This window comes from Endobacterium cereale, from assembly GCF_009617585.1.
In the GTDB taxonomy this organism is placed as follows: Bacteria; Pseudomonadota; Alphaproteobacteria; order Rhizobiales; family Rhizobiaceae; genus Neorhizobium; species Neorhizobium cereale.
In genome coordinates, this window is the sequence record NZ_WIXI01000050.1 from 57,672 (window position 1) to 115,141 (window position 57,470).

Genomic DNA, 57,470 nt, shown 5'->3' on the forward strand with positions numbered 1-57,470 from the left:
GTTCTGCGTGGTGGAACGCTGATTGCGGCGCTTACTGGGGCCATAATGCCCTCATCAGAACCGAAGCGTTTCTAACTCATTGCCGGCTTCCGGTCTTGCCGGGTTCACCGCCGCTCGGAGGACACGTCCTCAGTCACGATCAGCTCGAGGCGGCATTCATGCGTCGCGGCGGCTACGAGGTTCGTGTTCTGCCTATCGAGACCAGAAGCTACGAGGCCAACCCGCCGACACTGATCGAGTTCGCCCGCCGTGATCTGCGCTGGTGCCAGGGCAATATGCAATACTGGCGTTTCCTGTTCGCGCCGGGTTTGGAGCCGGTTAGCCGTTTCCAGATACTGCAGGCCATCCTCATGTACATGGCCCCTCCCGCCTGGATTGCCATGACATTCGCGGCGACATGGAAGGGGATAACCTCCGGATTCGCGCCGGTTTACATGGAACTGGGTTTCTGGCTGTTCATCTCGATCTTCCTGCTGTCGATCTCCCCGAAAATTGCCGGAGCCATCGACGTGGTTTTCACACGCGGAGCTATGCGAAGCTATGGCGGCCCGCTGCGGTTCACTTTGTCGGTGCTTGTCGAGGTCATCACGTCGATGCTGATGGCGCCGATTATCGCCGTGTACATCACCATCTTTCTTTTCGGACTTCTGTTCGGGCGGTCGGTGACCTGGAGCGGCCAGAACCGTGATCAGCTCGGTGTTTCCCTTGCGACCGCCGTAAAGGCCATGGCCGTGCAGACAATCATCGGCATCACGCTTGCGGTGATCGTGTTCAGGGCAGGCGGCCTGGTTGCCACGCTCTGGGCGCTGCCTTTCATCGGCGGACTGTGTGTGGCCGTTCCTTTCACGATGGCGACGGCTTCCGAGTGGTTCGGACGTCTCAGCACGCGTTTGGGTCTGTTCGCGATACCGGAGGAAAGTCATATGCCGCGTGTCCTGAGCAGGATTGTGCCGGATGATGCACGCCGCTGGCGCCGGCCAATCGTGCGCAAGGCAAACGAGTGGCCGCAGGTCTCGAAGAACGAACAGACGGCGGGCGGTCAATGAGGACGGCCCGGGCGTTATGGCTGGTCGATCGCTTGCAGGCAGAACTCCGGGAAGAGCCAGTCGGTGATTGTTTTGAAGATGAAGTGATCATCGAGAGCTTATTCACTGGGGTCAGTCGCGGAACCGAGTCACTTGTGGCCAATGGAGCAGTGCCACCAGGTGAGTTCGAGCGTATGCGTGCGCCGCTGCAGTCCGGCGCATTCCCCTTCCCGGTCAAATATGGCTATGCCGCTGTCGGAGAAATCGTTGCCGGGGCGCCCGACAGGATCGGCCAGACAGTCTTTTGCCTGCATCCCCACCAGGATGTCTTTCGCGCGCCAGCGCAGATGGCCGTGGTCGTTCCCGATGCCGTGCCTGCGTCAAGGGCCGTGCTGGCTGCGAACATGGAAACTGCGCTCAACGGCGTTTGGGATGCCGGTATCATGCCGGGTGATACGGTTGCAGTCATCGGCGGTGGCGTGGTCGGCCTGCTCATGGCTTTCCTGGCGGCGAAGGTGGCTGGAACAGATGTCGCGATCGTCGACGTCAATCCCTCCCGCAGGGTGATTGGTGAGATGTTCGGCTGCCGTTTCCTGAGCCCTGATGAGACTGGCCCGCTTGCCGGGCAGGCGGACGTCGTCATTCACACATCGGCAAGTGCGGCTGGTCTGACCACCGCAATCTCGCTTGCCGCATTCGAGGCGAAAGTCGTGGAAATGTCGTGGTTCGGGCATGCGGATGTCGGGATATCCCTGGGCGGGGCGTTTCACAGTCAGCGGCTTTCCATCGTCGCATCACAGGTTGGCCATGTGCCGCCATCGCGCCGCGCCCGCTGGCCTTTGTCGCGGCGTCTGGCAAAGGCGTTGGAGCTTCTGAACGACAGCCGGCTCGACCACTTCGTGTCCGGCGAGACCGATTTCGACATTCTGCCCGATCGTTACGGCGCCATTCTCGCCGATCCCGACACTCTTTGTCATCGCATCCGTTACCGTTAGTCTGAAAGGATATCCATGTTTGCAGTTGAAGTCCGTGATCACATGATGATTGCTCACAGCCTGCCGCGCCCGGTATTCGGGCCGGCTCAAGCCATGCATGGTGCGACATTCGTCGTCGATGCGGCGTTCATGACGGAAGACCTCGATGAGGATGGACTTGGTGTCGATATCGGCCTGGCCACAAAGGTTCTTGGGGAGACGGTCGCGCCGCTGAATTACAAAAACCTCGATGAACTTGACGTGTTTCGCGGCAAGGTGACCACGACCGAGGTTCTTGCCAAGCATGTTTTCGACACGCTGAGGAACCGCATCAAGAATGGTGACCTCGGGGTGGGAGGATCACGCATCAAGCGACTGAAAATCACCCTGCACGAAAGCCATGTCGCTCGGGCGTGGTACGAGGCAGCCGTTTGAGCGTGTCGAGAGAACGGCATCAGGTCGTCTTCGCCATTCCAGGCAATATCGACACGCCGAGCGGGGGCTACGGCTATGACCGACGGGTGATCCGGGAGTTGCGGGCGTTTGGCTGGAGCGTTGAGCACATCGCCTTGCCGTCGGCATTTCCCTATCCGGGTCCGGAGGATCACGCCGAGGTCGCAGCCAGGTTCTCGGCTATCCCCGACGGAAGTCTTGTTCTGGTCGATGGTCTTGCCTTCGGCGCCATGCCCCAGATCGCGCAGGCGGAATCTCGACGGTTGCGGCTGGTGGCGTTGGTGCATCATCCCCTGGCTCTCGAAACCGGCATCGCGCCGCAGGTTGCTGAACGTCTGAAAGACAGCGAGACAGTCGCGCTCAAGGCCAGCCGTGGGCTTATCGTCACCAGTCAGGCTACCGCGCGCACGCTGAGGCAGGAGTTCGACGTGAAGGACGCCGCCATTCTCGTGGCCGCTCCGGGTACCGACCACGTCACGTCACAGCAACGGGATCGCCCTGACGTGCCGGCTGATGATCCGCTTATTCTGTCTGTCGGCTCCCTGACGCGGCGCAAGGATCATGCGACATTGATCTCCGCCCTTCAAAGCATTGCCGATCGGCGCTGGCATTGCCGTATCGTTGGAAGCGACAGCATGGATCGCACAACCGCACAGGCGCTACGGCAGCAGGTCGCCGAAGCAGGGCTTGATGCCCGTATCACCCTGACCGGAGCGGTAGAGGATGTTGCACTGGAATTCCGCCGCGCCGATATCTTCGCGCTCGCCAGTCAATATGAAGGTTACGGCATGGTCTTTGCCGAGGCGATGGCTTGGGGCCTGCCAATCGTGGGGTGTCGAGGTGGCGCTGTAGGGGAGGTGGTACCCGAAACTGCCGGTATCCTGGTTCGGCCAGGTGATGCAGAAGGCGTCGCCCGTGCGTTGGCTTCACTCCTCGATGATCCGGCCTGCCGCCTCCGTTACGCTCGGGGATCGTCGCTTGCCGGGCAAACGCTGCCCGACTGGCCGGCGACAGCCCGTGCAATTTCCGATTTTCTGGAGGCGATCGCATGAGTGGCTTTGAAACCCGCTGGCTCGATCTGCGCGAACCTGTCGATCATCGCGCGCGTCACACGGGTCTGCGCGGGCTGGCCCTTGATCTTCTGGACACTGCCGAAGACGATAAATACATCGTCGACGTCGGTTGCGGTACAGGCTCGACCTTTCGTGCCCTTATGCCAGAAGTCGCGGGCAGACGCTGGCGGTTCGTCGATCATGACCCGCGGCTGCTTGAGGAAGCAAGCAAACGCCACAGGCAGCATGACGGCGGCGCCGCGGAGTTCCTGCAACTGGACCTCGCGGATGTTCGGCCAGACATGTTTTCCCGCGCCGCGCTCGTGACCGCCTCGGCGCTGTTCGATCTTGCCTCGCTCGCTCTGGTGGAGAGTTTGGCAGGCCACCTCAAGGCATGCGGAGCCAGCCTCTACGCGGCATTGAATTACAATGGCGTCTGTGTCTGGAGCAGCCGTCACGATGCCGATGACCTCGTCGTGGCAGCGTTCAACGAACACCAACGCGGTGACAAGGGATTGGGGCCAGCATTGGGACCGGACAGCGGTCCTATGCTCAATCGCGTCTTTGAAAAATACGGCTTCGATGTGATGATGGGGGAAAGTCCGTGGAGGTTCGGATCTGATGACGCGGAACTGCACGCGCAGTTCATCGACGGCATGGCGACGGCTGTCGGGCAGAAACGCAGCCTCGACCCGCTGCTATTGGAAGATTGGCGGAGAAGCCGTCTCGCCCGGGTCCACGGTTCGACCTGCGAGGTCGGTCACTGGGACGTTCTGGCTATCGCGCCCCGAGAGCGCGAAACGAACAAAACGGATGGTCAGCCGGGCGACGGTATGGCCGGTGGTGCGCGGTCCGCGGCGTGATCTCAGACCATTGTGCAAGAACTTCGACGGGACGAGGAAGACATGATCGACGCGCGTGAAATATCCGATTCCACATGGAAATCCATTCTGGCGTTGCGCGACGGAGAGGCGCCCGACGACGACGCTTTTTCTGATCCCGTAGCGGCACCCTATCGGGCGGTCGCCAGACGCAATGGGCATCCTTTCGTTATCGCGCAAATCGGGCAGTCGCTTGACGGTCGCGTTGCCACCCTTTCGGGAGACGCCCGCAATCTGTCCGGCGATGGCGGGTTTCTCCACCTGCACCGCCTGCGCGCGCTGGTCGATGCGGTCGTCGTCGGTGTTGGTTCGGTCGTCGCGGATGATCCCATGCTGACAGTGAGAAAGGTTGCTGGCCGAAATCCGATCCGCGTGGTCATCGATCCCAATGGCCGCATGCCGGATAATTGCAAGCTTGTTCATCGGAAGGATCAATCTTGCGCCTCGACAATTGTCGTTCAGGCGAACGACCAGAAGCCGCGCGACGACGTCGACACAATCCAGCTGGCGAGAAATGCCGCAGGATCACTGGATGCCGCAGACATCGTAAGTGCCCTACAAGCCAGGGGAATGCTCAACATTCTGGTCGAGGGAGGTGGACGTACAATCGAGCATTTCCTGACTTCCGAGGTTGTCGATCGTCTTCACATCTGTGTCGCCCCGATCCTCATCGGCTCAGGCCTGCCCGGTTTGCGCCTGCCTGCCATCAACCTCTTGTCTGAAGCGATCAGGCCACGCGTGACGGCTTATGATCTCGGGAGCGATCTGTTGTTCGACTGTGAATTCGTCGGCAGGCGGACGGCGGGGTCGGATGACGGTGCTGCTTCGCTTCAACACCTTTGAGCGCAATCAACCGCTGGCTCCTTCGATCAGCATCATTGGCCACACTCGGCGACGTAGGCCCTCGTACGCTTGACGATAGGCCGGCATTTCGGACAGCAACGTCTCTGCCAGCGCTATTCCGAGATCGTGCAGCGAAAGGTTGAAACCTGTCAGTGTCGGCGACAGGAATTGCGTATGCGGGCTGTGGCGTCCAACGATGGCAATGTCTTTTCCGGGGGTAATGCCTGCCTCTTCCAGTCCCTTGTAGAGCCCGGTCACCAATGTCTCGTTGACGAGTGCTATCGCCGATGGCCGCGACGGTCGTGCCGCGATCTCCTTGGCAACCGCATAACCGCCAGCTTCGCTGGGCTTTCCTCGAAAAATGTTTTCTTCACGCAAGCGGATTCCGTGTGTGCCGAGAACGCTGCGGCAACGCTCGACGAAGAGATGACCGAGATTGAGATCGCCATGCGGCCAGATAACGCCGATGTCCTTATGTCCTGCGAGGACAAGCCGTTCCATCGCAATTTCGGCCATGCCCTCGAAATCGAGATCGATCCACGGCTGACCAACGTCCGTCAGGCTGCGGCCCAGTGAAATGAAGGGAATCTTGTGCCGGTCGAGCAATTCGAAGCGGGCATCGTTGCGACGCGTGGCGGACAGGATGATCGCGTCGGCAAAGCCGCGCGCCACGGTGCGCTGCAGATAGGCATCCGGGTCTTCCGATGACGAGCAGAGAAGGGCGACGAGATCGAGATCGTGCCGAGCAAGTACGGTCTGCACGCCGTCGAACACGCTCATAAAAAACGAGTCGCCCTGACCGGTAATCTCCGGCCCGGTCTGCATCATGAAGCCGATCACGCCAGTCGATCCCTTGCGCAGCGAACGGCCGGACTGATTGGCGACATAACCAAGCTTTTCAGCGGCTTCCAGCACACGCTGGCGTGTCTGCGGATTGACGTCCGCCTTGCCGTTCAGGGCGCGTGACACGGTGCCGATCGATATGTCGAGATGGTCGGCCAGTTGCCGTATGCCTTTCATGCGAATATCCGTCTTTCATCATCCTCTTGAGAACCAGTATTGACAAAATACCGGACATGTCCATAGTTTCCGTAAACGTTTACGGTCGTTGCAGGAGGTGCAACCCGCAAACGTCTTTGGGAGGTTTATCGTGACATACAGCGTCGTTTTGTGTGGGTGCGGAGCTATGGCCAAGGGCTGGCTCCGAGCGGTTCAATCCACACCGGATTTGAGAGATACGCTCAACATCGTCGGCCTTGTCGACCTGAATGAAGATGTCGCACAGGCGCTGGCTGCGGAGTTCGGCCTTGCCGATGTGGTCATCGGCTCGGACCTGCAAAAAGTGCTGGATGACACCGGCGCAGATATCGTTTTCGACGTCGTCATTCCGGCTGCGCGCCACGCGGTGGTGACAACGGCTTTGGCGCATGGCTGCCACGTGCTCAGCGAAAAACCCATGGCCAATTCCATGGAAGAAGCGGCGGATCTTCTGAGCGCCGCCGCATCGGCCCAAAAAATCCATTCCGTCGTTCAGAACCGCCGGTTCATTTCCGGTGTTCGCCGCATGCGTCGACTGGTGGAAAGCGGTGCGATTGGCGACATCACGGCGATCCATTGCGATTTCTTCATCGGCCCGCATTTCGGCGGGTTTCGCGAGAAGATGGACAATGTCCTGCTGCTCGACATGGCGATCCACACATTCGATGCCGCCCGTTATGTCTCTGGCAAGACGCCGCTTTCCGTCTATTGCCTCGAAACCAATCCATCGGGCTCGTGGTATGCGCATGGAGCCTCTGCCAATGCCGTCTTCCGGTTCTCCGATGATGTGGTCTTCACCTATCGCGGCTCCTGGTGTGCGGAAGGCGAGCGCACCAGCTGGGAAAGCGCGTGGCGCATCGTCGGCACGAAAGGCATGCTGACCTGGGATGGTGAGGACGGCTTCAAGGCCGCCGTCGCGGGCAGCGACGATGGCCTGTTGCGCGGGTTTGCGCCCGTCGAGGTGCCGCCGCCATCGCGGGAGGAAGAAACCCACGGCCACGCCAGCGTCATCGCCGATTTCCTCGGGGCCATTCGCACGGGACGGCCGGCGGAAACTGCCGGGGAAGACAATATCCGAAGCCTCGCCATGGTTTTTGGCGCCATTGAGAGCGCTCGTTCCGGGCGCAGTGTCGAGCTTGCAGCATAGGGAAGAGAGTGATGAGCATAACCAACAGCAATGCCATTCGCGTCGGCACCATGGTCAGCGCCACGAAGGGGCAAGCGGCCGAGCGCATCGCGCAGATCGCCGACATGGGTTTTGAAAGTTTCGAGCCGTTCTTCTGGCAGACGACCAATGGTCAGGATATCGCCGAACTCGGCAAACGCTGCGTCGAGGCGATCGGTGACCGGGATATCACCATCTCCACACTCGGCATGTTCGGCAATCCGCTTGAGGGCACCGATATCGACCTTCAGACCCTGCAGGGCTGGAAGGATTGCATCGACAACGCCCATCATTTTGGCGCCACCTGCGTGGCCGGCTTCACCGGCCGCATCCGCAACAAGCCGCTGCCGGAGAGCCTGCCGCGCTACAAGGAAATTTTCGGAGAACTTGCCAAGCGCGCCGCAGACAAGGGTGTGAAGATCGCCTTCGAGAATTGCGCCATGGATGGCAACTGGCAGACCGGCGACTGGAATATCGCCCACAATCCCGATGCGTGGGAGCTGATCTTCAACGAGACGCCGGATGACAATATCGGGCTGGAATGGGAACCCTGCCACCAGATGGTCTATCTGATCGACCCGCTGCCGCAGATCCGCAAATGGGCGCACAAGATCTTTCACGTGCACGGCAAGGATGCCACCATCCGCTGGGATGTGATCCGCGAACACGGCATTTTTGGAAAACACCCGTTCGTGTTCATGCGCACGCCCGGTTTCGGCGACAGCAACTGGACGGATATCATTTCGGAACTGCGGCTCGCCGGCTGGTCTGGCTCCATCGATATCGAAGGCTGGCATGATCCGGTCTATCGCGATGCACTGGAAATGACCGGTCAGGTCCATGCGCTCAATCACCTGAAGCAGGCACGCGGCGGCAATTTCGTCGTCGACCCGGTGTAAGGAGAAAATGCGCGCCGATCGCATGAGGAGGTTTGCGGTCGGCCACATGAGGTGAGGATAACCTAAAAGGAGGAGAACCATGGGTATCCGCAGGAATTCGATTGCCATTGCACTGGCTTTGACATGTGCCTCGCTGGTCAGCTTTCAGGCGAAAGCCGAGGACGTGAAGCTCACCCTCTGGTCGCTGGATCGCGATATCCAGCCGGCGCCCAACCTGATCAAGGAATTCAACGCGCAGAAAAACGGTATCCAGATCGAGTACCGTCAGATCCAGTTCGATGACGTGGTGAGCGAGGCGATGCGCGCCTATTCGACCGGCAAGGCGCCCGATATCATCGCCATCGATAACCCGAACCATGCGATGTTCGCATCGCGCAAGGCGTTTCTCGACCTGACCGCCATGATCAAGACGTCGACGGTCATCAAGCCGGAAAACTATTTTCCGGGGCCGCTGAAATCGGCCACATGGGGCGAAAAATATTACGGCGTGCCGAAGGCGACCAACACGATCGCGCTCTATTACAACAAGGACCTGTTCAAGGCCGCAGGCCTTGATCCGAACAAGCCGCCGCAGACCTGGGACGAACTGGTCGAAACGGCGCGAAAACTCAACGATCCGTCGAAAAACGTCTACGGCATCGCATTCTGTGCCAAGGCTAATGAGGAGGGCACCTTTCAGTTCCTTCCCTGGGCGCAGATGGGCGGCTCCACCTACAAGACGATCAATGGCGAAGGGGCTGTGCGCGCGCTCTCCGTCTGGAAACAGTTGATGGACGACAAACTGACCTCGCCGGACACGCTGACCCGCAGCCAGTGGGATTCGACCGCGACCTTCAATGCCGGCAATGCCGCCATGGTCATTTCCGGTCCATGGGAAATCGACCGCATGCTGACGGACGCCAAGTTCGAATGGGGTACGGCACTTCTGCCGGTTCCGCAGGAAGGCGCGCAGCGTTCCTCGGCCATGGGTGATTACAACTGGGCGATCTTCTCCAACTCGAAACATCCGGAAGAGGCGTTCAAGGCGCTTGAATTCTTCGCCTCCAAGGATGCCACCATGTACAAGGATTTTGGCCAGCTTCCGGCACGCGCCGATCTGCCTGTCCCGCCCACCGGCAATGCCGTGAAGGATGCGGCTCTCGCAACTTTCCTCGAGCAGATGAAATATGCCCAGCCGCGTGGTCCGTCTCCCGAATGGCCAAAGATCTCCAAGGCCATTCAGGATGCCATCCAGGCGGCGCTGACCGGCCAGATGGAGCCGAAGGCAGCGCTCGATCAGGCGGCTGCAAAGATCAAGTCGATCGAAGGGTAAGGTACCCTTGGCCCGCCGCCATCACGGTCGCGGGTCAAAACTCCTGTTTCCTCCCGGACGGTTCTGCCCGGCACGCCAATGTGCCGGGTGGTTCCGAGCGATGACATGAGGTTTTGATGAGACGGATATTTGCAAGCGTCAGGGATGGCCGTGGGTTCGACATCGTGCTTGTCGGCGTGCCCTTCGCATTCCTGTTCGCGCTGGCCGGGCTGCCGCTGATCTACAATATCCTGATGAGCTTTCAGGAGGTGGACATGTTCAGCCTCGGCAGCTTCATCCGGCCTTTTGTCGGCATCGACAATTACGTGGCGCTGTTCAAGCAGCCGGAAACATGGCCGATCCTGACCAATACGCTGATCTTCGTTGTCGGCTCGATCGGCGGACAATTCCTGATCGGCTTCGGTCTCGCCCTGTTTTTCTGGACGAATTTTCCGGGTGCAAGCTGGTTGCGCGGGCTCTTTCTCGTGTCCTGGGTGATGCCCGGCCTTGTCGTCGGCGCAATCTGGAACTGGATCCTGTCCGGCGATTTCGGTGTCCTGAATTTCTTCCTGCGCGAAAGCGGGCTGATCACGGCCAACATCTTCTGGCGTTCGGACCCGAGTTTTTCGCTCTGGGCGGTCGTCATCGCCAATGTCTGGCTCGGCACATCCTTCAACATGATCCTGCTGTCGGTCGGCCTGTCCGACATTCCCGGCGATCTTTACGAGGCGGCGGACATGGATGGTGCCAATGCCTGGCAGCGCTTCTGGACAATCACGCTCCCGATGATGCGCTCGACCATCGGCGCCATCATCGCGCTCGGCCTGATTTTCACACTGCAGCAATTCGATCTGTTCGCGGCCATCACCGATGGCGGGCCGAACAATTCCTCCAATGTCGCGCAATACTGGGCGTGGGATCTGTCCTTCCGCCAGTATGATTTCGGCAGGGGTGCCACGATCTCCGTCATCATGACCGTGTTCGTGATGTTCGCCGCCGCCGTTTATGTGCGCTCCACACGTCATGAGGTGCGCGGATGAGCGAGACCGCCCGCAATCGTCTGATGCTCGCGATCGCGCTCATCATGGCAGCTATCTACCTGTTCCCGCTCTACTGGATGTATGTCACGTCCCTGAAGAGCGGTTCGGAAATGTTCGCCAACCCGCCAAGCTTTTGGCCGTCTTCGGCACAGTGGCAGACGTTTGCCTTTGTCTGGGAAAGCCGGAACATGAGCCGTTATCTGTGGAATTCGACGGTCATCGCCTTCGGTTCCGTGGCCCTGATCGCGGTGCTCGGCACCGGTTGCGCTTATGTTCTGGCGCGCTACCGCAATGTCTGGGTCGATGTCGGGCTTTTCCTGATCCTCATGCTGCAGGTCCTGCCGGCATCCTTGATGGTGACACCTATTTTCGTCGGTTTCACCCAGGTCGGCCTTCTCGATTATCCGCGGCTCGCGGTCATTCTGGCGATAGCCGCCAAAAGCATGCCCTTCTTTATGGTTCTGGTTCGCGCCACCTTTATGGCCGTGCCGATGGAACTGGAAGAGGCGGCACTGGTCGATGGCAATTCGCGTGTCGGTGCATTTTTCAACATCGTCCTGCCGCTTGCCCGCAACGGCATCCTCGTCAGCGCCATCCTCATCTTCATGCAGGCTTTTGGCGAGTTCGTCTATTCGAAGTCGATGATCCAGGATGTCAGCCTGCAGCCGGCAAGCGTCGGCCTCAATTCCTTCATGGGGCCGAACACCAGCGAATGGAACAACATCATGGCCTACGCCACGATGTACGTGACCCCCATCCTTGCGATCTTCGTGCTTCTGCAGCGGCGCATCGTCTCCGGCCTCACATCGGGAGCCCTCAAATGACCCAGCAAATCGAACTCTCCGGCGTCAACAAATATTACGGCGCCTATCACGCGCTGAGGGATATCAACCTCTCCATTCCGAAAGGGGCCTTCGTCGCGCTGGTCGGGCCTTCCGGTTGCGGGAAGTCGACGCTTCTGCGCTCGCTCGCGGGGCTTGAAACCATTTCGAGCGGCGATCTGGTGATCGCCGGCGAGCGAATGAACGACATGCCGCCACGCAAGCGGGATCTTGCCATGGTGTTTCAGTCCTATGCGCTCTATCCGCATATGACGGTGGAGCAGAACCTCACCTACAGCCTGCGCATCAAGGGCGTGAAAAAGGCGGAGGCGAAGAAGGCGGCGGACGAGGTGGCGGCGATCACCGGCCTTTCCGATCTGCTCCACCGTTATCCGCGAGAACTCTCCGGCGGCCAGCGACAGCGCGTGGCCATGAGCCGGGCGATCATCCGCCATCCGAAAGCGTTCCTGTTCGATGAGCCGCTGTCCAATCTCGATGCGGCATTGCGTGTCCACATGCGCAAGGAAATCCGGGCGCTGCATGACCGGTTGGGCGCGACATCGGTTTATGTCACGCATGATCAGGTCGAGGCCATGACGATGGCCGACCATGTGGTGATCATGCGCAGCGGCGTCATCGAACAGCAGGGTCGTCCTCTCGATCTCTACGACCGACCGGCCAATCGTTTTGTTGCGGGTTTCATCGGCTCGCCGGCGATGAACTTCATTCCCGGCAAGGTGACCCGAAATGGTCGGGAAATTGTTCTGGATCTGCCGGGTTCGCACAGTCTTGCCATCGACTTGGATCTGCCACCGGATCATGCGGTGCTAGTCGGCATTCGGCCGGAACATGTGAGGATCGCAACGCAAGGAGAACGCGGATTCGATGTGCCGATCGCAGCAGTAGAATTCACCGGTGCTTCGACCTTTGTGACCACGGATACCATGCCCGAGATTGTATTCGTTCTGAATGAGCGATCATCGTTGAAAATCGGTGAGACGATAAGACTAACGTTCGCGCCCGAAAATGTGCATGTATTCGATGCTAAGACAGAACAACGACTGGGCCTCAAGGATTGATCGGGAAACTTTCTTGCCGTCGGCGCGGAAAGGGCACGCTGGAAGCGTGCCATGGTATGGATCTGACGGATGGCTGAACCAGAGCGCCGGTTCGTTCGCGTTGCAACCGGGTGACGTCAGAGCAGATTGGCGGCCGCCTCATCCAGTATCCAATGGACATTGCCGTGACCAGCAAGATGTGAAGCCGGGCACGTATCATCCGGGGCCTCCCGCAGGCTTCGATACACGGATTCGGCTTTGGCCTGGCCGGTGGCCAGGATCACGATTTCACGGGCATCGAGAATGTCGGCGATCCCCATGGTGATGGCGTGTCTCGGCACCTGGTCAAGTTCGATCAGCGTTGGCCGGTTGGCAGCCTGCGTCTCTTCCGACAATTCGACGACGCGAACACGGCTCATCGATGATGACCCCGGCTCGTTGAAACCGATATGTCCGTTTGTGCCGATGCCCAGCAGTTGCAGGTCGACAGTATGCTGCACGAGCAGTCGGGCATATCGGTCGGCTTCTGCCTTCTCATCCGCGGCGGCGCCATCGATCAGATTGATCTTGTGCTGATCGAAACCGGCCTTGTCGAACAGTTCTCTGTGCATGTAGGCGGCAAAAGAATCCGCATGCGAGCATGTAAGACCGCAATATTCATCGAGATTGAATGTCGTGGCATGTGCAAAGGATATTTCACCATTGGCCACCGCATCGATAAGCTTGGCATAAACACGCCGTGGCGTCTGGCCTGTCGCAAGGCCCAGCACTGCAGCAGGTTTGGCGCGAACCCTCGACAGGATTTTATCGGCAACAGCCGCGCTTGCAGCTTCCGCGTTGGGCAGAATTGTAACGTTAAAAGTGCGATCGGAGGCGTTCCGAGGATGATGATCCATCAGATTGAAACCTTAAAACATGGAATTGAAAATGCGGCCAGCGCATCCACTGGCCGCTCAGGACATCAGATGTGACCCTTGTCCATCGCTTCGAGAAGGGCGGCGATATAGCCGTAGCAGAACGAGAAGGCTACGCCGACCGGGTCGCGGCCGGCAATCGTCGGCACGTGATCGGGCATGATCATGTATTTGTAGCCGACTTCCTTGTAGATCTTCAGCGAGCGGATCATGTCCATGTCGCCTTCGTCCGGGAAAGTTTCCATGAAGGAAAGCTTGCCGCCGCGAATGTTGCGGTAGTGGACGTTGAAGATTTTTTCACGGCTACCGAACCAGCGGATGATGTCGTCGATTTCCTCGCGCGGATTGTCCAGCATTTCGCCGATAGAACCCTGGCAGAAGTTAAGGCCGTGATACGGATTTTCGCGCATCTGCACGAATTTCTTCAGTCCCTCCACGGTGCCGAGAACGCGGGTGACGCCCTTGTAGCCCGGCGGCGTGTAGGGGTCGTGCGGGTGGCAGGCGAGGCGGACCTTGTTGCTTTCCGCAACCGGCACGACGCGTTCGAGGAAATAGTCGATGCGCTCCCAGTTCTCGTCTTCGGACAGAACGCCGGCAAGACCCGGTGCTGCCTCATGGTCGGCCTTGTCCCAACGCCATGCCTCGTTGAGCGAACCGCCGCGACCGCGCTCCATTTCGGTGCGCGGAATACCGATGATGTTGAGATTATATTTCGCCGCCGGAATGCCGGCCCTGCCGATATTCTCAATCATCGTGCAGACGGCGTCGATCTGGCGATCGCGATCGGGGCCGCCGAGCAGGATATCCTGATAGGGCGTCTCTTCGATCGGCCGTGACGACATCGGCAGCTGGATCATGTCCAGCGTCAGGCCAAAACTTTCGACCTTCTCGCGCTGGCGAAGAATATCGTCGAAGGTCCAGCTTGCCGGCTTGCCCGGCGGGTCGGCGCAGACATTTTTGATGCCGAGTTGCGCCCAGACGCGAAACTCGTCGTCGTCGCGGGCATCCACCTGTGTTCCGAGATACATATTGGCCTCGTCATGTTTATCGCTGTGAATGAAAGCGGCTCCGCCGGAGCCACTGATTTTTCAGATTGCGCTCGCCTCGAACAGCATGCGCGAATAATCGTCGTGGGTGCGGCCCTCGTAGAGGTCGTCTTTGGTCAATTCGTCGACGAAAACGCCGCCTTTCATGACCAGAACACGGTCGCACATATGGGCGATGACACCCAGATCGTGGCTGACGAGCACGTAGGTCAGGTTGCGGCTTTCCTTGAGATCCGCCAGAAGATTGAGCACCTCCGCCTGAACCGAAACGTCGAGCGCCGAGGTCGGCTCGTCGAGTAGGATGATTTCGGGTTCCAGCATCAAGGCACGGGCAATCGCCACACGCTGGCGCTGACCGCCGGACAGCTGGTGCGGGAAACGATCGGCAAAAGCGGTCGGCAGACCGACCTGTTCCAGTGCGGGCGCCACCTTGTCCCAGCCCTTGCCGCGATCCATGGCGCGGATCGGTTCAGCCAGGACCCGGCTGATCCGGTGGCGGGGATGGATGGAGCCGTAAGGATCCTGAAACACCATCTGCGTCAGCAGCATCTGTTCGCGGGTGCGGTCCTTGTCGACATCGGTGCCGGCGAGATTGATTTTTCCCGTCCAGTGACGGTCGAGGCCGGCGAGCGAGCGCAGAACCGTCGACTTGCCGCAACCGGATTCGCCGACGATGCCGAGCGTTTCACCCTTGGCAACAGAGAAGGACACGCCTTTCACGACCTGCTTGGCGGACGTGCCGCTTCCGAAGGAAACGGAAAGATCCTGAACGTCGATCATGGTCGTGCCTCCACCGCATCGATGGCGTTTCTGTCGAGGGTTTTGAGACGCCGCACCGGTGCCTTCAGGTCCGGCATGGCGGCGATCAGACCGCGCGTATAGGGATGCTGTGCCTCTTCGAGAGTAGTCAGTGTTTCCACGACGCGGCCCTTGTACATGACCATGATGCGCTCGCAGAAGGCGGCGACCATGCGGATGTCATGGCTGATCAGCATCAGGCCAGCATTGTTTTCGCGCACCAGTTCATCGAGCAGTTTCAGCACATCACCGCGAACAGATACGTCGAGCGCCGAGGTCGGTTCGTCGGCGATGACCATGCGCGGTTTTGCCAAAAGCATCATGGCGATCATCACACGCTGGCCCATGCCGCCGGAAATCTGGTGCGGATAGAGCTTCATGGTGCGTTCGATATCGGTGATACGCACGCGTTCCAGCATGGTCGCGGCCATCTTGTAGGCTTCGGTCTTGCCGACCTTGAGGTGCAGGATCGCCGCTTCCGCCACCTGTTTGCCGATCGGCAGGACAGGGTTCAGCGAATAACGCGGATCTTGCATGATCAGCGCCATGCGGTTGCCGCGCAGCGAACGCATCTGTTTTTCCCTGGCGGCAAGCAGCGGCATGCCGTCAAAGGTCAATGTGTCAGCGGTGACCCGGCCGATCGGTGGCAACAACCGCATGACGGCACGGCCGAGCGTCGATTTGCCCGAGCCGCTTTCGCCGACGATGCCGAGACGTTCGGCCTTCAGGTCGAAGCTGACGCCATCGACGGCGGGTTTCGCGTAGCGGCCAAAATGCACCGACAGGTTTTTGACCGAAAGAATGGTGTCTTGATCAGGAGCGTGCATGGCGGGGATCCAGAAGGTCGCGCAGCGTATCGCCGACAAGGTTGAAGGCAAGGCTGGTGATCAGGATGGCGAGGCCCGGCATGACCGCCACCCACCAGTGATCCAGCATGAACTTGCGTCCGCTCGAAATCATCGCACCCCATTCCGGTGCCGGCGGCTGGGCACCAAGGCCGAGGAAGCCGAGCGAGGCCGCCGTCAGGATGATACCGGCCATGTTGAGCGTCAGGCGCACGACAACGGAGGGAATGCACATCGGCGCGATGTAAAGGAAGAGCAGGCGCATCGGCGAGGCGCCGTAAAGTCGAGCCGCCGCAACGTAGTCGGTGTTGCGCACGATCAGTGCTTCGGCACGGGCGAGGCGGGCAATCGCCGGCCAGCTGGTCAGCGAGATCGCGATGACGGCCGTGCCGAGACCAGCCCCCAGTGCCGCCGCAAAGGCAAGCGCCAGGATCAGCGACGGAAAGGACAGGACGATATCGGTGAAACGCATCAGGATCGCATCTGTGCGTCCGCCAACGAAGCCGGACACGACGCCGACGATCAGCCCGATCGGGCCGACGATCAGGGTTACCGACATGATGGTCGAGATGGTGATGCGTGCGCCGTAGACCAGGCGTGAAAAGATGTCACGACCGAATTCGTCAGTGCCTGCCAGATGCGAGAGGCTCGGGGGCAGGAAGGCGGCCTGCAAATTCTGCACGGCCGGATCGTATGGTGCGATCAGAGGCGCGAAAAGTGCCAACACCAGCAGTACGAAAAGAACGAAGAAACCACAAAGGCCAACGGGTTCGCGTGACAGCTTTTCCCAAATAGGTGCAAGCGCCGAAAGGATGGCTGAACGCGGCCGGGTGACCGGTTCGGAAGAGGGAATTTGCGCGCTCATTGCGTCACCTCGCGGGTGCGCGGATCAAGAACCAGATAGGCAAGATCCGAGATGAAGTTCAAGGCCATGAAGATGGCGCCGATGATAAGAGTGCCGGCGAGGATGGCGTTCATGTCGCCGATCATCAAAGCATTGGTCATGTATTGCCCGATACCCGGCCAGGAGAAGACGATTTCGGTAACCACGGCGCCTTCAAGCAATGTGCCGTAGGAGATGGCAAGGACAGTAACCAGCTGTACCGCGATGTTCGGCAGAAGGTGGCCGACAACGATCCGGCCGCTGGATGCGCCCTTGGCGCGGGCAGCCGTCACATAGTCCTGGTTCAGCTGCTCCAGCGTAAAACTGCGGGTCATGCGCGTGATGTAGGCCATCGCCGAATAGGCAAGGATGCAGGCCGGCAGGATGATGTGGTGGACGGCGTTCCAGAAGGTTTCCGTGTCACCGACCAGCAGGCTGTCTACCAGAAGCAGGCCGGTCTGTGGCTCGATGAGGCCGTCGAGATAGGTATCGACACGACCCGGTCCACCCACCCAGGCAAGGCCCGCGTAAAAGATGACGAGGCCGACGACGCCGAACCAGAAGACCGGGATGGAATGCCCGACCAGCGAAATGACGCGGGCGACCTGGTCGATCCAGGTGTCTCGGTAGAAAGCCGCGACCATGCCGAGCGGCACGCCGATGACCGTCGAGATGATCACGGCAAGCGTTGCCAGTTCCAGCGTGGCCGGAAAGGCCTGCGCCAGATCCTTGGTGACCGGATTGCCGGTCAGGATCGCCGTGCCGAGGTCGCCCTGCAGCAGTGATGTCAGGTAGATCCAGAACTGCTGGTAAATCGGCAGATCGAGACCGAGCTTCTGCCGCATCGCTTCGAATGCGGCAGGGTCCGCCAGCTCACCGACGATCGCCCCGACCGGATCGGTCGGGAGAACCCGGCCGATCACGAAGGTCACGACAAGCAGGGCAAACAGGCTGACAACCAGCTGTCCGAGCCGCCGTGTGAGTTCTAAAAGGGAAAATTCCTTCATGATCGGCCGTCTCGCTTACTTCGCGTCCGTCTTCGTTACGTTCTCCAGTCGGTTCAACGACCAGAGGTTCGTGGCATAGCCCTGAACGCCGGCATTGAGAACGATCGGCGTGAAGGATTCGAACATCGGCAGAACCGCAGGCTTCTGGGCGATGAACATTTCCTGCAGCTGCTTGATCATCTCGGCGCGCTTGGCTTCGTCACGCTCGCTGTTGGCCTTGTTGCGCAGGTCGTTCAGCTCCGGAATGTCCCAGCCCGAACGCCAGACGAAATTGCCGGCATTCTTGGCTTCCAGACGATTGTCCGGGTTGGTGACGAAATCGTTCATCGCGCCCAGTGCATTCGGCATGATGGCGGTTGCCTGCGGCAGCAGCAGATCGAAATCGCGGGCACGGTGCGAGGCGACGATATCGGCGCCATTGCCCTGCTTGATCTCGACCTTGATACCGATCTGGGCAAGATTTGCCTGAAGGGCGGTAGCGATATCAACGCGCGGTGCCTGTGCGATCGTCTTCAGCGTCAGCGAGAAACCATCCGGGTAACCGGCCTTGGCCAGCATTTCCTTGGCCTTTTCCGGCTGCAGCGAATAGTCGGGGTTGGCAATCGCGCCCTTCCAGTCTTCCGGCACCGGAACGTTGCGCTGGCGGCCGTAAGGGCCGAGAATGGTGTCGGCGATGCCCTTGTAATCGATGCCGTAGGCGATCGCTTCACGCACTTCCGGCTTCGACAGCGGCTCCTTGCCGGCATTCATGGCGAGAACGAAAAAACCGCCGATCTTGATCTGCTCGATCTTGAACTTCGTGTTGGTCATGAAGGATTTGACGTCGGGCGCGCTCAGAGCATTGGCGATGTCGATATCGCCGCGTTCCAGCATCAGGCGGGCGGTCTGGCTTTCCGGCACATGGCGCATGATGACGCGCGTCATTGTCGGTGCCTTGCCCCAATAGGCCTTGTTGGCTTCGAGAATGACGGTTTCGTTCGGAACCCAGCGGCGCAGCACGAACGGGCCGGAGCCGGCGGTGTTGGTGCGCAGCCATTCGTTGCCGTAATCGTTGTTGGCAACGTGTTTCTGCACCTCGACGCTGTCGACCACGCTCGAAACGCCCATGGCGAGGCGGTAGATCAGGTCCTCGGCGATAACGCGGTCGGTCAGTTCGATGCGGAAGGTTTTTTCGTCAACGGCCTTAGCCAGCGTCTCGATGTTGTCGGCGGTGTAGCCGGCGCTTTTCAGATACTGCGAGGCAGACTGATTGAGCTTCAGGAGACGGGTCAGCGAAAAGACGACATCATTGGCCGTAACCGGATTGCCTGAAGCAAATTTTGCATCGCGCAGATGGAAGGTGACGCCCTTCTCATCAACTTCCCAACGCTCGGCCAGCTGCGGCTTGACGGTATTGCCATCGGCATCGTCGGAATAGACCAGACGATCGTAGGTCGCCGCCAGAATTTCCTGCGTTTTTGCTTCCGTGCCCTGCTGCGGATCGACCGACAGGACCTGTGCCAGCGAAGTGCCGATCACCAGCTGGTTTTTCGGCGTTTCGGCCATGGCGGCCGGTGCCGTGGAAAGCGCGATGGCGAAGGCGACGCCGGTCAGCAGCTTCGAGCTGAAATGTTGCATGAAATTCCCTCCGTTAGATTGAGACACGATTTGCCACAGGCTGATCGGTCTTCGTAGTTCCCGTTTGCGATGTTATGTGGATTTGTCTGGCAAGATTTAGCGCGCCCCTGACCGGTGGATCGGTCAGAAGCGCGGTTTCCGTCGAAGCGCCGAGCAGGCGGCGGACTTCTCTGGTGAACGCGGTAAAAAGTGCGGGCTGGCCGGTGATGACGCCACCGGCGCAAACGATCGTTTCGACGTCGCCACCGCGCCGCTGCAAAAGCGCGACGAGTTCGGCAAGCGCAAGCGCGTGATTATCAATGATTTTCTGCGCACGCGCAGAACCGTGTTCGGCGGCCTCGAACACCAGATGCGCGGCCTGCGACCAGATGCGTGGATCGATGGTTGAAAAGGCGTGGGTCAGCCCATGCGGGTGATCGAGGCCGAAATGGGCAAGAAGATCGTCGCTCAGCGGATCGGGCTCACCCTTGTCATAGGCATCCAGAACCTGTTTTGCGGCATCACGAACGATACCGACGGCGCCACCTTCGTCGCCAAAAATCCAGCCCCAGCCACCTACGGTCAATGTCGTGTCGCCAACGGTCGCCGTTGCCGACGATCCCGTGCCGGCAATGACGCCGGTGCCGGAGGATTTTCCGTAGGCAAGGATCAGAAGGCTCGAATCGTTGAGAATATGCACGACCGGATAATGGGCGGTGAGCGGGCCACGCAAGACCGCTTCCTGTTCGGGACTGTCATTGCCATGCACACCGGCGACGATCACGACGGGGTTGCCGAACGGCGCGGCCATTGTCTGCACTGTGGACAAGAGAATGTCTGCGCGTGTCGCATCATCGAGATTGGCCCAGCCGGTATTCGGCTGCACGTCGTCTGCCAGTATTTGGCCATCCAGCGCCGATGCGATCTGGATATGTATCTTGCTGCCGCCGGCATCGATGCCGACAAGCAAAGGGGTTTGAAAATCGCTCATAATGTATTCGTCAAATGATCAGTTTTGGTATCGATGCGTTGAAACGCCGCTTCATTGATGTCGAAACCGCGAATGTCGGCGGCGTGAAGCGTCAGTTTCTGGGCTATGAATGTGGAGGCGATTGCAAAGGGAATGGCATCGGCTGGCGCGAACGGCAGAACCAGCCCGTGGCTGCAGCCGGTGCAGTCGGCGGTGTCTTTTCCGGTCACGAAGGCCAGTCGTTGTGTTCGCTCGGAAAGCTGGGAAATCAGCTGTGCTTCACGGTTTGCGCCAAACAGCAGGTGTGCGCCCGGGCCGGCTGCATCCATCGGGCCATGCAGGTATTGCCGCGTTTCCATCGCCGTCGCAAACAGCCTCGGCCCCTCACGCAGCATCAGCACGCCTTCTTCCGCGACCGACATCAGAGGGGCAGGCGCGACGATATCGATGCTCGCAGAGTAAAGAAGCATTTCCGACATGCTGCGGATTTCGGCGTCCAGACGATCAGCCGTTTCGGCCGCAAGCGCGATCTGTTGCTTCCAGTGTTCGGTCCGGTTCCGGCCTGTCCATTGGTCGAGCAGCATGGCCAGCGCCAGCATCGTGCCGGTGAAACTGACAAAGGAGACGGAACTGTCGGAAAGATTGCCGAGGTTGATTTCCCGGCCGCACAATGTGCCGAGCGGAGAGGGGCTGTAATTGGTGATTGCCACCTGATCGGCGCCCGCGCCATGGCGCACGAGATCGACAACTTCGGCGCTGCGGCCGCTCTGGGAAATCAGGACTGTCAGGCCATGATGGCCCGACAGTCCTGCCGGAAGCTCGCTTGGGAGAAAACGGTGAGCATCCAGTCCATGGCGACGCATTTCATAAACGGCGGTGGCGGCGGCCGCGTGGCTTGCACCTATGCCGACCACGGTCACACGCGAAGGTTTTTCAAGGCGAGCCCGCCGGAACTGATCGTCGAGCCTGTCGACCATCGCGATCAGTTCGTCGGCCTGCGTGGCATAGGATGCCAGCGCCGAAATCCATTCGCGTTTGGGAAAAACCGCCGTGTTCAAAATTCTCCACCCCCTCCTTGAGATAAATTAAAGTTATCGACTTTAATAAATGCGTCAAGCATCTTTTGCGAAATCCCCGCGTCGGCTACACAAGGGTGTGATTTGATGGAGAAATTAATGAGCGCTGCTGCGGATCGTGCCCTCTCGGAAGTGGCGCAGCTGGTTTTCTCGCATCTGCTTGAGGTGGGTGAGGCAACGCGAAAGCTGCTTGCCGAAAGCGCGGGCTTGAGCTTTCCCACTGTCACCCTGGCGCTGACCGAACTGACCGCGAAATCCATGGTCTGCGAGTTGCGGCGAGAACAGGGCGCGCGCGGGCGTGCCACCATCGTCTATGGTGTGAGCGACGATTCCGGCTGGATTCTTGGTGTCGATATCGGCTCTACGCAGGTCAGTTTTTCAGCTCGCCTGCTCAATGGCCGCATTCTGGCGCATGAAAGCCGCAAGCACGAGGGAGGAGCCGAAAAGCTCGGCGGGCTGGCAGGGCAGCTGGTTGCGAACTCTGCCGCGCTGAAGGCGATAAAAACGCCACCGCTCGCGGTCGCGCTTGCGCTCAACCAGGTTGTGCCGCGCCAGCTGGTGCGCGAGGGCAAGCCGCGTCCGCTGGCGCTTGAAATTGCGGAAATGTTCGTGGGCGCATCGCGGCTGCCGCGCAGCATTCCGTTCCTGCTGGAGAACAACGTCAACTGTGCCGCCGTCGCCGAACATCAGGATGGCCTGATGCGCGGCCATGATGATGCGGCCTATATGCAGATCGGCGTTGGTATCGGCCTCGGATTCTTTGCGGATGGCGCGTTGATCAGGGGCGGGCAGGGCGGTAGTGGTGAGCTGGCGCAGATACCTCTGTCCTGGAGAAACGACGTGGTTTCCGGGGTCGATGCAATCGAGCGCAGATATGGTTCGCTCGGGCTCATGCAGTCGGTGTCTGGCGCCTTCACAGGTGCCGCCATGCCGGGGTCGCCGGAAGCGCTTTTTCTGCTGGCCGCCAGTGGTGATGAGACGGCAAGAATGCTGATGTCCGAGCATGGCATTGCTCTCGGTCGTCTGGCTGCCACCGCGGCCACGATCCTCGATCCCGAGATCATCGTTCTGGGCGGAGGTCTCACCCGCAACGAAGCCTTTGCCCGGATCATCGTGGATGAATTCCAGAGCCGAAATCAGGACACGCAGCTGGAGATATCGCAAAAGGGTGCCGAGGCGACCGTTTTGGGTGCATGCCTGCTGGCGCGAGATCTGGCGATCGGCCAAATTGTCGAACGGTTTCATAAACCGTTGTCGGCCCGGCCCACGCTCATGCCGCTTTAGGAGCGCAGCCCTACTGCCTTCGCTCTTCACTCTCGCGATAGACGAAACAGGAAAAGTCGGCCGTCATCGCTTGCCCACTCGTGTCATTGGCGGACATGCCGACAAACGCGCCGGTAAAATTGGCATGCTCCCCTTCGCCACCCTCATCCGAAAGAACGGAGTGATCGAGGACCGGGCCGATCCTTGTCCAATCATCGTCTTTCCAGAAATAGAAACGCCCTGCCGCCCCTCTCACTTCCAGTTTCATGCGCACAGGACCATCAGGCACGGAAACCGGCTCCTCCAGCACAACATCCGCCATGCCTTTCGGCCAGCCGCCGGCGCAGGAGAGGATTTGCAGCACACGACCAGCCGTTTCGTCATGTGTCACGCAAAGATAGTGATAGGCAAAGCTGTTGTAATAGGCGACCAGCCCGGCCATCTGATGATAGCTGGCGGGCTCGGCGTCCACCTCCGTTTCCGCGTCAAAATCGAAGTCCGTCTGACGCCGGGCCACAAGGGATTGCTCGAATGAAGAGCCAATCGCTTCCCGTCCTGTCAGCCTGAGGTGACCCGGTCGTTCCTGAAGGGAAAACAGGCGGTCCGGATAAGGCGTGCGCAGCCATTGGAAGTCGGCCGGCAGGCCAGCAGCCGGAGCAAATGTATATCGCTCGGTTGGCGCAATGGGATCTGCCGCGTTGATGCCCTGCGGTAGCGGGATTCGGTCCTGCGGCACGAAGCGCTCTCCCTCCAGCCTCAGCCAACCATCCTCACCCCACCTGCATTTCTGAATGGCAGTTTCTCGGCCAAGAACAGAGCGCCTTATGCCCGGCAATGGACGGCTGCAGAGGTGCACCATATAGGTGTCGCCATCGGACGTTTCGACGATATCGCCATGGCCGGCGCGTTGTAGCACCGCGTCCGGATGAAAGCGACTGGTGACGACGTGGGTGTCGGGGTGCAGCTCATACGGTCCCATCAGATCGCGTGCGCGGGCCATCGTGACGGCATGCCGCATGCCGGTGCCGCCCTCGGCGACCAGAAGATGATACCATCCATCGCGCTGGTAGAGATGCGGGCCCTCCGCCAGGCCATGGGAGGAACCACGGAAAATGTTGGTGATTGGACCGACCAGCTTGCCCTGGTCATGGTCGTATTCCTGAAGAACGATTCCGCCGAAGGCTGTTGGCCGGCGACGGTAATCCCATGTCAGGTTCAACAGCCATTTGCCGCCATTCTCGTCGTGAAAGAGCGAGGGATCGAAACCCGAGGAGTTGAGATAGATCGGGGAGGACCATGGCCCGGTAATCGCGTCAGAGGTTACAAGGTAGTTGTGGCAGTCCTTGAAGGAGCCGGATCTGCGTTTCACGTCCGTGTAGATAAGCCAGAAGCGACCGTCTGCATGCGTCAGGCACGGTGCCCATACGCCACACGAATCCTGTACCCCACGCAAATCGAGCTGTTCTGCCCTGTCGAGAGGCCTGCTCACCAGGCTCCAAGTCCGAAGGTCGCGCGAATGGTAGATCTGAACACCGGGATACCATTCGAATGTGGAGGTGGCGATGTAATAGTCCTCGCCGACCCTGCAGATGGAAGGATCCGGATGGAAACCGGGAAGGATAGGGTTCTGGATCATATCTGCCTCGGTTCTTTGGACCCTGGAACGCGCCCGCAATGTCCGGGCGCGTGGAAAAAAAACTATGCGGGCAACGCCTCTCTCCGACTGTTGCGCTTCTCGCTCACATATCCGCGGCTGCCATCCATCAGGATGCGCGTGTAGGGATGTTCTACGGTATTTTCGAGCAGCTGCTGCCGTGTGGCAACTTCGACGAAACCGCCGCTCTGCATGATCGCCACCCGATCGCACAGATGCGCGACCACTGCGAGATCGTGGCTGACGAGGATATAGGTCAGTTGCTCGCGCTGTCGAAGATCCTTGAGCAGATTGAGGATTTCCGCCTGAATTGATACATCGAGAGCAGAGGTCGGCTCATCCAGCAGCAGGATTTTCGGTTCAAGGATGAGGGCGCGAGCAATGGCCACGCGCTGCCGCTGGCCGCCGGAAAGCTGGTGCGGATAACGGTAGCGGAAATTGAGTGGCAGGCCGACATCGGTCAGCACCTTTTCGATACGTTCCTGGCGCCGGTCCTTGCCGTGGATCTCCAATGGCTCGAGCAGGGTGCGGCCAATCGTATGACGAGGGTGGATGGAGCCGAATGGATCCTGAAACACCAATTGCTGTTTCGCCAGCTGAGCGCGGGTGCGCTTCTGGCCGATCGTTTCGCCATCGATTTCAATCGTTCCGGTCCATTGTTTGTTGCGGCCGGCAAGCGCGCCCAGAATGGTGGACTTGCCGCAACCGCTTTCCCCGACGAGGCCAAAAGTCTCGCCTTTCTCAACCTCGAATGAGACATCCTTGACAACCTTCAGGGCGGTTTCGCCGTGGCCGTAGGACACGGCCAGATGATGGGCCTTGATCATGGACATGTTCAGTTCTCCAGCCATGCAGGGTCACGACGCAGCACTTCCAGCCTGTCCTTCGGATGGTCGAGGCTTGGAAGCGCGTTCAGAAGACCGCGCGTATAAGGATGTTGCGCCTGATCGAGATCGGCGGCGGCGATGGTTTCAACGACACGGCCGGCATACATGATGATGACGCGGTCGCAGAAACTGCGCACGAGATTGAGGTCGTGGCTGATGAAGATCAGACCGATATTGCGCTCCACCACGAGGTCGTCGAGGATCGACAGAACTTGCTGGCGCACCGTCACGTCAAGCGCGGAGGTCGGCTCGTCGGCGATGATCAGCGATGGCTGGGCGATCAGCATCATCGAGATCATGATGCGCTGGCCCATGCCGCCCGACACTTCATGCGGATAAAGGTCGAAGACGCGTTGCGGATCGCGGATATTGACGCGTTCCAGCATGGCAAGCGTGCGGCTGCGTGCCTCCTGCGGCGTGGCGCGTTCGTGCAGGATCACCGTTTCGGAAATTTGCTCGCCCACGGTCATCACCGGGTTCAGCGAATATTTCGGGTCCTGCAGGATCATGGCGATGCGCCGTCCACGAATGGAGCGCATCTCCTCCTCGCTTGCCGCCATGAGGTCGATGTCCTCGAACTGCATGCGGTTGGCCTTGACGATCGCCTGCGGCGGCTGCAGCCGCATGATGGCGCGGCCGGTCGTGCTCTTGCCGGAACCGGATTCACCGATGATGCCGATCTTTTCTCGGCCAACGGTGAAGGATACGTCGCGCACGGCGGTGGTGACGCCGGAGAGTGTCGGGAACTCGACGGACATGTTTTCGACCGTCAGAATGGTATCGGATGTGTTAGCCATTGCGGGGATCCATGATATCGCGCAGCCCGTCGCCGAGCAGGTTGAAGGCAAGGCTGACGGTCAGGATCGCAATGCCCGGAACTGTCGTCAGCCACCATGCGTCGAGCAGATACTGCCGGCCGGATGCGGCCATCGCGCCCCACTCGGCCATCGGCGGCTGGGCGCCGAGACCAAGGAAGCCGAGACCTGCTGCCGTCAGGATGATGCTCGACATGTTGAGCGTGAGGCGCACGATGATCGATGGTGCGCAGAGCGGCACGATATGGCGCAGCAGAATCCGGCCAACACCGGCCCCCTGCAGTTCGGCAGCGATGACGAAATCGGCATGGCGAAAAGTCAGCGTTTCGGCACGTGCCAAGCGCGCGATCGGCGGCCAGACGGTGAGCGCGATGGCGATGACGGCGTTTTCGATGCCGGGGCCAAGTGCTGCGGAGAAAGCCAGTGCGAGAACGAGGCTGGGAAAAGAGAGAAAGATGTCGGTGATGCGCATCAGCACGACATCCACCCAGCCGCCGAGATACCCCGATGTTGCACCGATCACGAAACCGATTGGCGCCACGATGACGGTGACAAGGATGGTGATGTAGAGCGTCGTCCTTGCCCCATAGATCAGGCGAGAGAAGACATCACGCCCGAACTCGTCGGTGCCGAACCAGTGCCCCGCGGATGGCGCCTGCAGCGCGATGGCGAAATCCTGCGTGAACGGATCGTGGATGGCGATGACAGGCGCCAGTGCCGCGACGATGACAAGCAGAAGGACGACTGCAAAACCTGCAAAAGCCAAGGGGTTTGCGAGAAGGCTCAACCAGGCGAGATAGATGTTGTGCAGTCTTGCCTGACGCGAGGAGGTAAATTCCTCGCTGATCAGCCATTCATGCAGATTTGAGAAAGTGCCGGACTTTGCCATTTAGCGGGTCCTCGGATCGATGAAGCGGTAGACAATGTCGGACAGCAGGTTGATGGCGATCGAAATGATCCCGATCAGCAGCACGCTGCCGAGCACGGCGTTCATATCGGCGAAGAACAGCGCCGAAGTGAGATAGGAGCCAAGGCCGGGCCAGGCGAAAACCGTCTCGATCAGCACCGTGCCGTCCAGGAGGCCGCAATAGGCAAGTGCGATAACGGTCAGAAGCTGAACGCGGATGTTGCGAAACGCATGCCGCCAGACGATCGGGCGTTGACCAAGGCCCTTGGCGCGTGCGGTCAGTATGTATTCCTGCCGCATCTGCTCGAGCATGAAGCTGCGTGTCATTCGGCTGAGATAGGCCATCGACGCGTAGCCCAGGATGACCGCCGGTGCGATGATGTGATGCAGCGCACTGCGAAAGACATCCCAATGACCACCAAGGGCGGAATCGATCAGGATGAAGTTCGTGCGCGCCTGCACAATGCCTTCGTCATAGAGATAGATGCGGCCGCCGGGCGGAATAGCGCCGAGATAGGCGTAGAAAACCAGGATCACGATCGTGCCGAGCCAGAAGATCGGTGTCGAATAGCCCAGAAGGCCGACAACGCGCGCCACATGATCGACCCACGTTCCCTTGCGCACCGCCGCAACGACGCCAAGCGGGATGCCGAGGCCGGCGCCGATGATCGTTGCCAGTGTCGCCAACTCGATGGTCGCTGGGAAAACGCGAGCAAGATCCTTGGAGACGGGTTGCTTGGTGATGATCGACTGGCCGAAATCCAGATGGACGACATCACTGAGATAACCAGCGAACTGGACATAGATCGGCCTGTCCAGCCCCATTTCCTTGTAAACGCGATCATAGGTGGCCTGATCCGCCTGATCGCCGATCACCGCAATGACGGGATCGGCGGGAACCATGCGGCCGACAGTGAAAGTAATCATCATCAGGCCCAACAGGGTCGTCAGGATCACCACGAACGAGGTGGCGATCTTGGTCGCAGCTTTCGGAAGCGCGGATTTTCTGGGCGCAGAGGGTTCTGAGGTCTGGATAATGCTCATACCGCTATCCTTGAAATTTTATGAGGTCACTCGGACTTGGTCACTGTGTCCCAGCGGGTCAGCCATGTCGGATGGCCGACATACCCCTTGACTTCGTTGCGGACCGCCTTCGGATCGGTGCGCTGGAAAGAGGTGACGAGTGCGGGGGAGGCGCGCAGATATGCTTCGTTGATCCGCGCATAAAGCGCGTCGCGTTTTTCCGCATCGGTCTCATGGGCCGCGGCAATGACCATGTCCTGAATGTCTTTCGGAACGTCCCAGGCGGATCGCCAGGCCACCAGGCCGGAAAGTTTTGCGTCATCGGCATTGTTGGCATTGGTGGCGTAGGATTGCAGGACCGCATGCGGGTCTGGCAGGCGCTCGCCGGTGCGCGACGAGAACAGTTCGAACTGGCGGGCGCGAAACTTTCCGATCTGGTCGCCGATCTGCAGGTCGAGCTTGATTCCGGCCTTGGCGGCATTGTTCTGGAGCGAAATGCCGACTTCGGATTCCGGCGTGCCGGGCTGCGCGAAATAGACTTTCGAGAAGCCATCCGGATAACCCGCTTCGGCAAGCAGTTGCTTGGCCTTGTCGATGTCAAGCTTATAGGGCATCTCGTCCGACGCACCGGGCAGGCCGGCAGGGATGATGGTCTGCTGTTTGGTGCCGTAATATTTCATCACGGAATTGGCGAGGCCATCGTAGTCGATCAGATAGCGGAAGGCCTCGCGGACCTTGGGGTTGGAAAGAATCTCGTCCTTCTGGTTCAGTGCCAGATAATAAAATCCGAAGCCCGGCACTTTCTGCACGGTCACCTTACCGTCTCTCTCAAGGCCGGCAAGGTCCGTCGATGACAGACGCGTGGCAACGTCGACGTCGCCGGCATCGATCTGCAGACGTTGCGCCGACGATTCCGGCACATGCCCCATATAGACCCGCCGCATGGCCGGCATGCCCTTCCAGTAATCCTTGAAAGCATCGGCGATCAGCAACTGGTTGGAGCGCCAGGTGACAAGCGAGTAGGGGCCGGAACCTGCGTCCGCCGTCTGCAAATAGTTGCGTGCCCAGTCGCCGTCCTTCTCCTTGGTGGCGAGAAACTTGCTGTCGACGATGGAGGTCGAATAGCTGGCGAGCGAATAGAGGATGAGATTGGGATTCCAGACTTCCGGTGTCTGAAGCACCAGCGTGTGGTCGTCTTCCGCCCGGATCAACTGGTCGACGTTTTTCGCCGAAAAACCCCATTGGCGAAGGTCCGTGGAAGGGGCAAGGCCCAGTTTGACCAGCCGATGCAGCGACCATTCGACATCGCGTGCCGTTACCGGATTGCCCGAATGGAAGGTCACGCCCTGGCGGATCTTGAAGGTGAAGGTCTTGCCATCCCCGGAGATTGTCCAGCTTTCCGCAAGAGATGGTTGGGGATCGGTGATGTTGTCGGGCGGCAGGGCAATCAGGCGGTCATAGAGGTTCGCCACCACCTCTGCGGCCTCCAGCTGATTGATCTCGTGTGGGTCAAGGCCGCGCATCGTCGTCATCATGATCGCGATGACAAGTTCGTCCTTTGGCGTCGCCGCAATGGCGGCAGGACCGAGTGCCGCTGCCGTCATGGCGCACGCAAGAAGCGCACGTTTAAACATCTTCATATCTGCCTCCCAAGGCTCCTCAACCTCGCCATATCGAAATTTCAGTATCGACATAGATTTCAAATCTGATATATCAAGTTTCACACAAATTGATCGTCGTCAACGGATTTTCGGAAAATGACCGCTGCCAACCCACCCTCATCAAGTCAGGCCGAATTCGAAAAAATCGACGCCAGCTTTCAAATGACGGTGCGTGATCATGTCCATCGCGCCATGCGCAGCGCCATCATCTCGGGGCGTTTTCAGCCGGGTCAGAAGATCAACGAACGTAACCTTGCCGAGCAGTTCGGGGTCAGCACGACGCCGATCAAGGAGGCGTTGCGTCAGCTTGAGACGGAAGGTCTGGTGGAGGCGCTGCCGCGACGCGGCGTGGTCATTCGCTTCAGCATGTCCTGGGCGGAGGAAATGATCCTCGCCCGCGCGGCGCTGGAATCGATGATCGCCCATCTGGCGGCAAAACGGATTGATGAAAAGGGCAAGGCAGCACTCTCGGTGATCGCCAATCGCATGAAGGAAGCGACCGCTTCCGGTGATGCGGACAGTCTGATTGCGCTCAACGAGACCTTTCACGATCACGTTCACAAAAGTTCGCAATGTGGATATCTCGCCAAGCTGATCGAGCGGCAGCAGTTCTATGACGCAAGCATTCGCCGCGTCATTCATCTCGATCCGACCGAACGGCAAAAGGCGCTGGACGAGCATGTTGCCATTGCCGACGCGATTACCGCAGGCGACACCGACAAGGCTGAGCGGACCATGCGCGACCACGTCGTGCGATCCGGCGACACTTATCTGAGCATCGTTTTCAAGAAAAAGGGAGAGGTCTGACGTGAGTGATAAAATGAAAGCCGTCAGGAAGGCGCTAACCGGAATTTCCGGTGTCCCGGTGACACCCTACAACGGCGATGGTTCTATCGATATCGCCAAGCTGAAGACGCTGATCAAGGGACTGGCGAACGCACGGGTTCACAACCTCATGGCCGCCGGCAATACGGGCGAATTCTTCACGCTCACCATGGACGAGGTGCGGGAAGTACACGCTGCGACGATCGAGGCCGCGGATGGCAAGGCGCTGGTCAGCGCTGCTGTCGGTCGCTCGCTGACAGAGGCAAAGGCGCTCGCGAAGGATGCGATTGCAGCCGGTGCCGACGCGATCATGGGCCATCATCCGATGGATCCGTTTGCCGGTCCGTCCTATCAGGCCGGCTATTTTCTGGAGCTGGCTGATTTTTCGACGGTGCCGGTTATCGCCTATGTCCGCAGCGACGGCTTCTCGGTCGCCGATTTCCGAAAGCTCGCTCTTCACCCCAATATTGCCGGCATCAAGTTCGCATCGCCGAACCTCATGCTTCTGTCGGAGGTCATTCGCTCCACGCAGGATGCGCCTGCCATCTGGGTCTGCGGTCTCGCCGAAGGCTGGGCTCCGGCGTTCTACGCCATGGGCGCTCGCGGCTTCACATCCGGCCTCGTCAATGTCTTTCCGGAACGCTCCCATGCTGTCCATCAGGCGCTTGAAGCGGGTGATTATGCCCGCGCCCGCGCCTTGATCGATGGTATTGCCGGTTTCGAGATATTGCGAACCAAATACAACAACGGCGCCAATGTGACGGTCGTCAAGGAAGCCCTTGGCATGCTCGGAACCGATGTCGGACCGGTCCGCCTGCCGGGTGTGGTCGCGCTCAACGACGAGGAGCGAAGCATTCTTCGCGGCATCGTCGATCGTGTCAAAGCCGAAGCGCTGGCTGCCTGATCGGAGAAACGACGTGCATATTACCGGTATCAAGACCTACATGCAGCGCGTGGACGAGCGTCCGCGCCTTCTTTTGAAGATCGAGACGAGCGAAGGCATTTCCGGTTGGGGGGAGTGCTACAATCACGGCCCCGACTGGGCGCTGCCGCCGCTTCTCGACTACCTCTTTCACCAGATCGAGGGGGAAGACCCGCGCCGGGTCGAATACATCGTGTTGAAACTCAACCAGCAATGCCGCTTTCCTCCCGGAGCCCTCGGTCTTGCCGCGATTTCCGCAATCGACCATGCATTGTGGGATATCGCCGGCAAGGCTGCGGGGCTTCCCGTCTACATGCTGCTCGGCGGTAGCGTTCGTGACCGGGTGCGGGTCTATTGCGGCGTCTATACCGCGCCTGATCCCGAGCAGGTGCTCGATCAGACCCTCAAGCTCAACGCGGATTATGGCTACACGGCATTCAAGCTCAGCCCTTACCGCCGCGACCTTCATTCCGGCCGTTGGAGCGAGTTGGTGAAGGAGACCGGCGACTGGTTCGGCCGTATTCGTGAAATAACGCCTTCGCATTTCGAATTCGCCTTCGATGCGCATGCCAAGATCTTCGAACCTTACAAAGCCGTCCAGCTTGCCGCTGCCATCGCACCGAATGATCCGATGTTTTACGAGGAGCCGATCCGTCCGGAGCATATTCCGGCGTGGAAGGAATTGAAGTCGAAGGTGACCGTGCCGCTCGCGACCGGCGAGTCGCTTTACAACCGCTTCGAGTTTCTCAATCTTCTCAACCAGCAGGGCGCCGATATCATCCAGCCGGATATCTGCGTGGTCGGCGGCGTGTCGGAGATGAGGCGCATCGCGACATTAGCAGAGGCTCATTATGTGACGGTTGCACCGCACAACCCGATGGGACCACTGGCGACAGCCGTCAACGTGCATTTCTGCGCGGCACAGCCGAATTTCCATGTTCTGGAGTTCAAGCCGCATATCCACGCGCCTTGGGCAGTCGATCCCTATATGCCGGTCGATGGTCATATGGAGCTGCGCCCGGATCGTCCCGGCTGGGGTATAGAGATCGATGAGAAGGTGCTTGAGAGCGACGATTACGTCCATTGGGAGCGTAAGGTCACCCGCAAGCCGGATGGATCGACCGCCTATCCTTGATTAACGATGTCTGCTCGGCTGCACTGCGCTGCGATAATGTGCCAATCGTGTGGTCGGGCATTCTTAATCCTGCACATCAATTTTTGGCCGGCGAAGATCATTCTGTCGGCCAATGCTTTCTGGCATCGACAGAAGTATTAAGCACAAAGAGCTGTCGTCGCTTGTTATGTGTGAGCGGTTTGCCTCCAGTTGGAACTGCGCCATCAGGCCACCCGTAAAAACACTAGGCTGAACATCGACAAGGCATGCCACTAAATACCAAATGAGGCACCGTCTACGTAATGACAGTGCCTAACCTTCGCCACTGAGCCAATTGCGATAGCAAAGGTGCCGCTTGCCGATTTATTAACGGAGAATTACAGAGCTGTCCCTTCTGGGTGGAAAAGCAACCACTCGTAAGGTGTACGCCTTTTTCCCGTGTAATGCCCTTGGCTTATCACGCTTCGCGTTGGTGATTCTGGTCCGCCGCCTGTCTATGATTTCGACAGGTCGGAGGTAAGCCATGTTTCATCTCAAGACGTTATTCGGTGCTTCGGGGCACGGGTGTTCGCCTGATCGCGGGCCTGCCCAAGGCCATCACAACGGACATGGCCAAGGCGGAGGTCATGGTCAGGGAAACGGCCGGTGCGGTTCTCCCGCCAACCAGGGGCCGACGACCCAGCAGGTAACCACAACGAGCAGCCTTGCTGTGTCTGTGGTCGCCGGTGCGGATGCCTATGGGCAGAATACCGCCGCGATCGTGGATGCGAACATGCGAATGTTCGACAGAGGTCTTGCCTCCTTCGCCGTGGGCAGTGTCGTATCTATCGCCGCCGCCAATGGTGACGGCGCCTATGCGGCGACCTATGCGCAAGTTGATGTCAGCGGCGCCGACCTCGGCAAGGTATCGACAAGCCAGGTTGCCTCGGCCGACGGATCATTCATGTCCACCACGACGTCCTTCGCGGTGGTGGATTTGAAATTCGATCTGAAATTGGCCGGCTGTGGTGGCGTGACGGTCAGCGAACAGTCGGGCCTTGCCAGTCCTCAGACTGACCTCAGCGGCAATGTCGCCAGCTTCGAGGTCGATGCGCTCGTTGAAGCCCAGAACAGCTATGCTGACGTCGTCGCAGACGCGCTCGCCATCGAGGATGCCATGTCCTCGACGACGATTGCGGCGACGACAGCGCTGACTGCATCGGTGACCTACACGATCGTCAGGGGCACGATACGCGATGACCAGTTCAGCGGGACATCCAGCCACGACCTGATGATGGGCGGCAAGGGCAATGACACGATGCGCGGCCTGCAGGGCAATGACTGGATGTTTGGTGAACAAGGCAACGACCGGCTTGAGGGCGGTGATGGCGACGATACAATGTTCGGCGGCACCGGCAAGGACGTGCTGCTGGGCGGTGACGGCGCCGACTGGCTTTTTGGTGGCGACGACAATGACGAACTTGATGGCGGTCAGGGCCAGGACCTTTTGAGCGGTGGCAGTGGCTCTGACACCCTCCGCGGCGGCGCCGGCGATGATTTTCTGGATGGTGGTAAAGGTAAGGACCGCTTGTTCGGCGATGGCGGCAACGACCTTTTCAGGCTCGGCGCCAGTGGTGGCGATGATGATGACATCTATACCGGCGGAGCCGGTGTCGATACCTATCTGATCAGAGACAAGATCGATGACGACACGATTACCGATTTCAACCTTGCCCAAGGCGACCGGATCGTCCTTGACGAGGATGTCGATCACTGGTCGGTGTCCATCCGTATCTCGTCTAGTGACCGAAACGACCTGGAAATCACATTTTCCGGGCAGGGGGCGGGCAGTTCAAGCCTCGTTCTTGATGATTTCTTCCGGATCAACCCGGAGTTCAAACTTGCCGGCTCCAAGCCGACGAGCAAACAGCAGGCGGATCACCTTGTGGATCACATCTTCGGCCAAACCGTCGATGATGCAAATGGCCTCCACGTATTCGTGTTCGCTGATATCCTCTTCGACCTGGGTTAGAAACTGCCTCACTCGCTAAAGCGTCGCTCTTGCAGCGACTGGAATTCGGCCTGAGGTCAATCCTTGCACCAACCAGCACCGTCGCGCTTTTAAACGCGGCGGTGCTGGTTGCATTTGCGTTTCTAAAATCCGGTCATATGGGGTTGTGTGTGCCGCAGAGAGCCCTCTGCAATAAACCGTGGGTCGATACACCATCTTACAGATGATCACTCGAAAAATGCGTATTTCCGGTATGTTACGCATTCGTTGAAGTACAATTTATGGGTGGATGGAGACTACAACTTTGGATTTTTGGATGCGCTCTGCCCGGCAGGCTTATACTCCCGATAGACATTTGAGGTTGTGAAAGCGAGGGGGTAGTTCTTGTCGTGTCAGCAGGGGCTGATATTCGAACGTTACAATCAAAGGAGAGAGACATGACCTATCATCACAACAATGACGACGTGAACCTCGATGCGTCCTATGACTTCACTTCGACGATCGATATCGAATTCAATTTGGATTCGGACATCAGCTTCAACCTGGATGTCGAGAAGGACATCTGCGTTGACGTCAACATCGACGGTAACGAAGTTTCCTTCGCCATCGACCTCCAGGCCTACGGCAGCGATACCTCCGTTGACCTGAACATCGTCGCCGCCGTCATGGAAGGCGAATGGTCGAGCATCACGGCGACCGGTTACGCCGCTGCTGCCTGATATCATCTGCCACGCTGCAGAACTGGTCTCATCGTGCAGGGTCCCGGAGTTCCGGGGCCCTTTGTCAGCATGCTTCCGGTGATGAGCTACGCCTAAAGTTGCAGGCACTGATGCGTAGTAGGACCAGCAGGAGGCTGCACTTAACCTAGAGACATCATCAACGCACAGCGCCCGGGGGAGGGCAATATGGCCAGCAAGATCGTCAAGACCTCCTTGAAGTCATCCAGCAACGCGCCGGCAGCAACAAAGACCGTGCCGGTCCCGACAGCTCAGCCGGATATCGCTGAGGGTACCCCCGCACGCATGACCACAAGTGCGCTAGTCCAGGCGGCGGCGCTCGCCGCGCCAAGCTACACATCGGTCATTTTGACCAATAACAATGACAGCCGTACGCAAAACACCGACGGCCGTTTTCACATTCAGGGGCTTGGTGGGAACGACACGATTACTGTGGCGGTCAACACTACGGGCGGTGACTATCTGGACGGCGGTGCCGGCACAGACACGCTCAATGCCGCAAACAGCAACGATTTCCTCGACGGTGGGGACGGCAACGATGTCCTGAACGGCAATGGCGGTGACGATGTCCTGCGCGGTGGTGCGGGGGCGGACACGCTGAATGGCGGCGCCGGCATCGATGCCGCCGATTATCGCAACTCGAATGCGGCCGTTACCCTGTTGCTGGCCACTGATCCGACGAAAACCGCGCGCGGTGTCGGTGGGCACGCCGCAGGGGATATCGTCAGTGGCATCGAAAACATTTTCGGGTCGGCTTTCGACGATCGTTTGACGGGAAATCTTCTGGCCAATCTGCTGGTCGGTGGCGCTGGCGCCGATGTCCTGCGCGGCATGGATGGCGACGATGTGCTGATCGGCGATGACATGCTTGACGCCGACATGAACGGCGTGCCGGACGATGAAGACGCGGACGGCATTCCCGATGGCATTAACACAACGGTTGCCGGTGGTGACGATACGCTGGACGGAGGTTTCGGCAACGATCGCCTGTTTGGCGGTGGCGGCAATGATACGTTGATGGGGGGCTTCGGTGATGACACCCTTTACGGTGGAATGGGCGACGATCTCCTCAATGGCGGCGATGGCGACGACCTGCTGGATGGCGGGGAAGGTGACGATACGCTGATTGCGAGCCTCGGCAATGATATCGTGCACGGCGGTGGCGGAAACGACTTTATCGACACCTCCATTGGAAATGACGAGATCCACGGTGGCGCAGGTGATGACGAAATCTATGCCGGCGCCGGTAACGATCAGGCCTATGGTGACGCAGGCAACGACCGGATATTCGGTTCTGCCGGCAACGATATTCTCGATGGCGGTGATGGCAATGACGAGCTCGATGGCGGCGACGGCGACGACACGCTGCTTGGCGGCAACGGCGATGACATCCTGCGCCCCGGTCTCGGCGTCAATATCGTTGATGGTGGTGCCGGCATCGACACGATCGACTTTTCGTCAGGTGGTGCGGTCGGGATCGATCTCGGCAACCACACCACCAGCGGTGCAGCCACCGGAACGACGTTCAGCAACATCGAAAACGTGACCGGTTCCTCGCAGAACGATGTGATCGTCGGCGATTCTGCCAATAACGTCCTGACAGGCGGCGGCGGTGCCGACACCCTTGTCGGCCAAGGCGGTTTCGATACTGCCGACTATTCGAAATCCAGCGCTGGGGTAACGATCATCCAGACGTCATCGTCAGCTGACCCGGCCGCGGTCGGTACCGGTACGGGCGGCGATGCCCAGGGCGACCAGCTCCTCCTCATTGAACGGATCATCGGCTCAGCCTTTGCCGACGTACTGACCGGTGGCGATCTCAATGATACTTTCATGGGTGGTGCTGGCAGCGATGTCATTTCCGGTGGTGGCGGTACCGATACGGCAGAATATTCCTCTTCTGCCGCGGGCGTAACCATCGCGCTCAGCAATACCGGCGCGGCGACCGTTTCGGGTGGGGATGCCGAAGGCGACATTCTGACGTCGATCGAAAACCTCATCGGTTCCGCTATGGCGGATGTGCTCTACGGCAATTCCCAGGTAAACCGCCTGGAAGGCGGTGCCGGCAATGATACATTCCGCACGGGTACCGGCGGTGTCGCCGCAAGCGGTATTTACGAAGTCGTCATCGGCGGCGATGGGATCGACACGATCGATTATTCCACGTCGTCATCGGCCGTGGGCGCGATCTTGTTCAACGGCGTGTCCGGCAACCTGCCAGTCAGTCAGGGTGGTGAGGCGGACGGGGACATGCTCCTTCTCATCGAGAACATCATTGGCAGCGCGTTTGGTGACCAGCTGCGCGGCAGCGAGGTCGCCAACGTGCTCAATGGCGGTGACGGCAACGACAATCTGCAGGGGCTGGGTGGAGCCGACACTCTGATCGGTGGTGCCGGAACGGATGTGGCCAGCTATTCTCTTTCGACGGCGGGCGTCACCGTTGTGCTGGCCGATAGCGGGTTTGGAATGGGAACCGGCGGCGATGCCGAGGGCGATCTCCTGAGCACGATCGAAAATCTGATCGGATCTGCGTTCAACGACGTTCTTATCGGCAATTCCGCCCAGAACCGGCTGGAGGGCGGGGCCGGAAACGACACGTTCCGAACCGGCATTGGCGGCTCATATGCCAACAACATTCAGGAGGTCGTACTTGGCGGCGACGGCATAGATACGATCGACTATTCGGCTTCGAACGCAGGTGTGTACGCACGGTTGTTCAGCGGCACATCCGGTTTGAGCCTCAGCCAGGGCGGCCATGCGGATGGTGATATCCTTGCTCAGATGGAAAATGCCATTGGTTCGAACTTCAACGACCGACTGGAAGGCACTGAGCTGGCAAACACGCTCAGTGGCGGCAATGGCGACGATGTTCTGATCGGCTTTGCCGGTGCGGATACGCTGATCGGCGGAGCTGGAACAGACATGGCGGATTATTCTGCCTCCAACGCTGGCGTGTCGGTTCAGCTGCACGCCACCGGCACTACGCAAGCGGCGGGTGGCCATGCGGATGGTGATCTGCTCAACGGCATCGAAAGCATCACCGGCTCCGCTTTCAACGATGTTCTGATCGGTAGCGCGGGCGCGAACAAACTCATCAGCGGTGCCGGTAACGATACGCTCCGGGGCGGTAGCGGCAATGACATCCTGTCGGCCACGGGCACTGGTGCCGCATCCGGCCAGAATCATCTCTTCGGTGACGGCGTAAGCGATGGTGGCAGTGCGGGTATCGATCAGTTCCGCATTCTCGGCGGCACCAACTTCATTCGCGATTACCAGACCGGAGAGGATGTCATCGTCAACAGTCTGACCGCCAATCCGAGTTTGACGGCGATCGGCATCAGCGGTGTCAACTATTACGCAGGCTTGCTGACCGGAGCGACGCATCAGACCTACGTCATCTTTGGCGCGACCGCTGCCATGTCGCAGGCGGAGGCGATCGCGAGCATGACGACATTCGTACAGAACGATCTGTTCGTAGACGTGAACCTGATTGCCTGAGGGTGGAGAAATTGCATGTCTTCTGCTGCAAGAGGCCCGCGCAGGGCAAGAAAAAGTGAGCTGGATGACGCAAATACGCAGATAAGATCGGTTTTCATGCTGACCGGCCTTTTCAGTTGCGCCATCAACATCATGCTGTTGGCGTCGCCGCTCTACATGCTTCAGGTCTATGACCGGGTTCTGACGACCGGGCGCATGGAAACGCTTGTTCTGCTGACGATCCTGATGGCAGGCGCCTTGATCGTGTTTGGTCTTCTCGATGCATTGAGAGCCATTATCGGCGTCCGTATGGCCACCTGGCTTGGTGCCGAGCTTTCGCCGGCACTTCTTGCCGGTGGTGTGCGAGCCCGGCTTGTCGGGGACGGTGCCGGGGCGCAGCCATTGCGCGATCTGGCGCAGTACCAATCCTTCCTTGCATCGCCGATCTTTTCGGCGCTGTTCGATGCGCCGTGGACCGTCGCTTATCTGGCGATGATCTGGTTGCTGCATCCGACGCTTGGAATGTTTGCCACGGCAGGCGCACTGTTCATCATTCTTGTGGGTGTGCTCAACGAAATCATCACACGCAGCGCGACCCGCAATGCCGGCAACGCACAGATCGTTGCCATGCAAAATGCCGAGATGATGATACGCAATGCGGAAGCAGTGCGCGCAATGGGCATGATGCCGAGCCTGATGAAACGCTGGAGCCAGATCAATGACAGTTATGTGCTGAGTTCGCTGACGGCGGGCGAGCGCGGCGCGATGATCTTGGGGCTTGCCAAATTCGCGCGTTATCTGGTGCAGTCGGCCATGCTGGGGATTGGCGCCTATCTGGTCATCACCGGCAAGACCACGGGCGGTTCGATGATTGCCTCATCCATCCTTCTAGGGCGCATGCTGGCGCCGGTTGAGCAGATCATGGGCAGCTGGCGCATGATCGGGACGACACGTCTCGCCTATGGGAGGCTTAAGGCACGCCTGCAGGATGTGCCGCCGGAAGCCGAGCGCACCCGACTGCCGCGCCCCTACGGGAATGTGAGCGTCGAAAAATTGAGTTATTGCGCACCGGGATCGCGAAAACCTGTTTTGGATAATGTCAGTTTCAAGCTGATCCCGGGTGAAGCGCTGGCGGTGATCGGGCCGTCGGCAGGGGGTAAAAGCACGTTATGTCGGCTTCTGGCAGGCGTGCTTGTTCCCAGCGATGGCGTCATAAGGCTTGACGGGACCGATCTGCAGCATTGGCGCAATGAACAACTGGGTGCAGCGATCGGCTATCTGCCGCAGGATGTCGAACTGTTTGCCGGGACGGTGCGCGATAACATTGCCCGCATGCAGGATACTGAAGACAGCGACATCGTTCAGGCGGCCATGCTGGCCCATGCGCATGAACTGATCCAGCGTCTGCCCCAGGGTTACGAAACATCGATCGGCGATGCGGGTAGCCGCCTTTCCGGCGGGCAGCGACAGCGCATCGGTCTGGCGCGCGCCGTGTTCGGCAATCCGCAACTGATCATTCTTGATGAGCCGAATGCCAACCTTGATCAGGCCGGTGAAAATGCCTTGTCGGCCACGGTTCGCGATCTCAAGCAGGCAGGCGCTGCCTTGCTGATTGTCGGCCACCGGCCATCCACTCTCGCGCAGGCGGATAAATTGCTTCTGCTGAAGGATGGGCGTGTCGAACTGTATGGAACACGCGAGGAGGTCATCGGACGCCTGCGCCTTGCGCAGTCCGAGACGCCGCGCTCACTCCCCGTGCCGACGGTGGAGGAAGAGGAGATCGGTGAGCAGCAGGAAAAACTGGCGCTTACCAATGCACAATAAGGGCCTGCGGCATCGTGTGGTGCATAAGGGCGAGGGGGGGGTAATGGTTAACAAAAATATCGTTTCCGTACTGAATTCAGGCGTCGCCGATCGGGCTTTGGTGCCGACGCTCGCTGGTCAAGTGCGAGGTCCGGCAATCGCAGGTCTGTCGATCGTGATGATCTTCGTCGCCGGCTCCTTGGGATGGGCATCGACGGCACCGATTGCAGCTGGCGCAGTCGCGCCCGGCGTCATCAGCCCTGACGGAAGCCGGCGCACCGTCCAGCATCTCGAAGGTGGTATCATCGAAAAGATCATGGCCCGGGATGGCGAGCAAGTCGAAGCGGGACAGGTTTTGGTCGAATTGCAGACGACACAGGTGGCATCGACCTACGACATGCTGATGGAGCAGGCTCAGACACTGACAGCAATGCGTGCCCGCCTGACAGCCGAACAGTCGGGTTCATCTCAGGTGGATTATTCATCCGAGTTTCTGGACCGCGCCGAAGATAATGTTCAGGTGATCATTGCCAGCCAGGAGGCGCTTTTCCAGCAAAGGCGCAAGTCATTTGTAACGCAGCTGGAAATCATCGGGGATCGTGAAAGCCAGTATCATGAGCAGATCAAAGCCTTTCAGGCGCAGGTCGACAGCGCTGCTGCCCAGATAGGGTTGATTGACGAAGAACTGGTAGGAAAGAAATCCCTGTTCCGCCAGGGATTGACCACCAAGTCCGACGTGCTGCGGCTCGAACGCAGCAAGGCGGCGCTTGCCGGTGATCGCGGCCGTGCCGCTGGATCCATCCTCGAAACGCAACAGAAAATCGACGAGCTTGCGACGCAAAAGGTGTCAATAGAAGCGGATCGATCGACCGAAATTTCGACCGAACTTGAAAAGGTACGTTCGCAATATGCGGAAGTTGCCGAAAAACTGCAGGCCAGTCGCGATGTGCTCAACCGCACGGTCATTGTGGCGCCCGTTGCTGGCAAGATCGTCAATTCCCGTTTCAAGACGGATGCCGGCGTAATCCGGCCGGGGGAAGCGATACTGGACATCGTGCCGAGCGGCGAACAGTTGCTGATCGATGTGCAGGTGTCTCCCAACGATATCGATGTCGTTCATCCCGATTTGCCGGCAATCGTACATCTTTCCGCCTATTCCAACCGCGGCCTGCCACGCATCAACGGCCTGGTGAAAAGCGTTTCAGCGGACAGGATCGTGGACGAAAAAACGGGTCAGTCGCATTTTCTGGCGCGGGTGGAAGTCTTGAAAGAGGACCTCGCCAAACTTGATCAGCATGTCATCCTTCTCTCCGGCATGCCGGCGGAGGTGACGATCGTCACCGATGAGCGCACCGTGATCGAATACCTGCTGGAACCCTTCCTTACGGCCTTCCGCCGTGGAATGCGCGAAGTCTGACGGGCAAGCCCGCCCTTGCAACAGTCGGGCGGGACTTCGGGTGGCCTACAGACGCTCGCTACGTTGCAGGGCGGAACTTGGAAAGAAGTCTCCTCCCGACAGGATGAAGGTCAGCGTGCTGAGGGCCAGTTTGGGTCCCAGTTCGGTCGGAACAAAGCCCCGAACGCCCCAGGTCAATGCAGAGGCGATTTCCACCGGATCCCTCAGATCTGAAATGATCACGGTGGGCGGCGCATCGCCAGCCATTTCCCAAAGTTTGTTATCAAACTGCAGTTCGCGGATTGACCGACCGCCAACGCTGACGATGATGATTTTTGTCCTGCCATCGTCAACGGTTTGCCGATGCAAATCCCCCGCCTGAATCGTTAGTTTTTGCTCCATGGCCCAGGGACCGAGCAGATGCAGATACGCTTCCCTGCGTAAGGGCATCTCGTCGAGAACCAGGACGATACCAGCTGTCGGTTCCGGAGGAGTTTCCAATGCTTTCGACGTCCTCTTGTTGGCTGCATATTCAGGTCGTAGGGCATTTATTGTCCTGACCGCACGTTGCTTATAATAGCAGTTATTCCAAGAAATTCTGGCAATTCAATAGGATGAGTATACCGTTTAGATTGAGACGTGAGACTAAATAGCGCAAAATTCTGCGGCATACTTCTTTAGGTGTGTGTTGCTTCAATGTAATGCTTTGTTGCTACACCGTAATGCCTTCGTCCATCTGGACCGGCGCTTGTGTCAGGCGTAGGTTGAAGCCATCAACTACAGGTAAAAGGTGTTAGCGATGAATGACATTGCATCTAATGCTTTGGCGTTGCTCGGAAGTCTTCCTCCGCCCGATGTGTCGCAGTTCGGTGCCGGTCTCGCGGTACTGGCATTTTCGATCTCATTGGCGAGCCGGCATTCGCTGACTGTTGCCGGAACGGTATTGGCGGTAGTCGTCGTCGTGTTGATGTTGCGTGAGATGCAAAGTCTGGGCGCTCTGGCGATCGGCGGCTTTGCCGTTCTTTATGCTCTCGGCGGCTTTGAGAGACGTGCGCATCAGATCAGGCTGCGCAGGATCGAGCACAGCATTCAGGCGATGTCCGGTCTGGTCGATGTCTTTCTCGACGGCCTGGAAAGGCGCACGAGAGAACATGACCGCGCGCTGAGCGCTGTCGTCCTTGACGAGAAGGTCCCGGTATCGAAAGCGGGGCATGTCATCGCTGCGGAATAAATAAAGTGGGAATATTTATCTTAGTTGAGAAAATATTCACATGGCATGCCGAGAGTATTGATGAGTCATATGATGGACTATACCCCGTTCATGTGGTACAATACCCTTAATTTGGAGGGGTGGGGATCTCTTCTAGCGAAGGCACGGTACCTGTCGATGTAGGCGGGACTTTGATTTCGGCAATTATATTCATCTACAACGACCGGCTTCGAAAGAATTCGAGGCGTTCCGTTCCTGCAGACTGGCAGTTATCGCCGCAGCCTACCGGGCCGCGGAAGATTATCCATTGTTTACCTTAGAACAAAAAAGGCTTCACGGCCTGGGAGAGCTGGAAATGCATGCGATGCAAGAGGGAATAACCGGGGTCGTCGTTATCATCGACGGATTGGCAATGCGGAGGGCATGCATATTGTCAGCCCTTGAGCCATGGGCGACGCTTGAGCGGTTGCGGCTCGTTTGCTGCGCGCCGGCTGACGTGGCTGACTTGAAGGATGAAAAAGATGTTCGGCTTGTTCTACTCAATACAGGCGGGTCGTCTCTGGCGGAACCGGAGCAGCACGAAATTCTTCTTGCAGCAAAAGCCCTTTCCTCTGGACCTTGCGCCGTGATTTCCGACCGGCTGGATGCCAATGACGCCGTCGCGGCAGCGGGCCTTGGCCTGCAGGCCTTCTTGCCGGCAATGTTGCCGCTCGATGTGGTGAAGCAGGCGCTGAGTTTTATCATGAACGGGGGGACGTATTTTCCGCGTGAAGCGCTGTTGGCGACCGTGACGGTGCATGCCCGAACCGTAGATCGATGCCATCCCGCCGAGAGCGGCGGCTCTTTGACCCAGCGCCAGGCGGAAGTCCTCGAAAAACTGCGGTTCGGCCGCTCAAACAAACATATTGCCCGTGAACTGAACATGCAGGAAGCGACCGTCAAGGTCCATGTCCGCCAGATCATGAGAAAATTGGGAGCGGAAAACAGAACGCAAGCGGCTTTGTTAGCGCAATCAAAGACGACGCATGCTGACGATGTCGAACTGATGGCGTCAAATACTCCGACTGATATGCCGGGTTTCAGAAGTGCAATCGGCCCCCAAAACTTAAATGCAACGGTTTAGGATGACTTTGACCGAGGCAATAAGCCATTTCGAAGTAAGCTCTGGTCCATCGAGAGGACCAGAGAATGAAGCACAAGCGTTTCACAGACCAAAAGATCGTCCCAAAGCGTGGCGGTCCATCGCCAGTACAACACGCTAATGTATGCTTTTGGGAAGGCGAAGTTGTGTACGCCTTGACCGGACCGCAAAGCTCCCCTTCCACCGGGGGGCTTCAGACTGCGGCGCTATGCCCAAAGGCAGTTTTCTGTCCAAAAGGGCAATCTTGCGTGGCAATCGACACAAAAAAATACAACGTCATTCGTTATGTCTCTCAAAATATAAAGCTTTGCAAAAGTCGCTCTCTCGATATATTTGCCAAAATATTTCGTTGAGGAGCCAGAATTCATGAAAACCAAAGGTCGCCAAATGTTGAAGATTGCCGCTCGCTCGGTGGCTGCCGCCTGGATCGGCCTCGCTGTCTTGGCCGCACCGGCCGTTGCGCAGGAAAAGGTCACCGTCTTTGCTGCGGCCAGCATGAAAAATGCTCTGGATGCCGCCGATGCTGCGTGGTCGAAGGAAGCCGGTAAGCAGGTGACGGTTTCCTATGCGGCAAGCTCGGCACTCGCCAAGCAGATCGAGGCAGGCGCCCCGGCTGACGTGTTCATCTCAGCTGATCTTGACTGGATGGACTATGTTGCCAAGAAGTCGCTGATCAAGGCGGATACCCGTTCCAACCTGCTGGGTAACCGCATCGTGCTCGTTGCCGAAAAGGGCAAGGCCCAGAAGGTAGACATCAAGTCCGGCTTCGATCTCTCCACGCTGGTGGGTGACAGCAAGCTTGCCATGGGCGCCGTCGACAGCGTGCCGGCCGGAAAATACGGCAAGGCCGCGCTCGAAAAGCTGGGTGCCTGGTCGGCCGTCGAAAAGAAGGTTGCCGGTGCGGAAAGCGTTCGCGCCGCCCTCGCGCTCGTGTCGCGCGGCGAAGCCGCGTACGGTATCGTATACCAGACGGATGCCGCCGCCGATAAGGGCGTCGAAATCGTCGGCACCTTCCCGGAGGATTCGCATCCCGCCATCATCTATCCGATTGCTCTCCTGTCGGAATCCAAAAGCACCGACGCGGCCGCCTATCTAGATTTCCTGAAGTCGGACAAGGCTGCTCCCTTCTTTGAAGAGCAGGGCTTTACGGTTCTCAAGAAGTAAGCGCTCTATAATCGGTCATCTATGTTGGCTCCCGCCGAGAGGTGGGAGCCGTCTTTTTTTGATAGGGGTTGGATTGTTTTGGACTGGCTGACGCTCAGTGATGAGGAATGGACGGCGATCCATTTGAGCCTTCGGATCTCCGCCGTCGCCATGCTTGTCAGCCTGCCATTTGGTATTCTGATCGCGATGGCCTTGGCGCGTGGAAAATTCTGGGGCAAGTCGATATTGAACGGCGTCGTGCATCTGCCGCTGATCCTGCCGCCCGTCGTCACCGGCTTTATTCTGCTCGTCCTGTTCGGTCGTCGTGGTGTGATCGGTGCCTTTCTCGACCAGTATCTCGGCATCGTGCTCTCCTTCCGGTGGACCGGAGCGGCGCTTGCCTGCGGCGTGATGGGTTTTCCGTTGATGGTCCGTTCCATCCGCCTTTCGATAGAGTCTGTCGACACCAAGCTGGAAGAGGCAGCCGGCACGCTCGGCGCCAGCCCCGTCTGGGTATTCCTGACCGTCACGCTGCCGCTGATCCTGCCCGGTATCATAGCCGGTGCCATTCTTTCGTTTGCCAAGGCGATGGGCGAATTCGGCGCCACGATCACTTTCGTTTCCAATATTCCGGGCGAAACGCAGACCCTGTCTGCCGCCATCTACACATTCACACAGGTGCCGGGCGGCGATGCCGGTGCGCTCAGGCTCACGATCGTCGCGGTGATCATCTCCATGGCGGCGCTGCTGGCGTCGGAATTGATGGCCTATATGGTCGGCAAGCGGATGAGGATGGAATGACGCTTTCCGTCGATGCAAAGACACGGCTTGGCGAGTTTTCGCTTGATGTTTCCTTCACGTCCGAACAGGGGGTGACGGCGCTTTTTGGCCGTTCCGGTTCGGGCAAAACCTCGGTCATCCGCATGATCGCAGGCCTGTCGCAACCGGATCAGGGACGCATCGTGCTGGATGGCGATGTAGTGATGGATGCGTCGAAAGGCATCTTTATGCCGCCGCACAGGCGTCGTTTCGGCTACGTGTTTCAGGAAGCGCGGCTTTTCCCGCATCTCGATGTGCGAAAAAACCTCAACTATGGACGCTGGTTTGCCCGCAAGCCCGGGGGATCCGACCATTTTGATCAGGTGGTCGACCTGCTTGGCATCGGTGCCCTGCTGGAGAGGCGGCCCGGAAAATTGTCGGGTGGCGAACAGCAGCGCGTGGCCATCGGGCGTGCGCTTCTGTCTTCGCCGCGTCTGCTCCTGATGGACGAACCTCTGGCGGCGCTGGATGAAAGCCGCAAGAGCGAGGTTCTGCCTTATCTGGAACGGTTGCGCGACGAACTGGGGCTGCCAATCGTTTATGTCAGCCATTCCGTTTCGGAAGTGGCGCGACTGGCGGATCGTGTCGTGCTGATGAAGGACGGACGGATCGAGGCAATCGGCGGAGCCTCGGAAGTGTTGCGTGGTTCGGGCGCGGATACGCGTGAGGCGGCCAGTGTTCTTTTCGGCACCGTAGAAGCGGTGGACGAGGTTCACCGGTTGACGCGGGTAAACACGGGTGCCGGCACTTTGCTCGTGCCCGCAGAGCAGGCGCAGGTGGGCAAGACAGTGCGCGTGCTGGTGCCGGCGCGTGACGTGATGATCGCCACGACCAAACCCGAGGGGCTGAGTGCGCTCAACATATTGTCGGGCACGGTCGAGCGGATCGATGCGGATGGCGAGGGCATGATCGGCGTGCGTATCGTCTGCGGCAGCGAGACCATTCTTGCCCGCATCACGGCCTTTTCGGGCGGCATGCTGGGGCTCACGCCGGGAAAGGCGGTGTTTGCCGCCATCAAGACGGCGGCACTGGAGCGGCGTTAAATTTCTGGCTCATTGGCTGCCGGCATGCGATGCTTGTCGAGCCATGTCAGATCGGCGTCGATGGCACTGACCGCCTTTTCCTGAAGCGCCTGCATGCGGACAAGCAGTTCGTCGCCGAAAGCGGTGAGGGCTGCACCGCCTCCCTGTTTGCCGCCGCGCTGGCTTTCCACCACAGGTTTGCCGAACATGTGGTTCATTTCGTCCACCAGAAGCCAGGCGCGTCGATAGGACATATCCATGGCCCGGCCGGCAGCCGAGATGGAGCCTGTCTCGCGGATAAGACTCATCAATTGCAATTTGCCACGACCAAGCCTGACGCCACCCGGAAAATCGATGCGCAGGATGACAGTCAAATCATTTGCTTTTGTTTTCGCCATTGCGCGATCCGTTTCTCCCATGCGGCTCCCGCGTCAATAGCCGGCTTTGATGTCTACCGTCTTCGGCAGGTTTCCGGTCTGGCGCCAGTTGCGGATATTGGCTGCGACGATGCCTGCGGCGGTAAAACGGTCTGTCGGGCCTGAAATATGCGGCAATACCGTGATGGACGGATGCGCCCATAACGCAGAAGAGGCAGGCAGGGGCTCTTCGGCAAACACATCAAGCACGGCATGAGACAGTTGGCCGGCATCGAGCGCAGCAATCAGGTCGGCGTCAACGACGATGGGGCCACGGGCGAAATTGATGATGGCGGCGCCCGGCTTCATCCGGGCAAACCGGCGGCTATTCAGCATACCGCGGGTGTCTTCCGTCAATGGCATCAGGCAGACGAGGATGTCGCTGGCGGCAAGAACATGCTCAAAACCGCTTTCGCCAGACAATGTTTCGATCATTCCAAGTGTTTTGGGACTGCGGCTCCAGCCGATGACATTGAAGCCTGCCGCCTTGAGGCGATCGGCTGCTGCCTTGCCGAGTTCCCCGAGGCCGAGCAGGCCAACGGTGACGTCGCGGGGGTGGCGGTAGTCACGCGGGGCCCATTGCGCTTTTTCCTGCGCGGTTCGGTAGGCTGGCATGTCTCGTTGCAGATAAAAGGTCCAGGCCAGCACGGCTTCCGCCATCACCCGCGCCAATTCCGGATCGACAAGGCGCACGATTGGTACAACGCCCGGTCCAAGTTCGGCCACCAGCCGCTCGACACCGGCCCAGAGGCTGTGGATCCATTGAATGTTGAGGAGTTCTGCCACGTCCGCCGGATCGGGGTTGGCGACAATCGCCAGTTCAGCTTCACGGCGTTGGTTCTCGCTCATTTCATGGAAGGCAAGAATGGTTTCTTCCGGCAATGCCTCCGTCAGCGTTTCTTTCCAAACAGCCTCCGTTGCGGCGTCCATACGGGTCACAAGGGCAAGCGGCTTTGGCATGGCGGCATCTTTCCGGGAAAGTTGGAAACCTCAGGGATCGTCACAGTGCCTTTTAGCACGCAGATGGTGTGTATCCAATCATTGCGCTTTATATTTCAATGAGATGAAGATGTAGTGCAGCATCAGGCGCGATGTCGTCGATTCGACCCGATGCCTCACGCTGCTGGTTCGCCAGAAATAACCCAATCAGGAACAGCTTTTATGACCCGCACCGTTTATCTCAATGGCCAGTGGTTGCCGGAAGATCAGGCGAAAGTCTCGATCTTCGATCGAGGTTATGTCTTCGCCGATGCCATTTATGAGGTAACGGCTGTGATCGGTGGCAAGCTTCTGGACTATCCCGGCCACACTGCCCGGCTGAAACGGTCGCTGGAGGCGATCGGCATATCAATGCCGGTAAGCGAAGATGAGTTGCTGGACCTGCACCACACGATCGTCGAGAAAAACGGACTCGATCAGGGGCTGGTTTATCTGCAGATCTCGCGCGGCGCGGAAGACCGCAATTTTCTGTTTTCCGACAACCTGACGCCGACCCTGTCGATGTTCACTCAGGTTGTGCCGTTGCTCGCCAACCCCAAGGCTGAAACAGGGCTGGCGGTTATCTCCATGCCCGACGGTCGATGGGCCAACCGGCAGATCAAGACTGTTCAACTGCTTTATTCGTCGCTCGCCAAAATGGAAGCGAAAAATCGTGGTGCCGATGACGTCATTTTCGTCGAGGACGGTTTGATCACCGAGGCAAGTTCGGCCAATTTTCATATCATCACCAAGTCTGGTGTGCTGGTGACGCGACAGCTATCAAACGCATTGTTGCACGGCATAACCCGCAGCTCGGTACTGAGTCTGGCGTTAACGGCGCAGCTGAAAGTGGAGGAGCGGGCGTTTTCGGTGGAGGAGGCTCAGGATGCCGCCGAGGCTTTTATCACTTCGGCTGGAGCGTTTGTCATGCCGGTCGTCTCAATCGACGGTACATCTATCGGTGATGGCAAGCCGGGCAAGACAACGTTGCGGATACGTGAAATCTATATCGAGGATCAATTAAGCCGCGCCATGGCACGGTGAGCCCGGATTTAGCCGCATGCTCAATTCGTGATCGGCGCTCCCCTGGGGTGCCGTCCAAATTTTCAGCACATATGCTCATTATTTGACTTTTTGCATAAAAAGTCAGCGCACTGTCTACTCAGTTCGTGCGGTTTGGTTTGCCATCACCGTCATGAAGCGCTTCTTCATGATACCAGGATCCGCCAAAAGCGAGGTCGGAAAATTCGACGCTCGGACTGGTTTTAGTCATCGTCGCAGTCTGGATGCGTGATGCCTGCGTTGCGTGCCAGCCTGAGCGGCCGCCTACCGGAAATTGCAAAACCGTTGCTGTCTGTCTTTCGAAATTCGTCGCCATGATTTTCGTCCGATGTCGTGTGGTTACGTCCGCACGGCCGTAGTTGCTCATCATTTATTCCATAAGCCTGAAAATAAGTCAAGAATCGGCCGAATAAATGTGCATCTTGCCTACAATTTAATCAAGTAGATGATTTTCATTGTGAGCATGGCAAAAATGCCTGTTTCTCGCTCAACGCTTGCCGGGTGTGATTGGTTCCGAGCTCGCAGTTGGCGCAAAAATCGCCACGCCGATTTTTTCACCTCTTTAAGGGCCGCCTCAGCGAAGGATTTTGTGCGTTACGGAATCGATTTTTTCGCATCGAAATCGAATCTGGCACGGCGCATGCATCGTATTTGGCATCCATGATGGACCGGTCCCAATGTGTGGTCGGCCGTTTGGTGTTGCGCTCATTCAGACAGCATCAGTAGAGAGAACAGATGACGAAATATAAGCTCGAGTACATTTGGCTGGACGGCTACACCCCGGTTCCGAACCTTCGCGGTAAAACGCAGGTCAAGGAATTCGATGCTTTCCCGACGCTGGAGCAGCTGCCGCTCTGGGGCTTTGATGGTTCGTCCACGATGCAGGCCGAAGGTCGCTCGTCTGACTGCGTTCTCAAGCCGGTCGCTCTTTATCCGGATCCGGCGCGCACCAATGGTGCGCTGGTCATGTGCGAAGTCATGATGCCGGATGGCGTCACGCCGCATCCGTCCAACAGCCGCGCAACCATCCTCGACGACGAAGATGCATGGTTCGGCTTCGAGCAGGAATATTTCTTCTACGAAAACGGCCGTCCGCTCGGCTTCCCGGAACTGGGTTACCCGGCTCCGCAGGGTCCGTATTATTGCGGCGTTGGCGCCAGCAATGTTGGTCCGGTTGCCCGCGAAATCGTCGAGGAGCACCTGGATCTCTGCCTTGCTGCCGGCATCAACCATGAAGGCATCAATGCCGAAGTGGCCAAGGGTCAGTGGGAATTCCAGATCTTTGGCAAAGGCTCGAAGCGCGCTGCCGACCAGATCTGGATGGCCCGTTACCTCTTGCAGCGCTTGACGGAACAGTACGGTATCGACATCGAATATCACTGCAAGCCGCTCGGCGACACCGACTGGAACGGTTCGGGCATGCACTGCAACTTCTCAACTAAGTACATGCGCGAAGTTGGCGGCAAGGAGTATTTCGAAGCGCTGATGGCGCAGTTCGAAAAGAACCTCGACGCGCACATCGCTGTTTACGGCCCGGACAACGACAAGCGTCTGACCGGCAAGCACGAGACCGCTCCGTGGAACAAGTTCTCCTACGGCGTTGCCGACCGTGGCGCCTCGATCCGCGTTCCACATTCCTTCGTCAAGAACGACTACAAGGGCTACCTTGAAGACCGTCGTCCGAACAGCCAGGGTTGCCCTTACCAGATCGCTTCCCAGGTCCTGAAGACGATCTCGGAAGTGCCGCTCGCAAAGTCGGCTGCCGCCTAAGTCTCCCAAGACTTTCAAACAAAACCGCCGCCTGTGAAAACGGGCGGCGGTTTTGTCGTTTTAGGTTTCTGCTTGTCCGTCAGGCCGCACCGGCAGGATCGCCGATCGGCAAAAGGGCGGGCTCGAGCGGTGGATCATTGGGGTTCTTGGTGTCGCCGGGATCCTTAACCGGCGGAACCAGTGGTTTTTCCTGAACGCGGTCGGGAATGCCGGGTGTCGGTGTTGGGCCGCGTGGGGTTTCTGCTTCCGGTGTCGGGATCGGGTCGCGATTGGGCATGTGCTTGCCTCCTTGTCCTTGTTTTCAAAAAGACAACCAGCGCCGCGGCCAGAAGTTCCCGATCGTGTCGAGCTTCGCTCATTTACCAATCCCCACATAACTGTCGTAAAACGCGAGTGAAGCTACATTTTCGATTCGACAAGAACGCCGACATTCGTTACCGGTTAAACGATTAATCATCTGCATTACTGTCCACTCGGCGAACGTTGCTTTGATGTCACGTCAGAAACCTAGGCTTGCAAGAATCGCGGATGCCCTTGGCGTTTCCACCGCCACGGTTTCCAATGCGTTGTCCGGCAAAGGGCGGGTGTCGCCTGAACTGGTGGAACGTATTCGCGCAACGGCGGCCGAGCTTGGCTACGTGCCGAGCGTGGCCGGCCGGGCGCTTCGCACCGGGCGTAGCGGTGTTCTGGGTCTGGTTCTCGCCGATATCAGCAATCCCCTGTTTCCAAAACTGGCGCAAGCCATTGAAAATTCTGCCTCCAAGGCCGGATACGGCATACTGATCGCGGATTCCCATGGCGATGTGACGGCGCAAACGCAGGCTATCGAACGGCTGATCGAACGTGGTGTCGATGGCATGATCGTGGTGCCGCGCCGCGGTACATGGGTCACTGGTGCAAGCTGTCCGGTGGCGGTCATCGACAGTCCTTCGACGCCCGGCAATACGGTTGCTGCCGATCACTGGACGGGTGGGCAGGGGCTTGGCCGACATCTGGCGTCGCTTGGTCACAAACATGTGCTTCTGCTTGGCAACAGCACGACATCGAATGTGCAGGGCGACCGGCTTGGCGGCGTGAAGGCGGGTCTCGGTAATGCCAATGTAGAGACGATCTGGATCGAAAAGCTGGAAGCAAAGGCCGGGCCGGGATGTTCGCTGGGGCTTGAGGAGGCGGTCGCGCGTGGCGTGACGGCAGTCGCTGCCATTTCCGATCTGGTTGCCTTGCGCGCCCTTACCGAATTGCAGCGCGCCGGCATTGCGGTGCCGGAAGATGTCAGCGTGACCGGTTTTGACGACTTGATCTGGTCTTCGGTGGTCACGCCTGGGCTGACAACCATGCGCATGGATGTCGCGACGATTGCCGATATTGCCATCGCCGCCGTGCTCGATGCGATCAACCAGCCGCAATCGACAGGGGCGCGTGGTTCGGATGGTGACACCGTGACCGCAAGTCAGCCGAAAGTGCCGATGGAACTGGTGGTTCGTCAGTCCACAGGGCCGGTGAAAATTTCCGCATCCCTTACCGATAACAAAGAAGCAAACCTCACAGTAGGAGAACTGATCCAATGAACAAGGTCATGCTCGCATCGGGCGTCGCCCTGATGCTCTCCATGGGCGCTGCCCAAACCGCATTCGCGCAGGAAAAGACCCTGACGATCTCCGTCTATGCGCTGGCGCAGGACGAATACAAGAAGATCCTTTATACGCCGTTCGAAGAGAAATGCGGCTGCAAGCTGGTGGTCGAGACCGGCAACAGCGTCGAGCGTATCGCCAAGATGGATGCCAATAAGGCAAACCCGGTAGTCGACATGGCTGTTGTTTCGATGGCGGACGCGCTGTCGGCTGCCCGCGCCGGGCTTATCGATAAGATCGATACGTCGAAAATCGCCAGCTTCAACCAGCTTTACGACATTGCCAAGGACCCGAATGGCGACGGCATGAGCGTCGGTTATACATTCTACGCCACCTCGATCGCCTATCGTTCGGACAAGATGAAGATCGAGTCCTGGGCCGATCTGCTTAAGCCGGAATATGCCGCCCATATCGCATGGCCGAATGTCACCACCAACCAGGGGCCGCCGTCGCTCTACATGCTCGGTCAGGCGCTGGGCAAGGATACACCGGATCTCGCCGCTCCGATCGAAGCCATTGGCGCTGCCAAGGACGATATCGTCACCTTCTATGAAAAGTCGTCGCAGCTGGTTCAGTTGATGCAGCAGGAAGAAATCTGGGCAGCACCGATCGGCCGCTTCACCTGGGCACCCTTCACCAAGCTCGACATGCCGATTGCATGGGCGACGCCGAAGGAAGGCCAGACCGGCGGCATGAATGTCATGATCGTCACCAAGAACTCCAAGAACCGCGATCTGGCGCTTGAGTTCATGGATTTCTGGCTGTCCGCTGACACCCAGGCAAAGCTTGCCGAAGCCCGCATCGACAGCCCGGCCAACAGCGAGGCCAACGTTTCCGAGGCCGCTGCCAACAACCTCACCTATGGTGAGGAAACTGCCAAGAGCCTGAAGCTCATTCCTTCGGCCGTGTCGATCGACAACCGCGCCGGTTGGCTGAAAAGCTGGAACGAGAAGGTCGGCCAGTAAAAAAGGGGGCTGTCTGCGCGATTGCGGAGATTGCCCCTCACCCACAGCGCAGCTTGCGGCGATTGCCCTTTCCCAACAGGCGGGGAGAGGGACTTGCTCGCTCGCTGTTCAGTCACTTGAGGCAAGGCAAGTGCCAAATCTCCATTCTTCCCGCCTGCGGGGAGAAGATGCGGCTAAGCGGATAAGGGGCGACCCCATCCACCGAGCCAGACTTGAGACGATACCGAAGAAAGACAAAAGATGTTCCAAAACAGGGCCGAGGCCCTCGCACTGGCATTGCCGGCCGCGCTGTTTGCAGCAGCGGTCTTCATTGCGCCGGTGGTGATCCTCCTCTCCGATGGTTTCAGGGCGCCCGGCGGCGGCTGGACGGTTTCCGCCTATACGGAATTTTTCTCCAGCTCGCTCAATCAGGCAGTGTTTTTGCGCACGCTGAAACTCGGCGCATTGGTCACCATCGTGGCGGCGATCATCGGTTATGCGGCGGCCTTTGCCATCGTCAGCCTTGAACCGGGCAAAAAGGGCAAGGTCACCGGCCTCATCGTGCTGCCGCTGATGATTTCGCCGGTGGCGCGTACCTATGCCTGGATCGTCATTCTCGGTCGCACCGGCATCGTCAATCAGGCGTTTCAGGCGCTCGGCATCAGCGAGGCGCCGCTGCGCATCCTGTTTTCGGAAACCGCCATTTTCATTGGTCTTCTGCAACTGTTCCTGCCGCTGATGATCATTTCGCTGATCTCGGCGCTCGAAAACATGCCGAAGGATGCCATTCCGGCCGCCCGCGTGCTCGGAGCCAACTGGTTCCAGGTGTTCTGGAAGGTCATTCTGCCGCTGACCAAGGAAGGTGTCGTCATCGGCGGCACGCTGGTCTTCACCGGTTGCCTGACCGCCTACATCACGCCGGCCATTCTCGGCGGCTCCAAGGTGCTGATGCTGGAAACCCTGCTTTACCAGCAGGTGACGGTCTCCAACAATTTTGTCGCGGCCAGCGTCATCGCGCTGATCCTCATCGTCATGAGCTTTGCCGCCAACATTCTGCTGAAACGTGTCGCTACCGCGCGCAACAAAACGAGGATCGCGCGATGATGGCCCGTAACCTGTTCATCCCGATCACGCTCGGTCTGGTCATCACCTTCCTGATCGGCCCGTTCCTGATCATCGTCGCCGCATCGTTTTCAGCAGGCGAAACGCTGGCCTTTCCGCCGCAGGGTTTTTCGTTGCGCTGGATAGCCAAGGTTTTCACCGTCGAAAGTTTCCGCGACAGTTTTTACATGTCGATGTTTCTGGCCATCGGCGGCACGCTGGTGGCGCTGATCCTCGGCATTCCGGCCTCCTACGCGCTGTCGCGCTACAAGCTGCCGGGCGCGGAAACCATCCGCACCATCGTGTCCGCGCCGATCATCGTGCCCGGCATCATCGTCGGCCTGTCGCTACTTCGTTACATCGTCGTGCCGTTTCAGGTGGGCATCACGCTGGCGCTGTTTCTGGCGCATACGGCGCTGATCCTGCCCTATGCGGTGCGCGTCGTCTCGGCCAGCCTCGGAAACCTGCGCTCGGATATCGAGGAAGCGGCGGTTCTGCTGGGTTCGTCGCGGCTCGGCGCCTTCTTCCGCGTCGTGCTTCCGAACATTCGAGGCGGCATCATGTCGGCCTTCATTCTCGGCTTCGTCACCTCGTTCAATCAGGTGCCGGTCTCGCTGTTTCTCTCGGGGCCCGGTGTGCGCACGCTGCCGGTCGACATGATCGCCTATATGGAAATCGTCTTCGACCCCTCCGTCGCAGCCCTCTCCGCGCTGCTCGCCTTCATGTCCATCGGTATCGTCTTTATCGCCGAACGTTTTCTGGGGTTCTCCCGTTATGTCTGATGCAAATTTCCTCACTCTCGAAAACCTGACGCTTGCCTATGGCGACACCGTTGCCGTCAAGGACTTGAACCTCACCATTGGCAAGGGCGAACTCGTCGCTTTCCTCGGCCCATCCGGTTGCGGCAAGACCACGACCATGCGCGCCATCGCCGGCCTGCTGTCGCCGGCTTCCGGCCATGTGAAGCTGGATGGGGCGGACATCACTCGCGTGTCGGCCAACAAGCGCAATGTCGGCTTGATGTTCCAGTCCTACGCGCTGTTCCCGCATCTTTCGGTGTATGAAAACGTCGCTTTCGGTCTGCGCCTGAAAAAGACGCCGGCTGCTGAACTCGACAAACGCGTCAAGGCAGGCATTACCTCCGTCGGCCTGACGGATTATGCTGATCGCAAGCCGGGAGAACTTTCCGGCGGCCAGCAGCAGCGCGTGGCGCTTGCGCGGTCGATGGTGATGGAACCAAAGGTTCTCTTGCTGGACGAGCCGCTGTCCAACCTCGACGCCCGCCTGCGGCTCGACATGCGTTCCGAACTGCAGCGCGTGCAGAAGGAAACCGGCGTGACGATGATTTTTGTCACGCACGATCAGGGCGAAGCACTTTCTTTGGCTGATCGCATTGTTGTGATGAAGCGTGGTGCTATAGAACAGATAGGATCACCGGAAGATATCTATAACCGCCCCACTTCCGCCTTCGTTGCAGACTTCGTTGGCTTCGAGAATATCTTTGAACTTTCAGACGGACGACTGAAGACCCCAAAAGGTCCGGTCGAACTTTCCGGACCGGTCCCGATAGCGGCGGGACTGGCCTGGCGGCCGCGCATGGTAACCCTGGGCTCAGGTCCTTTCCAGGGAACGGTGCGCGGCGCATCCTTTGCCGGCAACAGCCGCGAATACCTGCTCGATACGCCACTTGGGCCCATCAAGGCCGAAGTCGATGCTGCCCTGCCGTCGCATGAACTCGGTGCCGAACTGGCTTTCGACCTGCCAGTTGGTGCCGCTGCACAGTTGCGGACATTCGGGTAAGGGCGGGTCAAGCGCATGGGTGTGTGGATCGATACTGATATGGGTTTTGACGACATCGCCGCCATTATGGTGGTCGATGCCGAAGCCCGGTCGCGGCCTGAACTGGCGATCGACGGTGTGTCGCTGGTTGTCGGCAATGCGCCGCTGGATCAGGTGAAGAGAAACGCTGCCGGTGCGGTCGAGGCTTTCAGCTGGCAGTTTCCGATCTATTCCGGACGTGCTCTGCCGGTGCTTGGTAAGCTGGAAACAGCCACCTCCATTCTCAGCGACCATGGCATGCCGAC

General features: G+C 58.9%; 55 protein-coding genes (2 of these 55 cut by a window edge). 34 read left to right on the forward strand and 21 right to left on the reverse strand.

Annotation, left to right across the window (positions count from 1 at the left end; translation table 11 throughout):
• The 6 genes from mdoH to GAO09_RS23830 all read left to right on the forward strand — a co-directional run.
• Positions 1–1,046: the 3' portion of a glucans biosynthesis glucosyltransferase MdoH gene (gene mdoH / locus GAO09_RS23805; RefSeq protein WP_153358442.1), read on the forward strand. 856 nt of this gene lie to the left of the window's left edge; only the last 1,046 of its 1,902 coding nucleotides appear in the window; the start codon falls outside the window, past its left edge; its stop codon occupies positions 1,044–1,046.
• Between the two features lie 134 nt (positions 1,047–1,180).
• Positions 1,181–2,020, forward strand: a complete 840-nt coding sequence (locus GAO09_RS23810; protein ID WP_209018822.1) for a zinc-dependent alcohol dehydrogenase — start codon at positions 1,181–1,183, stop codon at positions 2,018–2,020.
• 15 nt (positions 2,021–2,035) lie between these two features.
• Entirely contained in the window at positions 2,036–2,434 is a 399-nt protein-coding gene (locus GAO09_RS23815; protein ID WP_153358446.1) for a 6-pyruvoyl trahydropterin synthase family protein, read from the forward strand.
• A 2-nt stretch (positions 2,435–2,436) separates the two neighbouring features.
• Entirely contained in the window at positions 2,437–3,504 is a 1,068-nt protein-coding gene (locus GAO09_RS23820; RefSeq protein ID WP_324185486.1) for a glycosyltransferase family 4 protein, read from the forward strand.
• Entirely contained in the window at positions 3,501–4,367 is an 867-nt protein-coding gene (locus GAO09_RS23825; protein WP_153358450.1) for a class I SAM-dependent methyltransferase, read from the forward strand. The genes GAO09_RS23820 and GAO09_RS23825 overlap by 4 nt, the downstream gene beginning before the upstream one ends.
• Before the next feature lie 42 nt (positions 4,368–4,409).
• A complete protein-coding gene (locus tag GAO09_RS23830; RefSeq protein ID WP_153358452.1) occupies positions 4,410–5,228 on the forward strand; it encodes a RibD family protein in 819 nt (272 codons plus the stop codon).
• A gap of 6 nt (positions 5,229–5,234) precedes the next feature.
• Here GAO09_RS23830 and GAO09_RS23835 read toward each other — a convergent pair whose 3' ends face one another.
• Positions 5,235–6,248 carry a LacI family DNA-binding transcriptional regulator gene (locus GAO09_RS23835; protein ID WP_153358454.1) on the reverse strand — a complete coding sequence of 338 codons (1,014 nt, stop codon included), beginning with the start codon at positions 6,246–6,248 and terminating at the stop codon, positions 5,235–5,237.
• A 130-nt stretch (positions 6,249–6,378) separates the two neighbouring features.
• On the opposite strand from GAO09_RS23835, the gene GAO09_RS23840 reads away from it, so the two are divergent.
• The 6 genes from GAO09_RS23840 (at position 6,379) to GAO09_RS23865 (ending at position 12,561) form a co-directional block, all read left to right on the forward strand.
• Entirely contained in the window at positions 6,379–7,413 is a 1,035-nt protein-coding gene (locus GAO09_RS23840; RefSeq protein ID WP_324185457.1) for a Gfo/Idh/MocA family protein, read from the forward strand.
• Between the two features lie 11 nt (positions 7,414–7,424).
• Positions 7,425–8,330 (forward strand): sugar phosphate isomerase/epimerase family protein, encoded by a 906-nt coding sequence (locus GAO09_RS23845; RefSeq protein WP_153358456.1) that lies wholly within the window; start codon positions 7,425–7,427, stop codon positions 8,328–8,330.
• A 79-nt stretch (positions 8,331–8,409) separates the two neighbouring features.
• Positions 8,410–9,642 carry an ABC transporter substrate-binding protein gene (locus GAO09_RS23850; protein ID WP_153358458.1) on the forward strand — a complete coding sequence of 411 codons (1,233 nt, stop codon included), beginning with the start codon at positions 8,410–8,412 and terminating at the stop codon, positions 9,640–9,642.
• Positions 9,643–9,758: 116 nt separating this feature from the next.
• Entirely contained in the window at positions 9,759–10,661 is a 903-nt protein-coding gene (locus GAO09_RS23855; RefSeq protein ID WP_153358460.1) for a carbohydrate ABC transporter permease, read from the forward strand.
• Positions 10,658–11,485 carry a carbohydrate ABC transporter permease gene (locus GAO09_RS23860; protein WP_153358462.1) on the forward strand — a complete coding sequence of 276 codons (828 nt, stop codon included), beginning with the start codon at positions 10,658–10,660 and terminating at the stop codon, positions 11,483–11,485. Before GAO09_RS23855 ends, GAO09_RS23860 begins: the two co-directional genes overlap by 4 nt.
• On the forward strand, positions 11,482–12,561 hold the full coding sequence (locus GAO09_RS23865) for an ABC transporter ATP-binding protein (RefSeq protein WP_153358464.1): 1,080 nt from the start codon (positions 11,482–11,484) through the stop codon (positions 12,559–12,561). Before GAO09_RS23860 ends, GAO09_RS23865 begins: the two co-directional genes overlap by 4 nt.
• 116 nt (positions 12,562–12,677) lie before the next feature.
• Here GAO09_RS23865 and GAO09_RS23870 read toward each other — a convergent pair whose 3' ends face one another.
• The 9 genes from GAO09_RS23870 to GAO09_RS23910 form a co-directional block, all read right to left on the reverse strand.
• Entirely contained in the window at positions 12,678–13,436 is a 759-nt protein-coding gene (locus tag GAO09_RS23870) for a glucosamine-6-phosphate deaminase (RefSeq protein WP_153358466.1), read from the reverse strand.
• Positions 13,437–13,501: 65 nt separating this feature from the next.
• A complete protein-coding gene (locus GAO09_RS23875; protein WP_153358468.1) occupies positions 13,502–14,482 on the reverse strand; it encodes a mannonate dehydratase in 981 nt (326 codons plus the stop codon).
• 60 nt (positions 14,483–14,542) lie between these two features.
• The gene (locus GAO09_RS23880) at positions 14,543–15,280 is read right to left on the reverse strand and encodes an ABC transporter ATP-binding protein (RefSeq protein WP_153358470.1); all 738 of its coding nucleotides are present in this window, start codon (positions 15,278–15,280) and stop codon (positions 14,543–14,545) included.
• Positions 15,277–16,125 carry an ABC transporter ATP-binding protein gene (locus GAO09_RS23885; protein WP_153358472.1) on the reverse strand — a complete coding sequence of 283 codons (849 nt, stop codon included), beginning with the start codon at positions 16,123–16,125 and terminating at the stop codon, positions 15,277–15,279. The genes GAO09_RS23880 and GAO09_RS23885 overlap by 4 nt, the downstream gene beginning before the upstream one ends.
• Positions 16,112–17,008 (reverse strand): ABC transporter permease, encoded by an 897-nt coding sequence (locus tag GAO09_RS23890; protein ID WP_153358474.1) that lies wholly within the window; start codon positions 17,006–17,008, stop codon positions 16,112–16,114. Before GAO09_RS23890 ends, GAO09_RS23885 begins: the two co-directional genes overlap by 14 nt.
• Positions 17,005–18,033, reverse strand: a complete 1,029-nt coding sequence (locus GAO09_RS23895) for an ABC transporter permease (protein ID WP_153358476.1) — start codon at positions 18,031–18,033, stop codon at positions 17,005–17,007. Before GAO09_RS23895 ends, GAO09_RS23890 begins: the two co-directional genes overlap by 4 nt.
• 15 nt (positions 18,034–18,048) lie before the next feature.
• Positions 18,049–19,650: an ABC transporter substrate-binding protein gene (locus tag GAO09_RS23900; protein WP_153358478.1), complete on the reverse strand. Its 1,602-nt coding sequence runs from the start codon at positions 19,648–19,650 to the stop codon at positions 18,049–18,051.
• Positions 19,651–19,663: 13 nt separating this feature from the next.
• Positions 19,664–20,620 (reverse strand): N-acetylglucosamine kinase, encoded by a 957-nt coding sequence (locus tag GAO09_RS23905; protein WP_153358480.1) that lies wholly within the window; start codon positions 20,618–20,620, stop codon positions 19,664–19,666.
• On the reverse strand, positions 20,617–21,657 hold the full coding sequence (locus GAO09_RS23910) for an SIS domain-containing protein (protein ID WP_153358484.1): 1,041 nt from the start codon (positions 21,655–21,657) through the stop codon (positions 20,617–20,619). The genes GAO09_RS23905 and GAO09_RS23910 overlap by 4 nt, the downstream gene beginning before the upstream one ends.
• A 117-nt stretch (positions 21,658–21,774) precedes the next feature.
• Here GAO09_RS23910 and GAO09_RS23915 point away from each other — a divergent pair, with 117 nt between their 5' ends.
• The gene (locus tag GAO09_RS23915) at positions 21,775–22,959 is read left to right on the forward strand and encodes an ROK family protein (protein WP_209018823.1); all 1,185 of its coding nucleotides are present in this window, start codon (positions 21,775–21,777) and stop codon (positions 22,957–22,959) included.
• Positions 22,960–22,969: 10 nt separating this feature from the next.
• Here GAO09_RS23915 and GAO09_RS23920 read toward each other — a convergent pair whose 3' ends face one another.
• From GAO09_RS23920 to GAO09_RS23945, 6 genes are all read right to left on the reverse strand, one after another.
• Positions 22,970–24,574 carry a glycoside hydrolase family 43 protein gene (locus tag GAO09_RS23920; RefSeq protein WP_153358496.1) on the reverse strand — a complete coding sequence of 535 codons (1,605 nt, stop codon included), beginning with the start codon at positions 24,572–24,574 and terminating at the stop codon, positions 22,970–22,972.
• A gap of 62 nt (positions 24,575–24,636) precedes the next feature.
• Positions 24,637–25,425 (reverse strand): ABC transporter ATP-binding protein, encoded by a 789-nt coding sequence (locus tag GAO09_RS23925; RefSeq protein WP_153358499.1) that lies wholly within the window; start codon positions 25,423–25,425, stop codon positions 24,637–24,639.
• A 2-nt stretch (positions 25,426–25,427) separates the two neighbouring features.
• Positions 25,428–26,276: an ABC transporter ATP-binding protein gene (locus tag GAO09_RS23930; protein WP_153358502.1), complete on the reverse strand. Its 849-nt coding sequence runs from the start codon at positions 26,274–26,276 to the stop codon at positions 25,428–25,430.
• Positions 26,269–27,183 carry an ABC transporter permease gene (locus GAO09_RS23935; RefSeq protein WP_153358504.1) on the reverse strand — a complete coding sequence of 305 codons (915 nt, stop codon included), beginning with the start codon at positions 27,181–27,183 and terminating at the stop codon, positions 26,269–26,271. The genes GAO09_RS23930 and GAO09_RS23935 overlap by 8 nt, the downstream gene beginning before the upstream one ends.
• On the reverse strand, positions 27,184–28,245 hold the full coding sequence (locus GAO09_RS23940; protein ID WP_153358506.1) for an ABC transporter permease: 1,062 nt from the start codon (positions 28,243–28,245) through the stop codon (positions 27,184–27,186).
• Between the two features lie 26 nt (positions 28,246–28,271).
• Positions 28,272–29,864, reverse strand: coding sequence for an ABC transporter substrate-binding protein (locus tag GAO09_RS23945; protein WP_235938437.1), 1,593 nt, complete (start codon positions 29,862–29,864; stop codon positions 28,272–28,274).
• 117 nt (positions 29,865–29,981) lie between these two features.
• Between GAO09_RS23945 and GAO09_RS23950 the strand changes: the two genes are divergently transcribed.
• From GAO09_RS23950 to GAO09_RS23985, 8 genes are all read left to right on the forward strand, one after another.
• A complete protein-coding gene (locus tag GAO09_RS23950) occupies positions 29,982–30,692 on the forward strand; it encodes a GntR family transcriptional regulator (protein ID WP_153358508.1) in 711 nt (236 codons plus the stop codon).
• A 13-nt stretch (positions 30,693–30,705) separates the two neighbouring features.
• Positions 30,706–31,614, forward strand: coding sequence for a dihydrodipicolinate synthase family protein (locus GAO09_RS23955; protein ID WP_153359340.1), 909 nt, complete (start codon positions 30,706–30,708; stop codon positions 31,612–31,614).
• Between the two features lie 13 nt (positions 31,615–31,627).
• Positions 31,628–32,767, forward strand: coding sequence for a mandelate racemase/muconate lactonizing enzyme family protein (locus tag GAO09_RS23960; protein ID WP_338015096.1), 1,140 nt, complete (start codon positions 31,628–31,630; stop codon positions 32,765–32,767).
• 688 nt (positions 32,768–33,455) lie between these two features.
• On the forward strand, positions 33,456–34,757 hold the full coding sequence (locus tag GAO09_RS23965; RefSeq protein ID WP_209018824.1) for a calcium-binding protein: 1,302 nt from the start codon (positions 33,456–33,458) through the stop codon (positions 34,755–34,757).
• Positions 34,758–35,173: 416 nt separating this feature from the next.
• Positions 35,174–35,455 carry a hypothetical protein gene (locus GAO09_RS23970; RefSeq protein ID WP_153358512.1) on the forward strand — a complete coding sequence of 94 codons (282 nt, stop codon included), beginning with the start codon at positions 35,174–35,176 and terminating at the stop codon, positions 35,453–35,455.
• A 186-nt stretch (positions 35,456–35,641) separates the two neighbouring features.
• Positions 35,642–38,971 (forward strand): beta strand repeat-containing protein, encoded by a 3,330-nt coding sequence (locus tag GAO09_RS23975; protein WP_274379782.1) that lies wholly within the window; start codon positions 35,642–35,644, stop codon positions 38,969–38,971.
• A gap of 15 nt (positions 38,972–38,986) precedes the next feature.
• A complete protein-coding gene (locus GAO09_RS23980) occupies positions 38,987–40,774 on the forward strand; it encodes a type I secretion system permease/ATPase (protein ID WP_153358514.1) in 1,788 nt (595 codons plus the stop codon).
• Between the two features lie 43 nt (positions 40,775–40,817).
• Complete coding sequence (locus GAO09_RS23985) at positions 40,818–42,170, forward strand: HlyD family type I secretion periplasmic adaptor subunit (RefSeq protein WP_153358516.1); 1,353 nt, start codon at positions 40,818–40,820, stop codon at positions 42,168–42,170.
• Between the two features lie 45 nt (positions 42,171–42,215).
• Here GAO09_RS23985 and GAO09_RS23990 read toward each other — a convergent pair whose 3' ends face one another.
• Positions 42,216–42,650 (reverse strand): hypothetical protein, encoded by a 435-nt coding sequence (locus GAO09_RS23990; protein WP_153358518.1) that lies wholly within the window; start codon positions 42,648–42,650, stop codon positions 42,216–42,218.
• A gap of 298 nt (positions 42,651–42,948) precedes the next feature.
• Between GAO09_RS23990 and GAO09_RS23995 the strand changes: the two genes are divergently transcribed.
• The 5 genes from GAO09_RS23995 to modC all read left to right on the forward strand — a co-directional run bounded on the left by GAO09_RS23995 (position 42,949) and on the right by modC (position 47,505).
• Complete coding sequence (locus GAO09_RS23995; RefSeq protein WP_153358519.1) at positions 42,949–43,380, forward strand: hypothetical protein; 432 nt, start codon at positions 42,949–42,951, stop codon at positions 43,378–43,380.
• A gap of 286 nt (positions 43,381–43,666) precedes the next feature.
• Complete coding sequence (locus tag GAO09_RS24000) at positions 43,667–44,482, forward strand: helix-turn-helix transcriptional regulator (RefSeq protein WP_153358521.1); 816 nt, start codon at positions 43,667–43,669, stop codon at positions 44,480–44,482.
• Between the two features lie 384 nt (positions 44,483–44,866).
• Positions 44,867–45,664: a molybdate ABC transporter substrate-binding protein gene (modA, locus tag GAO09_RS24005; RefSeq protein WP_153358523.1), complete on the forward strand. Its 798-nt coding sequence runs from the start codon at positions 44,867–44,869 to the stop codon at positions 45,662–45,664.
• Between the two features lie 78 nt (positions 45,665–45,742).
• Positions 45,743–46,444, forward strand: coding sequence for a molybdate ABC transporter permease subunit (gene modB / locus GAO09_RS24010; protein WP_235938441.1), 702 nt, complete (start codon positions 45,743–45,745; stop codon positions 46,442–46,444).
• Complete coding sequence (gene modC / locus GAO09_RS24015) at positions 46,441–47,505, forward strand: molybdenum ABC transporter ATP-binding protein (protein ID WP_153358527.1); 1,065 nt, start codon at positions 46,441–46,443, stop codon at positions 47,503–47,505. The genes modB and modC overlap by 4 nt, the downstream gene beginning before the upstream one ends.
• Here the strand turns inward: modC and GAO09_RS24020 are convergent.
• A complete protein-coding gene (locus tag GAO09_RS24020; protein ID WP_153358529.1) occupies positions 47,502–47,882 on the reverse strand; it encodes a winged helix-turn-helix domain-containing protein in 381 nt (126 codons plus the stop codon). The two genes, modC and GAO09_RS24020, sit on opposite strands and share 4 nt — an antisense overlap.
• Positions 47,883–47,915: 33 nt before the next feature.
• Positions 47,916–48,860 carry a 2-hydroxyacid dehydrogenase gene (locus GAO09_RS24025; protein ID WP_153358531.1) on the reverse strand — a complete coding sequence of 315 codons (945 nt, stop codon included), beginning with the start codon at positions 48,858–48,860 and terminating at the stop codon, positions 47,916–47,918.
• 114 nt (positions 48,861–48,974) lie between these two features.
• On the opposite strand from GAO09_RS24025, the gene GAO09_RS24030 reads away from it, so the two are divergent.
• Positions 48,975–49,922, forward strand: a complete 948-nt coding sequence (locus GAO09_RS24030) for a D-amino-acid transaminase (RefSeq protein WP_324185461.1) — start codon at positions 48,975–48,977, stop codon at positions 49,920–49,922.
• A 118-nt stretch (positions 49,923–50,040) separates the two neighbouring features.
• Here GAO09_RS24030 and GAO09_RS30605 read toward each other — a convergent pair whose 3' ends face one another.
• The gene (locus tag GAO09_RS30605; protein ID WP_153358533.1) at positions 50,041–50,310 is read right to left on the reverse strand and encodes a DUF2735 domain-containing protein; all 270 of its coding nucleotides are present in this window, start codon (positions 50,308–50,310) and stop codon (positions 50,041–50,043) included.
• Positions 50,311–50,675: 365 nt separating this feature from the next.
• Between GAO09_RS30605 and GAO09_RS24040 the strand changes: the two genes are divergently transcribed.
• Positions 50,676–51,710, forward strand: a complete 1,035-nt coding sequence (locus GAO09_RS24040; protein WP_153358535.1) for a glutamine synthetase beta-grasp domain-containing protein — start codon at positions 50,676–50,678, stop codon at positions 51,708–51,710.
• 79 nt (positions 51,711–51,789) lie between these two features.
• On the opposite strand, the gene GAO09_RS24045 is transcribed toward GAO09_RS24040, so the two are convergent.
• Positions 51,790–51,987 (reverse strand): hypothetical protein, encoded by a 198-nt coding sequence (locus tag GAO09_RS24045; protein WP_153358537.1) that lies wholly within the window; start codon positions 51,985–51,987, stop codon positions 51,790–51,792.
• A gap of 214 nt (positions 51,988–52,201) precedes the next feature.
• Between GAO09_RS24045 and GAO09_RS24050 the strand changes: the two genes are divergently transcribed.
• The 6 genes from GAO09_RS24050 to GAO09_RS24075 form a co-directional block, all read left to right on the forward strand.
• Positions 52,202–53,278, forward strand: a complete 1,077-nt coding sequence (locus GAO09_RS24050; RefSeq protein WP_153358539.1) for a LacI family DNA-binding transcriptional regulator — start codon at positions 52,202–52,204, stop codon at positions 53,276–53,278.
• A complete protein-coding gene (locus GAO09_RS24055) occupies positions 53,275–54,306 on the forward strand; it encodes an ABC transporter substrate-binding protein (protein WP_153358541.1) in 1,032 nt (343 codons plus the stop codon). Before GAO09_RS24050 ends, GAO09_RS24055 begins: the two co-directional genes overlap by 4 nt.
• A 240-nt stretch (positions 54,307–54,546) precedes the next feature.
• On the forward strand, positions 54,547–55,389 hold the full coding sequence (locus GAO09_RS24060; RefSeq protein WP_153358544.1) for an ABC transporter permease: 843 nt from the start codon (positions 54,547–54,549) through the stop codon (positions 55,387–55,389).
• Complete coding sequence (locus tag GAO09_RS24065; protein WP_153359346.1) at positions 55,389–56,168, forward strand: ABC transporter permease; 780 nt, start codon at positions 55,389–55,391, stop codon at positions 56,166–56,168. The genes GAO09_RS24060 and GAO09_RS24065 overlap by 1 nt, the downstream gene beginning before the upstream one ends.
• Positions 56,161–57,186, forward strand: a complete 1,026-nt coding sequence (locus GAO09_RS24070; protein ID WP_153358546.1) for an ABC transporter ATP-binding protein — start codon at positions 56,161–56,163, stop codon at positions 57,184–57,186. Before GAO09_RS24065 ends, GAO09_RS24070 begins: the two co-directional genes overlap by 8 nt.
• A gap of 15 nt (positions 57,187–57,201) precedes the next feature.
• On the forward strand, positions 57,202–57,470 hold the 5' end (the start) of the coding sequence (locus GAO09_RS24075) for a nucleoside hydrolase (RefSeq protein ID WP_153358548.1). It continues 667 nt past the right edge of the window; 269 of the gene's 936 nt are visible here — the first part of the coding sequence; the start codon lies at positions 57,202–57,204; its stop codon lies off the right edge, out of view.

What these genes read in the sequence shown, in the direction of transcription:
- GAO09_RS23815 (WP_153358446.1), top strand. Translation starts at nt 2,036, where the DNA reads ATGTTTGCAGTTGAAGTCCGTGATCACATGATGATTGCTCACAGCCTG.
- GAO09_RS23825 (WP_153358450.1), top strand. Translation starts at nt 3,501, where the DNA reads ATGAGTGGCTTTGAAACCCGCTGGCTCGATCTGCGCGAACCTGTCGAT.
- GAO09_RS23830 (WP_153358452.1), top strand. Translation starts at nt 4,410, where the DNA reads ATGATCGACGCGCGTGAAATATCCGATTCCACATGGAAATCCATTCTG.
- GAO09_RS23835 (WP_153358454.1), bottom strand. Translation starts at nt 6,248, where the DNA reads ATGAAAGGCATACGGCAACTGGCCGACCATCTCGACATATCGATCGGC.
- GAO09_RS23845 (WP_153358456.1), top strand. Translation starts at nt 7,425, where the DNA reads ATGAGCATAACCAACAGCAATGCCATTCGCGTCGGCACCATGGTCAGC.
- GAO09_RS23850 (WP_153358458.1), top strand. Translation starts at nt 8,410, where the DNA reads ATGGGTATCCGCAGGAATTCGATTGCCATTGCACTGGCTTTGACATGT.
- GAO09_RS23855 (WP_153358460.1), top strand. Translation starts at nt 9,759, where the DNA reads ATGAGACGGATATTTGCAAGCGTCAGGGATGGCCGTGGGTTCGACATC.
- GAO09_RS23860 (WP_153358462.1), top strand. Translation starts at nt 10,658, where the DNA reads ATGAGCGAGACCGCCCGCAATCGTCTGATGCTCGCGATCGCGCTCATC.
- GAO09_RS23865 (WP_153358464.1), top strand. Translation starts at nt 11,482, where the DNA reads ATGACCCAGCAAATCGAACTCTCCGGCGTCAACAAATATTACGGCGCC.
- GAO09_RS23870 (WP_153358466.1), bottom strand. Translation starts at nt 13,436, where the DNA reads ATGGATCATCATCCTCGGAACGCCTCCGATCGCACTTTTAACGTTACA.
- GAO09_RS23875 (WP_153358468.1), bottom strand. Translation starts at nt 14,482, where the DNA reads ATGTATCTCGGAACACAGGTGGATGCCCGCGACGACGACGAGTTTCGC.
- GAO09_RS23880 (WP_153358470.1), bottom strand. Translation starts at nt 15,280, where the DNA reads ATGATCGACGTTCAGGATCTTTCCGTTTCCTTCGGAAGCGGCACGTCC.
- GAO09_RS23885 (WP_153358472.1), bottom strand. Translation starts at nt 16,125, where the DNA reads ATGCACGCTCCTGATCAAGACACCATTCTTTCGGTCAAAAACCTGTCG.
- GAO09_RS23890 (WP_153358474.1), bottom strand. Translation starts at nt 17,008, where the DNA reads ATGAGCGCGCAAATTCCCTCTTCCGAACCGGTCACCCGGCCGCGTTCA.
- GAO09_RS23895 (WP_153358476.1), bottom strand. Translation starts at nt 18,033, where the DNA reads ATGAAGGAATTTTCCCTTTTAGAACTCACACGGCGGCTCGGACAGCTG.
- GAO09_RS23900 (WP_153358478.1), bottom strand. Translation starts at nt 19,650, where the DNA reads ATGCAACATTTCAGCTCGAAGCTGCTGACCGGCGTCGCCTTCGCCATC.
- GAO09_RS23905 (WP_153358480.1), bottom strand. Translation starts at nt 20,620, where the DNA reads ATGAGCGATTTTCAAACCCCTTTGCTTGTCGGCATCGATGCCGGCGGC.
- GAO09_RS23915 (WP_209018823.1), top strand. Translation starts at nt 21,775, where the DNA reads ATGAGCGCTGCTGCGGATCGTGCCCTCTCGGAAGTGGCGCAGCTGGTT.
- GAO09_RS23920 (WP_153358496.1), bottom strand. Translation starts at nt 24,574, where the DNA reads ATGATCCAGAACCCTATCCTTCCCGGTTTCCATCCGGATCCTTCCATC.
- GAO09_RS23925 (WP_153358499.1), bottom strand. Translation starts at nt 25,425, where the DNA reads ATGTCCATGATCAAGGCCCATCATCTGGCCGTGTCCTACGGCCACGGC.
- GAO09_RS23930 (WP_153358502.1), bottom strand. Translation starts at nt 26,276, where the DNA reads ATGGCTAACACATCCGATACCATTCTGACGGTCGAAAACATGTCCGTC.
- GAO09_RS23935 (WP_153358504.1), bottom strand. Translation starts at nt 27,183, where the DNA reads ATGGCAAAGTCCGGCACTTTCTCAAATCTGCATGAATGGCTGATCAGC.
- GAO09_RS23940 (WP_153358506.1), bottom strand. Translation starts at nt 28,245, where the DNA reads ATGAGCATTATCCAGACCTCAGAACCCTCTGCGCCCAGAAAATCCGCG.
- GAO09_RS23945 (WP_235938437.1), bottom strand. Translation starts at nt 29,864, where the DNA reads ATGAAGATGTTTAAACGTGCGCTTCTTGCGTGCGCCATGACGGCAGCG.
- GAO09_RS23950 (WP_153358508.1), top strand. Translation starts at nt 29,982, where the DNA reads ATGACCGCTGCCAACCCACCCTCATCAAGTCAGGCCGAATTCGAAAAA.
- GAO09_RS23955 (WP_153359340.1), top strand. Translation starts at nt 30,706, where the DNA reads ATGAAAGCCGTCAGGAAGGCGCTAACCGGAATTTCCGGTGTCCCGGTG.
- GAO09_RS23970 (WP_153358512.1), top strand. Translation starts at nt 35,174, where the DNA reads ATGACCTATCATCACAACAATGACGACGTGAACCTCGATGCGTCCTAT.
- GAO09_RS23975 (WP_274379782.1), top strand. Translation starts at nt 35,642, where the DNA reads ATGGCCAGCAAGATCGTCAAGACCTCCTTGAAGTCATCCAGCAACGCG.
- GAO09_RS23980 (WP_153358514.1), top strand. Translation starts at nt 38,987, where the DNA reads ATGTCTTCTGCTGCAAGAGGCCCGCGCAGGGCAAGAAAAAGTGAGCTG.
- GAO09_RS23985 (WP_153358516.1), top strand. Translation starts at nt 40,818, where the DNA reads ATGGTTAACAAAAATATCGTTTCCGTACTGAATTCAGGCGTCGCCGAT.
- GAO09_RS23995 (WP_153358519.1), top strand. Translation starts at nt 42,949, where the DNA reads ATGAATGACATTGCATCTAATGCTTTGGCGTTGCTCGGAAGTCTTCCT.
- modA (WP_153358523.1), top strand. Translation starts at nt 44,867, where the DNA reads ATGAAAACCAAAGGTCGCCAAATGTTGAAGATTGCCGCTCGCTCGGTG.
- modC (WP_153358527.1), top strand. Translation starts at nt 46,441, where the DNA reads ATGACGCTTTCCGTCGATGCAAAGACACGGCTTGGCGAGTTTTCGCTT.
- GAO09_RS24020 (WP_153358529.1), bottom strand. Translation starts at nt 47,882, where the DNA reads ATGGCGAAAACAAAAGCAAATGATTTGACTGTCATCCTGCGCATCGAT.
- GAO09_RS24025 (WP_153358531.1), bottom strand. Translation starts at nt 48,860, where the DNA reads ATGCCAAAGCCGCTTGCCCTTGTGACCCGTATGGACGCCGCAACGGAG.
- GAO09_RS30605 (WP_153358533.1), bottom strand. Translation starts at nt 50,310, where the DNA reads ATGATGAGCAACTACGGCCGTGCGGACGTAACCACACGACATCGGACG.
- GAO09_RS24040 (WP_153358535.1), top strand. Translation starts at nt 50,676, where the DNA reads ATGACGAAATATAAGCTCGAGTACATTTGGCTGGACGGCTACACCCCG.
- GAO09_RS24045 (WP_153358537.1), bottom strand. Translation starts at nt 51,987, where the DNA reads ATGCCCAATCGCGACCCGATCCCGACACCGGAAGCAGAAACCCCACGC.
- GAO09_RS24050 (WP_153358539.1), top strand. Translation starts at nt 52,202, where the DNA reads ATGTCACGTCAGAAACCTAGGCTTGCAAGAATCGCGGATGCCCTTGGC.
- GAO09_RS24055 (WP_153358541.1), top strand. Translation starts at nt 53,275, where the DNA reads ATGAACAAGGTCATGCTCGCATCGGGCGTCGCCCTGATGCTCTCCATG.
- GAO09_RS24060 (WP_153358544.1), top strand. Translation starts at nt 54,547, where the DNA reads ATGTTCCAAAACAGGGCCGAGGCCCTCGCACTGGCATTGCCGGCCGCG.
- GAO09_RS24065 (WP_153359346.1), top strand. Translation starts at nt 55,389, where the DNA reads ATGGCCCGTAACCTGTTCATCCCGATCACGCTCGGTCTGGTCATCACC.
- GAO09_RS24070 (WP_153358546.1), top strand. Translation starts at nt 56,161, where the DNA reads ATGTCTGATGCAAATTTCCTCACTCTCGAAAACCTGACGCTTGCCTAT.